Genomic DNA, 54498 nt, shown 5'->3' with positions numbered 1-54498 from the left:
TCAGATTCCACCTCGCGATGGACACCCTTGCATTCAGCTAACACTTCCCACTGTAAAGGCGTGTTCGGGACTTACACCCTAGAGTTATCGCCCATGCTGGGCACACAACAAGAAGAGCCGCAGGTAAAAATCCTGCGGCTCAACAATATTATTTTGAAAAGACTTTTTGTTAATTTCACAACATTGCAACAGCTTCTATTTCAACAAAAACATCGTTTCTAAACAATCCTTTAACCTCTACAAGTGTACTTGTTGGCGGCATATCAAGATTAATAAACTGGTCTCTTGCCTCTCTGTATCCTGCGATTTGCGAAATATCGGTTATAAAAATTCCCAGTTTTACAATATCATTGAGAGTAGCTCCGCATGTTTCTAAAATGCTTTTGATATTTTCAAAAATTTGAATTGATTGTGTCGCTACATCATTACCAACTAATTCGCCTTGCTTGTTAAGTGGAATTTGCCCGGAAAGGATAATCATTTTCTGGTTTTCAAATGGAATTACAACTGCCTGAGATAATCCTTTAATCTCAAATACTTTTTCTGAATTTTTAAATTTTGACATTTTTTATAAATTAGTTTTTACAAAGATCTATTACATTCTTTATTTCGATTTTTCTTAAAACGCCTTACTACATGACTATTCGTGTCAATCTAAGTTATTTGTATTTACAAAAATTAATAGTAAGAATATTTATACATTCACAAAAAAAATATTATGAACGTTATAAAACAAACAGGAGACCAAGATTCATATCCGGGAACACATATTATTATAACATCAGATAAAATTGGTAAAACAGAAATTTGTCGACAACAGCATAAGACACCATTTCATAAACAGAATTTATTGAAAGATCATTTTTTGTTATTTGCAATAGAAGGATCAAATGAATTGCAGATTGGCAATCAACTTTATTCAGTGAAAAAAGGTGAAATGTTACTAATAAAAAAGGCCACTTATGTTGAAATTCTAAAAACTGGAGATGCATTAAATGATTTCATGTACGAAAGTGTGTCTTTTTCCTTAAAGAAAGATATCATTATTGATTTTATTAAATTGATAGAAATGGATCATTATTCAGAATTAGAAAATTATGACAAAGCAATAATTCATCCGTATGGAGAACGTTTAAAATCATTCCTGACTTCATTGAAACCCTATTTTGATGACAACGAAACTATAAAAACAGGATTGTTTAAACTAAAAATTTTAGAATTACTTTATGATCTTTCACAAGCTAATCCAACGTTTTTAAATCAGTTAATAAATATCGATCGCAATGAAACCAGAGATTTGTTAAAAACGATAGAACAACATTATCTACAGCCTTATTCTCTACAGGAACTGGCCTACATATCCGGAAGAAGCTTATCAACTTTTCGTCGGGAATTTGAGTCTTTGTTTCATATAACTCCTGCAAAATGGATTCAGGAAAAACGATTACATAAAGCAAAGGAACTATTTCTTACTACGCAATTGACAATTGCAGATGTATGTTACGAAGTGGGTTACGAGAACGTTTCTCATTTTTCTCGTTTGTATAAAAGTCATTTTGGATATAATCCTAGTGAAACTAAAAAACAGAGAAGTTAAAAAACATTTCAAAAAATAATAGATTGAAAACTAGACAATTTCGCAAAAATCCAAAAAATCAATAAGTAAATCAAAATTTAACACCAAAAAATTTATTTTTTGAACCTAAACGTCATATCAACCCTTTTAAATGAAAAACAATAATAAAACAGAAAGAAATTTCGGCACTAATTTTCGTAACAAGAAGAAATAAAATTCAACAAAACACGTACCATACCACGATTAATCGAAGTTTCTTAAATGTTAACAAAATAGATTTTCAGAAACCATAAATAATTGTATTTTTACGGTTCAAAATTCAGAAAATAAATGGGCAAAATCATTGCGATTGCTAATCAAAAAGGAGGCGTTGGAAAAACTACTACATCAGTAAATCTTGCGGCCTCATTGGGTGTTTTAGAAAAAAAAGTATTATTGATTGATGCTGATCCTCAAGCCAATGCTACATCTGGCCTTGGGATTGATGTAGAATCTGTTGAGATTGGTACCTACCAGATACTTGAACACAGCAACACCCCAAAAGAAACCATTATAAAATGTTCAGCTGTAAATGTTGATGTGATCCCGGCTCACATTGATCTTGTTGCCATCGAAATCGAATTGGTTGACAAAGAAAACAGAGAATATATGCTTAAAAAAGCGTTAGAAAGTGTAAAAGACGAATATGATTATATCATTATCGACTGTGCACCTTCATTGGGTTTACTAACTTTGAATGCCTTAACAGCAGCTGACTCAGTAGTAATTCCAATTCAATGTGAATATTTTGCACTTGAAGGATTAGGAAAATTATTGAATACCATAAAAAGTATTCAAAAAATACACAACCCGGACCTTGATATCGAAGGATTGTTACTAACCATGTACGATTCAAGATTACGTTTATCAAATCAGGTTGTAGAAGAGGTTCAAAAACACTTCAACGATATGGTTTTTGATACCGTTATCCAGCGAAATGTAAAATTAAGCGAGGCTCCAAGTTTTGGCGAAAGCATCATAAACTATGACGCAACAAGCAAAGGAGCGGTTAATTATATTAATTTAGCGCAAGAAATTATAAAGAAAAACAGCAAATAGTTTTTATGACAAAAGCAATTAAAAAACAAGCCTTAGGACGAGGATTATCAGCATTATTAAAAGATCCGGAAAACGACATTACATCAGTAGAAGACAAAAATGCTGACAAAGTTGTTGGAAACATCATTGAGCTTGAAATAAGTGCTATCGAAATAAATCCTTTTCAGCCAAGAAGTAATTTTAATGAAGAGTCGTTACGAGAATTAGCGACTTCTATTAAAGAACTTGGTGTGATTCAACCTATTACTGTTCGAAAATTAGACTTCAACAAATACCAATTAATTTCTGGAGAGCGTCGTTTACGCGCTTCAACATTAGTAGGCCTGACTCATGTTCCTGCATATATTCGTATTGCAAATGACAACGAATCATTAGTTATGGCTTTGGTTGAAAATATTCAGCGCCATGACTTAGACCCAATTGAGATCGCACTTTCGTACCAACGTTTGATTGATGAAATTCAATTAACACAGGAACAAATGAGCGAGCGTGTTGGAAAAAAACGTTCTACAATTGCCAATTATTTACGTCTTTTAAAACTTGACCCAATTATTCAAACGGGTATTCGTGATGGTTTTATCAGCATGGGACACGGTAGAGCAATTATCAACATTGAAGATTTAGACATTCAGACTGATATCTATCAAAAAATAGTCAGCCAAAACTTATCTGTTCGTGAAACAGAAAGTCTGGTAAAAAATTATCATGAAAGCCTGAAACCAAAACCGGAAGGAAAAGCCAGGGCAGAATCGACTTTTGAAATTCTCGAAGAGAAAAAAAGTGTCTTTAATGATTATTTTGGTGCGAAAGTTGATGTAAAAGTTGCCGGCAACGGAAAAGGAAAAATTACAATTCCTTTTAATTCTGAAGCCGACTTTAATAGAATTATAAAATTAATAAACGGATAGTGAATAAGATTGTCCCCATAAGTCTATTGTTCTTTTTCATAGGAACCGTTTCTCTTTTTGCCCAGGTAAAAAAAGAAACGGTTTTAGCTGTTAAAGACACTAGCAAGTTACAAGAAATAGACCCGCTTACACCGGCAAAAGCAGCCTTTTACTCGGCTATATTACCCGGTTTAGGTCAGGCGTACAACAAAAAATACTGGAAAATTCCTTTAGTTTACGGAGCAATTGGTACCAGTTTATATTTTTATCTTGATAACAATAAAAAATACCACGATTATCGCGATGCCTACAAACGAAGATTAGAAGGTTATAACGACGATAACTATCAGTTTCTGGATGAAAGCAGGCTTGTTGCAGGTCAAAAATTCTATCAGCGAAACAGAGACTTATCAGCTTTATTTGTTGTAGCTTTTTATGCCTTAAACATTATAGATGCCAATGTTGATGCTGCTCTGATTCAGTTCAACGTAAGCGAGCGACTATCAATGACTCCGGAGGTATACCCCAACGATATAACTTTCAGACCAAACGTTGGATTAACTTTTAATTACCACTTTTAAATAGCTTGTGTTATTTAAACTCAAAAAATATATAAAATGAAAATTGCGCTTTTAGGATACGGAAAAATGGGTAAAGTAATCGAACGAATTGCTTTAGAAAGAGGTCATGAAATTGTTTTAAAGAAAGATGAATTCAACACATACGACGGACTTTCTTTGGCTGACGTTGCAATCGACTTTAGTGTTCCAACTGCTGCAGTAAGCAACATCTCAAGCTGTTTTAACAACAATGTACCTGTGGTTTCAGGAACGACAGGGTGGTTAGAGCATTTTGACGAAATGACTGCACTTTGCAATGAAAAACAAGGTGGTTTTATATCAAGTTCAAATTTTAGTTTAGGAGTTAATATTTTCTTTGAACTAAATGAATATCTGGCTAAAATCATGTCACAATTTGATTCTTATAAAGTGACTATGGAAGAAATTCATCATACTCAAAAATTAGATGCCCCAAGCGGAACAGCTATTTCTTTGGCAAAAGGTGTTATCGAAAATAGTAACTATGCAAATTGGACTTTAGACCAGGCTCAAGCAAATGAAATTCATATCGAAGCTAAAAGAATTGGTGATGTTCCGGGAACTCACACCGTAACTTATGACTCAATTGTAGACAGCATCGAATTAAAACATACTGCACATAACCGCGAAGGTTTTGCTCTGGGCGCTGTAATTGCCGCTGAATGGCTTGCCGGTAAAAAAGGTATCTACAGCATGAAAGATGTATTAAACTTAAAATAACAGATTGAAATTTTAAGGCCGAAACTAAAAAGCCTTAAAACTCGAAACTTTAAACAAAATATTATGACTCTATATCTTTGGTTTGTATTTTTCTTAGCTGTACAGGTAATTCACTTTCTGGGAACCTGGAAATTATATCAGGCAGCCGGAAGAAAAAGTTGGGAAGCTGCGATTCCGGTTTACAACTCCATAATTTTAATGAAAATAATCAGTCGACCAACCTGGTGGACTATATTACTTTTTATTCCTATTATTAACTTGATTATGTTTCCTGTAATTTGGGTAGAAACATTAAGAACCTTTGGCAAAAAATCTACGTTAGATACATTATTAGGAATTTTTACTTTTGGTTTTTATATCTATTATGTCAATTATACCCAAAAATTAGAGTATAATGCCAATAGAGAATTAAGACCTCAAAACAAAACTGCAGATACTATAAGTTCATTACTTTTTGCTATTATCGTAGCAACATTAGTACACACGTATGTAGTACAACCTTATACAATTCCGACTTCATCATTAGAAAAATCATTATTAGTTGGTGACTTTTTGTTTGTAAGCAAAGTCAATTATGGTCCTCGTGTACCTATGACTACCGTAGCATTACCTATGGTTCACGACACAATACCATTCTTAAAAAGAAAATCATACTTAAGCTGGCCACAATTACCTTATTTCAGATTACCTGCGATAGAAAAGATAAAAAGATCAGACATTGTTGTTTTTAACTGGCCAGTTGATACCGTTCATTATTTTTATGAGCCAAAGGGAAGACCGGGAATTATAAAACCTATTGATAAAAAATCAAATTACGTAAAAAGATGTGTTGGTATTCCTGGTGACAGTTTATCAATTGTAGACGGTTTTGTTTTTATCAACGGAAAAAAATTAGTTTTACCGGAACGTGCTAAACCTCAATACTCTTATATTGTTGCATTTGACGGAAAAACACCTGTTGACTTACAATCTCTAGTAAAAGAATTAGACATCACTGATGGAGGTTATTTTAAAAATGAGCAAACAAGAGATACAATTTACTTCACGGCTTTAACAGAAGCAAGTGCAGAACGCTTTAAAAACACTCCTGGTGTGAGCGGCGTAATTAGACAAATTGACAGAGGAAATGATAATGCGATATTCCCTCATATCAACAAATGGAGCCAGGATAATTTTGGACCAATTTACATCCCTCAAGCTGGAAAAACAGTTGCATTAACAAATGAATCTTTGCCATTTTACAAAGAGATCATTACAAAATACGAAGGAAACACTTTGCAGTTAGACGGTTCACATTTTTTAATAAACGGAAAACAGGCTACTACATACACCTTTAAACAAGATTATTACTGGATGATGGGAGACAACCGTCATAACTCTGAAGACAGCCGTTATTGGGGATATGTTCCTGCAGATCATATTGTAGGGAAACCAGTTTTTATCTGGATGAGCTGGGACACGAACGGAAAAGGAATAAACAAAGTTCGCTGGGACAGGGTTTTTACCACTGTTGACGGCGAAGGACAACCACAATCTTACTTTAAATACTTCCTTATTATTCTTGCCGCTTATTTTATTGGTGACTATTTCTGGAGAAAAAGAAAAGAAAACAAAGCATAAAAAAAATAGTTATTTTTGTTTCAGGTTTCAAGTTTCAGGTTCTTTGCGAACATGAAACTTGAAACCTGAAACTTTTAAAGCAAAATTAGAAAAAAATGAACTCCTTATTACTTCCTACCTATTTTCCGTCAATTAGCCACTTTGCAGTTATGGCTCAATCTGAAAATGTCACTTTTGAGATGGAAGATAATTTTCAGAAACAAACCAACAGAAACCGAACTTATATCTACAGTCCAAACGGAATTCAGCTACTGAATATCCCCGTTAAGCATTCAAAAACATTACATCAAAAAACAAAAGATGTTTTGATTGAGAATGAATTCGACTGGCAGAAACAACATTTTAAATCATTAGAAGCCGGCTATAGAAGTTCTCCATTTTTTGAGTTTTTTGAGGATGACATTCGTCCAATTTTCGAAAAACAACATAATTTTCTAATGGATTTAAATATGGAAGTTTTAGATGTCGTAACCAAATGTTTACGAATGAAACTAGAATTTTCGAAATCGACAGAATATTTTCATGAAGCGGAAAACATAACTGATTTCAGATTTTTAGCAAACGGAAAAAAAGACCCTAATACATTCGAGAAATACACTCAGGTTTTTGATGACAAACACGGATTTATTAATAACTTAAGCGTTCTGGACTTGCTTTTTAATGAAGGTAAATTTGCGATGGATTATTTAAAGACGCAAAAAATATTATAAACTAACTTTTGGAATTTGGATTTTTAAAAAAACTTTATTCCATAGAAAGCCTTGCCATTATAGGATAATGATCTGAATTTTCGAAATCCGGAAAACTTTCAAATTGCTTCACTTTCATTTTACTGTCTGTAAAAATATAGTCAATTCTTGCAGGATAGTAGCGGAACTTATAAGTTGCCCCAAAACCTTCGCCCGCTTCCTCAAAAGCATCCTTTTGCTTCCCTTTTATACTTCGATAAACGTATGAGAAAGGGCTGTTATTCATGTCTCCACAAATAATAAACGGCGTTGTGCATTTTTTAATATTTTCTTTAAAAATCTCCGCCTGTTCTTGTTGCTGCCTAAACCCCTTGCTAATTCGGGTATAAATAAGCTGTGATTTTTCCTGATTTACATTATCAATATCATTTGAGATATCACTCACATCCGGTGAGATTTTAATCGATTGCAAGTGCATATTGTAAACCCTGATTACATCTTTGCCACGTTTTATATCTGCATAAACGACATTATTATCAGATTTAGGAAAAATAATATTCCCCTCATTTATAATTGGAAATTTAGAAAAAATGGCTTGTCCGGTTTTAATCTGATTACCATCAATAAAAATATATCGATGAGGATAGACTTTCAGATCTATATGAGCTGAATTTGAATATTCCTGAATACAGAGAATGTCCGGATCTTTTTCGTCGATAAAAGCTTTTATATTAGACGGAATATCGTCCCGGTCCAACCATTTAAAAACATTAAAAAGACGCACATTATAACTCATTACAGAGAAATCTTTTTCGTCTTTGACATATTCTTTGGCAGAAAATTTATAAAACTTACTTATAAATGTTATTCCGGTCAACAGAACCAAACCAGACAATATAAGACGCTTTTTAAACTGAATCGCCCAATAAATGAAGAACAACCCATTCAGCACAAAAAAAGCGGGCATAAAGAGTGTCAGCACCGATAAAAGCGGAAAACTCTTAGGCGCCAGAAAAGGTAAAATATAAATACTAAAAGTCACTACAGTTAGTACTATATTCAAAAAGAACATTATTTTATTAAACCACGAAAGGTTTTTCATATTTTTTTGCTAAAAGGATTATTTTCCAGCTTTAAATAAAAACTCTTTTTCTTCTTTTGTAAGACAATCGTAACCGGATTGGCTAATCTTGTCTAAAATTTCATCAATTTGTTGTTGCGTTTTATCTTTTGTAACAATTCTCGATGTAACTTTTTCAGTAGGTTTTTTATAATTCTTATGAACTTTTGTAAAAGGGGTCGTAGGGGATTTTTTGAATAGATTGGTAAAAAAATCTAAAGTTCTCGAAACTATTACACTTAGATCTGTACCATTTTGAAGCAATTTAATAAATACAAAACCAAAAAGAGCTCCAGCCAAATGCGATATATGTCCGCCAGTATTATCTAAACGAAACTGCATTAAATCAAGAACAAGAATTACAGCTGTAATATGCCAAAGCTTAACATTACCAATAAGTAATAAACGTACGCCCATCAAGGGCTGATAAGTTGTTACAGCAACTAAAATTGCCATTATCGCAGCCGAAGCCCCAACAATAATACCCGGCATGCCTAAAAAGTAAAAACTTAAAGAGAAGATAACACCAGAGAAAATAGCACCTAAAATATACAAACCTAAATATTGCTTCTGAGTAAAAAAGGTCAGGAATAAATTGCTTGCAAAATTCAAAACCATCATATTAAACAACAAATGAAAAAATGACGAATGAAAAAATGCGTATGTCAAAAATGTCCATGGCTTAAACATAAACACATTTGGATCTGACGATAATGCCAACCAATTTGGATAGGCAAAACCACCACCGGAATACTGATAAAAGAACACTAATGAGATCGCAAAACAGGCAACGTTCCAGTAAATAACACGCATTGCTATACCGCCTAATTTGTACTGTAGCTTTAAATCATCAAGAATATTCATAATAGTTTCTTTTGGTTTTTATTTTTGGATATTAAAATTAAAAATTAATTCCAACGATTACTATTAAACTGATTCTTTTTCCAGTACCACATAATCAAAAATCCAGTCAAAGCTCCACCAACATGTGCAAAATGAGCAATTCCGGTACCGCCGTTTCCAAATAAAGAATTCCCTTGAAATCCTAAAAACAAATCTACCGCCAAAATAGCCGGAACAAAATATTTAGCCTTAATTGGAATTGGAATAAACATTAATGCCAGCTCAGCATTAGGAAACATAAAAGCAAAGGCTGTTAACAAACCGTAAATAGCACCTGACGCACCAACAACTGTCCCGATGTAAGCACTTGTAAAACTATTAAATTGAGAAACCGAAACTAAATCCTGCCATCTCGTATCTATTTTTCCCTGACTTAATAATTTCATTATCTCGTCTTTCTGATATCCATTTACCATCAGAGTACTTAATGTATCCTGAAAAGAATAATAATTTACAGCAGTATGTAATAATGCAGAACCCAAACCACAAGAAATATAAAAAAACAAGAATTTTTTACCTCCCCAGAAATGTTCTAATGCTGATCCAAAAGAAACCATTGCAAACATATTGAAAGCAATATGCATAATACCACCATGCATAAACATATGCGTGATTGGCTGCCATGCCCTGAAACTTGGATTTTCAGGAAAAAACATAGCAAAATACTCATACGATACTGGCACTAATTGCGAACCAATAAAAAAGATGATATTGATTATCAATAATTGTTTTACAACGGGAGTCATATTCATCATAAGGCAAACTTTTTATCTATATCTTCAACACGCATCGTGATGAAAGTAGGTTTTTGAAAAGGTGAAATATTTGGATCTTTACAAGCAAACAAACCGTTTACTAAATTATCTTGTTCCTTCTCGGTTAAATAAGATCCTGTTTTAACCGCTAAGCTTTTTGCCATCGATTTTGCGATAGTATCATTCTGACTGTAACTGCTTGCCGGAATTCCGTCCTGCAAATCACTTAATAATTGTTCAATTACCAGAGAAACTTCACTCTCTGTAATATTTACCGGAATTCCAGAAATAACTACGTGATCTGTTTGTGCTTTTTCAAAAACAAAACCTGTTGTTTCCAGAGACGGTTTCAATTCTTCTATTAATGTCATTTCATCAGATGAATAAAACAAATTCAACGGAAACAACAATTGTTGACTTGAAGCCTGATTCACGGTCATATTCAATAAAAACTGCTCGTACAAAATACGCTGATGCGCTCGTTGCTGATCAACGATTACCATTCCTGATTTTATAGGCGAAACAATATATTTTTTATGAATTTGATATATTCCCTGACTCGCCTGCTCAATCTCATTATCATTGAACAATGACGAAGTTACTTCTTCATTTTCGAATGTAAAAGGCGAACTTTCTATGGTATCGGTTTCTAAACCTACATATAAACTTTCCCAGGTTGCTGTAGGTTCAACTCTTTTATTATATCCTGGATAGGAGCCTGAACCCGAACCCGATCCGGAACTAAAACCTGAGCCTCCTCCAGAACTTGACCCCGAAGACGATTTAGAATAATGCTGATTGGTTTTATCATCCGTAAACGGATTAAAAGTTCCATCAACCTGAATTGTTGGTGTTTCTCCCTCCAAATCTTTATAGTGATATGGCGTATCTAAATTAGCATCCCTGTCAAAATCAAGAACAGGAGCTACATTAAACTGCCCTAAACTGTGTTTGATAGAAGCTCTTAAAATAGCATACAAAGCCTGTTCATCATCAAACTTAATTTCAGTTTTAGTAGGATGAATATTGATATCTATCGTATTTGGCGGAACTTGCAAATACAAGAAATAGCTTGGCTGTGAACCGTCTTTCAAAAGTCCGTCATAAGCAGCCATTACTGCGTGATGCAGATAACCACTTTTTATGAAACGATCGTTTACAAAAAAGAACTGCTCTCCCCTGCTTTTCTTCGCAAATTCAGGCTTACAAACAAATCCCTGAACATTTATAATCTCAGTATCTTCGTTAACAGGCACTAATTTTTCATTGGTTTTACCGGACATAATCCCAACAATACGCTGACGGGAACCTGCCGCTGGCAAATTATACATTTCGCTGCCATTGTGATAAAACGTAAAATGAATGTTTGGATGCGCCAAAGCTACACGTTGAAATTCATCCATAACATGGCGAAATTCGACGGTATCTGATTTTAAGAAATTACGACGCGCCGGAATATTAAAAAATAGATTTTTAACGGCAAATGAAGTTCCTTTTGGCAAAACCGCCACTTCCTGCGAGATGAATTTACTTCCTTCAATTATAATATGGGTTCCCAATTCTTCCTGATCTTGCTTGGTTTTCATTTCCATGTGCGCAATTGCAGCTATAGAAGCCAATGCCTCACCACGAAAACCTTTGGTATGCAATGAAAATAAATCCTCGGCCTTACGAATTTTAGAAGTCGCATGACGTTCGAAACACAAACGAGCATCAGTTACACTCATTCCTAAACCATTGTCAATAACCTGAACTAATGATTTCCCAGCATCTTTAATAATCAATTTAATATCTGTTGCTTTAGCATCAACAGCGTTTTCTAACAGTTCTTTTACGACTGAAGCAGGTCTTTGTACCACTTCTCCAGCGGCAATTTGGTTAGCAACATGATCAGGAAGTAATTGAATTATACTCGACATTAAGAAAAAATAATTAAAAGGTTAAGGTTTAAATTTTCAAACCAAGAAGTACAAATTTAATGAATTTCTCTTGGCTTTCAGAATAAGTGTCATCATAAAAAAAACAAAAAACCTATACTATTTATACACAGTATAGGTTTTAGTAGTTTTAAAACAAATGTGTTTTATTCTTTATCAATTTTTATTGGAGTTTCTTCGATTTGAATCGCTCCCGAAGACAACAAAGGCTGATTAAAAGGATGCGACATCGAAGCTTGCTGACGGATATACGCCATTTTGATAGCAGCGATTGCAGCTTCAGTTCCTTTGTTTCCGTGAATTCCTCCACTTCTGTCAATTGACTGTTGTATATTATTATCTGTCAGAACGCAAAAAATAACCGGGATGTCAGTTTGAACATTCAAATCCTTAATTCCCTGCGTTACGCCTTCGCACACAAAATCAAAATGTTTGGTTTGTCCCTGAATTACACAGCCAATTACAATTACCGCATCAACATTTTGTGTCTGCAACATTTTTTTTGCACCATAAATCAACTCAAAACTCCCAGGAACATTCCAACGGATAATTTGTTGAGCAGGAACTTCATTATCAATTAAGGCATCAAAAGCCCCATTATAAAGTCCTTCAGTTATAGTTTCGTTCCACTCAGAAACAACAATCCCAAATCGAAAATCTTTCGCATTTGGGATCGTGTTTTTATCGTATTCTGATAAATTTTTATTTTCGGTAGCCATCTTTATATTTTAGATTTTTAAATTTCAGATTCTGAAATACAAATCTACAATCTTAAATCTAAAATTTTAAATCTAAAATCAAATATTTTTATTGTGCTAATCCAATCAATACATCTACAGAAGCAGCTTCTGGTGTTGCATCGTAGTTTTCTTTGATATCTGTTAAATATTTCAACGCATCTTCTTTTTGACCTAGAGCCAATGCTGTTTTACCAGCTTTTAATAAGAAACGAGGAGTTGTAAAATCATTTTTATTAGATTCAGCAGCTTTTACATAGTAGTCTAAAGCTTCTTTTTGTTGGTTTTTTTGAGAATAAGCATCTCCAATTGCACCAATTGCCAAAGCATTAACGATAGCTTCTTTTGATTTGAATTTTCCTAAATATTTGATTGCATCATCAAATTTACCAATATTCAAAGAAGCAATACCAGCATAATAGTTAGCTAAATTTCCTGCATCAGTTCCAGAATATTCATCAGCAATTTTTACGAATCCAAATTTACCTTCAGAACCATTCAATGCTAATTTGTATAGTGAATCGCTTGCCACACCATTAGTCGCTTTATCAAAATTTTGTTGAGCAACAAACATTTCGCTTGCAGCTTCGTCTTGCTTAGGAGCTTCTACAAATTTTTGGTAAGCCAAATATCCAATAGTAGCAACTGCAATACCGGCAACTAAACCAATAATGATTTTTTGATTTTTAGCAACCCAATCCTCCGTTTTTGAAGCAGTCTCATCTAGTTTAGAAAAAACCTCAGCTGTTTTGCTGTTTTTTCCATCAAGAATTACTTGTTGCTCTTCATTCACAACCTCTTCTTTAACTTCCTTTTCCTTTGGTGCCTTATATCCTCTTTTATTGTAAGTAGCCATTTAAAATTTAATTTAGTGAACGGCAAAAATAAAATTTTTATTGAAACCAACGTAAAAAAAATCAATTTTATATCTATTTTAAAAAAATAATTTACTAAACGGCAACTTCTTCACTCATTTCTACAAAATAATTCATCTTGAAAGAGCCCGAAAGCCTATTATATCGATAATTTTCGATAATTTGCACCCTCAAATTTTTGTTATCCAAAACACGACTTTTCCCGGGCTAAGAACATAATTTTCGCCTAAGATTTCACGAATTCTCGCTGATTAGAGATATATTTTACAAGAAACCCTTTTAAAATCATTCAATCTGCGACATAAAAACACAATCTAACGAGAAAAGTTACATACCGGAACATCAAATTTTATCATTACAGTCCCTGAAAAATGCATTTAAACAAAATTTCTTTATTCAATTATAAAAATTTCTCTGAAGCCAGTTTTGACTTCGACCTCAAAATCAATTGTTTTGTGGGTAAAAACGGCATTGGAAAAACCAATGTGCTTGATGCAATTTATCATTTAGCTTACGGAAAAAGTTATTTTAATCCGTTAGCAGTTCAAAATATCAAACACGGAGAAGAGTTTTTTGTAATTGATGCCGAATTAGAAAAAAATGACAGAACAGAACAAATTGTCTGCAGTTTAAAAAAGGGACAAAAGAAGATTCTAAAAAGAAACGGAAAAGCCTACGATAAGTTCTCAGACCATATTGGATTTATTCCGTTAGTAATTATTTCACCCGCAGATCGTGATTTAATTGTAGAAGGAAGCGAAACACGCCGTAAATTCATGGACAGTGTAATCTCGCAATTAGACTCTACCTATTTGCATCAGCTTATACAATATCAAAAAGTAATTGTACAACGAAATGCTTTACTAAAGTATTTTGCCCTGAACCACACTTTCGACAATGATACCATATCTATATATAATGAGCAACTAAATAGTTTTGGACAATCGATTTTTGAAAAGAGAAAAGACTTTCTCGAACATTTTATACCTATATTTAATGAACACCATAAAACGATAACCGGATCTGAAGAAACGGTGCAATTAGTTTATGAAAGCCATCTGTACGAGAAAGACTTATTAACACTCTTACAGGAAAACATCGGCAAAGATCGTGCATTGCATTATACAAGCGTTGGAATCCATAAAGACGATTTGTCTTTTGAGATTGACGCACATCCAATAAAAAAATTCGGATCACAAGGTCAGCAAAAATCTTTTTTGATTGCCTTGAAATTGGCTCAATTTGAGTTTTTGAAAAAACAAAGCGGTGTAAAACCTCTTTTATTATTTGATGATATTTTTGATAAACTGGACGAAACCCGTGTTTCTAAAATTATCGAAATGGTAAACAGTGAAACTTTTGGTCAGCTTTTTATTTCTGACACGCATCCGGAACGAACCGAAGCGATTGTAAAATCGACACATCAGAGTTATAAAATCTTCAATTTAGGGTAGTTTTTTTTCATCTTTAAACTTGAGAAATATTTTCATTAGCCAGCCATTATCAAAAAATAAAAATTCTTAAAATTCAATTTCAAACTAGTCAATTCATGCTCATTCGCGAGATTCGTGGCGAACTTTTTTTCGGCCTTTTATGATACAGAACTTTGACATAAATAAATCAAAGCAAAACACGATGTACTATTTTAAAATTCGTGCTCATTCGTGAAATTCGTGGCAAACTTTTTTCAGCCTTTTAGGACACAGAACTTTGACACAAAAATTAATCAAAGCAAAACACGATGCACTATTTTAAAATTCGCGCTCATTCGTGAGATTCGTGGCAAACTTTTTTCAGCCTTTTACTATACAGAACTTTGACACAAAAATTAATCAAAGCAAAACACGATGTACTATTTTAAAATTCGTGCTCATTCGTGAAATTCGTGGCAAATTTTTTTATTTCACTTTCTGTTAAGATTTAAAAATTGAAAAATCATTACTTTAGCATTATTATTTTTAAAATTAAGCCTAATGAAATTCCCAAAAATCTTATTACTAATAGTTTCAGTTCTACTAATTTCCTGTAATGAAAAGAAAACCAATTCTTTTGAACCACTTCATCCAAAAGAATTTGCAGAAAAAATTAAAACCACCGAAAATCCTCAAATTCTGGACGTTCGAACTCCTGATGAATTTGAATCCGACCATATCGATAATGCTAAAAATATAAATTGGAATAGCGATGATTTTGCTGCAAAAGCAGAATCTTTTGACAAATCTAAACCAGTTTTTGTTTATTGCCTAAGCGGAGGAAGAAGTAAAAAAGCAGCCACAAAACTACAAGAATTAGGTTTTAGTACTGTCTATGAATTAGAAGGCGGCTTCCTGAATTGGAATGAAGAAGGGTTTGGCAAACCTTCGACTGGACAAGTTGGAATGACTATGAATGATTTTAATGATTTACTAAATACAGATAAAAAAGTTTTAATTGATTTTTACGCAGAATGGTGCGGACCTTGCAAACAAATGGAGCCCTATCTTTTGAAAATGCAAAAAGAAATGAGCGATAAAGTAGTTATCATTCGTATTGACGTTGACAAGAACAAAACATTAGCTACTCAAATGAAGATTGACCAGCTCCCAACTGTTGTTTTATATAACAATAAGGCTGTACAATGGAAAAACACAGGCTTTATCAGCGAAAAAGACTTAAAAAAACAACTGCAATAACATAAAGAATATGCTAACGAAAGAATCATTGCAATTTTTAGACGATTTAAAAAAGAATAACAATAGAGATTGGTTTCAGGACAATAAAAAACGATACGAGATTTTCAAGAAAAACTATCAGCAGTTAGTAAGTGATTTTCTGGATGTAATGAAACCTCTTGATCCTTCATTAGAATTGTTAGAAGTTAAAAACTGTACCTTCAGAATCAATCGCGATATTCGATTCTCTAAGGACAAATCGCCATATAAAGCACATTTAGGCGTTTGGATGTCGGGAGGAACCAAAGGTCTAAACCGTTCAGGATATTATGTACACATAGAAAAAGGCGCCAGTTTTATTGCTGGCGGATTTTACTCTCCCGAATCTGATGATTTGAAAAAAGTCCGAAAAGAAATTGCTTTTTTTCACGATGACCTGGAAGCTATTATTGCGGATAAAAACTTCAAGAAAGAATTTGGAAGTTTAGATGTAAACGAAACCAATTCACTTAAAAACCCGCCAAGAGGCTATGAAAAAGATCATCCTGCAATTGAGTTCTTAAAACTAAAAAGTTTCACAGCTACTCAAAAATATGATATTTCTGAAGTGACCCAAAAAGACTTTGTTGCTAAAATGAGCAAAAAACTCATCGCTTTAAAACCTTTGAACGAGTTTATTAATCGAGCTTTAGACACTGATGAATTTTAGCATGCTTGTTCCGCCAAAACCCGAGCGATAACGAAAAGGCAAAGCAAATTCACGACGAAAGAGACAAACATTATAATTGCAACTTTTTAATAAGGCTTTTTTTTTTCACAAAAAGCCACTCTCTCATTTTGACACTTATTTTCAATCTTTTTATTAATTGTTATTTTCCGGAAAATCTACTCAAATAAATTATAATCGTTACTTTTGACCTCAGAATTATCCCGACATTTTGGGATTCAAAAAGCCTTTTATTTATGGAAATCCAATCCAATTTTTCTTTAAAAAAACATAATACTTTTGGCATCGAAGCAAAAGCCAAACAATTTGTTGCCGTTCATTCAGTTAATGAATTAAAAACCATTTTAGAAGAATACAAAAGCGAGAAAAAATTCATTTTAGGAGGCGGAAGCAATATGTTATTAACGAAAGACATTGAGGCTTTGGTAATACATATTGACTTAAAAGGAAAAAAAATCATTAAAGAAGACGATGATTTTGTCTGGGTCGAAAGTCAGGCCGGCGAAACCTGGCACGAATTTGTACTGTGGACAATTGACAACAATTTTGGTGGTTTAGAAAACATGTCTTTAATTCCAGGCAATGTCGGCACAACTCCGGTTCAGAACATTGGAGCTTACGGAACGGAGATCAAAGACACTTTTGTTTCCTGCGAAGCCATGAATATTGAAACTCAGAAAATAAAAACTTTTATAAATGCTGAATGTAACTTTGGATACAGAGAAAGCATCTTCAAAAATGAAGCAAAAGATCAATATATCATTACATCGGTAGTGTACAAACTAACGAAACGCAATCACAAAATCAATATTTCATACGGAGACATTTCAGCTGAATTGGCTAAAAACAATATTACAAATCCAACGTTGAAGGACGTTAGTAATGCTGTAATCTCAATCAGACAAAGTAAATTACCGGATCCTAAAGAATTGGGAAATAGCGGAAGTTTCTTTAAAAATCCGATTCTCTTGAAATCTAATTTCGAAAAAATCCATCAGAAGTTTCCGGAAATGAAATACTACGAAGTGTCCGAAACTGAAGTAAAAGTTCCCGCGGGCTGGCTAATTGAACAAGCCGGTTTTAAAGGAAAACGTTTTGGTGATGCTGGAGTTCATAAAAATCAGGCTTTGGTTTTAGTAAATTACGGAAACGCAACAGGGCAAGAAATTCTGGCAGTTTCGAGAGAGGTTCAAAAAACTGTTTTCGAAAAATTCGGAATTCATATTGAAGCTGAAGTGAATGTGATTTAAAAATACAAATTTTACTAATTTTTACTAATTACCGCTATTGTCAGACTGAGCAGAGTTGAAGCCTTTTAAAACACTAAAACACCTCTCTCGAAGTTTCGGAACCCGATGTATCAAAACCCGAGAACAATTATTTTTTTTTAAGCGTAATGATCGAAACTCCCTCTATAAAAATCGCAAATCCTGATGATGAAAAAGTTCTGGCAATTACAGAAGAATTATCCGAAAATCTTTATCTTCGTTTTGGAAGTGACGGAAAGAATTCTTTTCAGGATTGGCAAAACGACAATTCAAAATTCGTATTTGTTATAGCCGAAATTGAGAATGAGATTGTGGGTTGCGGTGCCATTAGACCAATCGATCAAAATACCGGAGAAGTAAAAAGAATGTATTCAAAATACCCGGGAAAGAAAATCGGACAAACGATTTTAACCTTTTTAGAAGACAAAGCCATAACACTGGATTATACAGATTTGGTTTTAGAAACACGGGTAAAAAATGGCAATGCTATTGAATTTTATCAAAAACAAGGTTATAAAGTAATTCCGAATTACGGAAAATATACAGATCTACCAGAGGCTATTTGTCTGGGAAAATCTTTAAATCAAAATTCATAAAAATGTATACTCCAAAAATATACAAAGACGAAGACCCGGAATCAATCAGAACTTTTTTGAAAGAAAATAGTTTTGGAATCCTGATCAATCAAACTCACGGAAAATTATGTGCAACACATATTCCAATAGAACTAGAAGTTAATGCAGACGGAAAAGAAATTCTGCAAGGGCATCTTTCAAAACTAAATCCACAAGCAGAAGGTTTTGCAGAAAACGATCAGGTATTGGCAGTATTTACTGGTCCGCATAGTTATATTTCGTCTTCCTGGTACGATCATGAAAATGTACCAACCTGGAATTACATAGCCGTACACGTTTATGGGCGAATAAAAATTGTTGATGAAGCCACTTCAATTGAACAGCTTAAAAAATTAGTTGATAAGTACGAGGCCAGTTCAGCAAACCCTGTTCGCGTCGAAGATTTGTCTACAAAAACGATGCGCGAAGCCAGAGGGATTTTTGGCTTTGAAATTGAAATTGATGAAATTCAGGCTACTAAAAAACTATCGCAAAATCGGGACGAGAATAATTATAAAAACATTATTTCGGAATTAGAAAAAACCGAAAACCCTCAGGCTATTGCTGTTGCGAAAGAAATGATGAAATGCCAAAAGTAAATCAGCTTTAGCCATTGAAATTTAGGATTTCATAAGTACATTTGCACTCGCAAGATTCAAAAATTAAAAGACATTAAAATCAGATGCTTACATTCATTTTTTACTTTTTTATTGCTATTGTTGTCGTACAACTTTCTTATTATCTAGGTGTTTTTGGAAAGTTTGCTTTTAGCAAACCTCAAAATATTACTCCAAAGAGAATTCCGGTATCAGTAATAGTTTGTGCGAAAAACGAAGAAGAAAATGTAAAAAAATATATTCCAATATTAGCAGAACAAAATTATCCTGATTTTGAAATTGTTTTGATTGATGATGCTTCAAGCGACGAAACATTAGAGGTTTTTGAGCAATTTGAACAACAATACCCAAACATTCGTTTGGTAAAAGTAAAAAACAATGAGGCTTTCTGGGGTAATAAAAAATATGCTTTAACACTAGGAATCAAAGCATCAAAAAAAGACTATCTACTATTTACAGACGCAAATTGCTATCCAACGTCAAAAGAATGGATTACATCAATGACTTCTCAATTTACAATGAATAAAACAATTGTTCTGGGATATAGTGGCTACGAGAAAATAGAGCGTTCTTTATTGAATAAAATTATTCGTTTTGAAACTGTTTTAACAGCTGTACAATATTTCTCGTGGACAAAACTAGGATTTCCGTACATGGGAGTTGGACGAAATTTGGCGTACAAAAAAGAAGAGTTTTTCAATGTAAACGGATTTATTGAACATATCCAAATTCGCTCGGGCGACGATGATTTGTTTATCAATCAGGCTGCAAACAAAAACAATACGACAATATCATATACACCGGAAAGTTTCACGTACTCTAAACCAAAAGAAACCTACAAAGAATGGTTTACGCAAAAAAGAAGACGTGTTTCTACTACGCAATATTATAAATCATTCGATAAAATACAATTAGGTTTATTCTTTATTTCACAATTATTTTTCTTCATATTAGTAATCCTTTTACTGGCATTCCAATTTCAATGGATTGCTGTACTGGCAATTTTAGCAACACGCTATACAGTTGTCTGGACTATAATTGGGTGTTCTGCAGGAAAATTAAAAGAAAATGACCTTAAAATTTGGTTTCCTATTGTAGAGATAGCGCTTATATTCACGCAAATTAATATCTTTATAACTAATATCTTTTCAAAACCTGTATATTGGAAATAAATTCTAAAATAGAAAAAGCAAAAAAAGGCGATCAAATTGCCTTTACTTTTTTATTAGATTATTTCTGGAATGAAGTGTATGGCTTTATGTTAAAGCGTACCGAAAATGAAACTACTGCCGAAGATATTACCATTGAAACTTTCTCAAAAGCTTTTGATAAAATAGCATCTTACAACCCTGAATTCCAATTCAACACCTGGTTAATTGCTATTGCAAAAAACGTATATATTGATTTATTACGTAAAAAGAAAACCAATCTTTTTATAGAAATTACTGATTCTGAAGATCAGCAGGCTTACAACATTGCCGACCCTACTCCATCTGCAGAAGATGCCTTGATTAAAGAGCAAAATCTTTCACGCTTACTGCAATGCATCAAAGAACTAAAACCACATTATCAGGAAGTAATTCAGCTGCGTTATTTTCAGGAAATGACGTATCAGGAAATCGCACTTAAAATCGATGAACCTTTGAGCAATGTAAAAGTAAAACTACTTAGGGCTAAAAAATTATTAGCAGAAATTATCGAACGTAATAGATAATTTATTATCTTTAGTTAAAGAATAAAATATTATTCGATTTATTCTTAAAAAGATAAATTATCCACACCTTAAAACTACAACAATCCTGTTGTTAGCTAAACCCAAAACCTTACTGCGTATGATTTAAATGTTACTTAACCTTAAAATCCATAAACTATGTCTAAATCAAGTATCTACGAAGCAAGCTGGACCAATCTTGTTTTCGAAAACAAAAATCAGGAGTACGGCGCGTATCAATTACGCCAGGAGAATTCAAAAACCACCATTACTGCTCTATTTATGGGTTTGCTATTATTAGCAGCTTTGGGAAGTGTATCAATTTTAATCAACAAATTTAGGACGGTAGTTCCCGTAGAGGTACCAACTGTTTTTACAGATCCAATGACACCTGTTATTATCGACCGAACTATTGTTCAGCCACAACAAACAGAGCCAATTGCTCCCCCACAACAAAGTACTCCTGCAGCTCCTGTAGTTGGTGTTCAGTTGTCACATCCTATTGTTGCTGCGGTAGATCAGGCAGCTCCTGAAATTGCGACTAACACAAACAATGTCGCCGTAGTAGAAAATCCAGGAGCAGGAACAGGACCTGTTACTAATGCAATACCATCTACTGGCGGAACTGGCGGTGAAGCTGTTACACCTTCAACAAATGAACCTTTAATTCCAGCACTTTTAGACAAAATGCCTGAATTCCCAGGAGGAATGGCAAAGTTTTATACTTATGTAGGAAACAATTTTAACAGACCAGAACTTGATGCCGACAGAACATTAAAAGTATACGTTTCATTCGTAATCGAAAGAGATGGTTCTATCACTGATATTATGGTAAAAAATGATCCTGGTTACGGACTTGGAAAAGAAGCAATAAGAGTACTAAAATCATTAAAAACAAAATGGATTCCGGGAGTATTAGACGGGAAACCGGTTAGAACTGCATACAACCTTCCGATTACAATAAAAACGGAAGCACAATAATAAATATTAAAAAAGCAGAATTTAGGTTCTGCTTTTTTTATGCCTTAACTGCAATGAATAAGAGATTAAGAAAATCAGAAAGCTTTTTTGATCTAGTCAATTAATTTCATGCAAAAGAGCAAACTTTAAAACTTAAAAAAAGAAAACTTTGCGACTTCTCTTAATTTGTTTTTCAGAAAGGAAACCCTTAATCTTTTTATCTCTTAATGCTTTAGAAAATCGATATTATTTTTTATTTTAATTACTTTTGCAACACCTTAAAAAGGGAAATAAAAGCTATTAAACTAAAAACTCAAACATGGGAATATTTTCAGCTATTCTAGGCAACGCTGGTTCAGTAAGTCAGGACGATTTACTTAAAAAATACGGACAACTTTTAACGGATAATGAAGAAATCGAAATGGGTTTTAAACTAATCCGCGATACCTTTATCTTTACTAACAAAAGATTAATTCTGGTTGACGTACAAGGAATCACAGGCAGTAAAACCGAGTACAAATCAATTGCATACAAAAGCATTACTCGTTTTAGTGTGGAAACTGCCGGAACTTTTGATCTTGATGCCGAATTGAAAATTTGGGTTTCCAGCGAATTACATCCTAGTATTGTTAAGCAATTCAACAAATCTGTAAATGTGTACGACGTACAAAAAGTATTGGCTTTTCACGTTTTAGGTTAATCTTAAAATAAAAATTCCGATGAATTTCTAAGAAACTCATCGGAATTTATTTTTCTAACAGAAATTATTATTTCTTCTTAGCAGTTGTTTTTTTCGTAGCCGTCGCTTTTTTAGTTGTTGTAGCTTTAGTCGCAACCGGCGCAGTATTTACAATTTTTTGCTGTACATAAGGCTTATACAAACCGTCTTTCTCAGCTCTTTTCTTAGCATCTTCAGCTCTTTGTTTTGAATCCGGGTGCGAGCTCATCATCTGATCAATAAATGATGCTTCGGTTCCTTCACTCATCTTAGCCAAAATTCGGAAAGCAGATTCTTCGGCATTCACATCATAACCATTCTTTTTTAGAAAATTATACGAATACAAATCTGCCTCAGCTTCTTGTTTACGGCTAAATTTACTATCAATAATAGAACTTCCTATTTTCCCTAATTGACTATCTGTAACTGCAGCTAACTTTGTAGATTGTGAAGCCGCCGCATCCATTAAAGCTTCTTTTTTATAAGCCGCTTTTATAGCATCTCTCGAATCATTATTAGCAACGTGACCAATTTCGTGACCAATTACTGCAAGTAACTCATTATCATCCATGATATCCATTAACCCTGAATATACACGTACACTTCCGTCTGCAGTTGCAAAAGCATTTACTTCTTTTAATTTATAAACTTTATAATTTAAAGTATATCCGTCACCAGCAGTATATTTTCCAAATACCCTGTTTAATCTTATAGCATAAGGATCTGTTGCTGCTGCAACTTCGTGCTCAGCATCCATTTTATCCACTGCAGCTTTAGACAATGCTGCCGCATCAGCATTACTAAATGTAAAACCGGTTACACCCTTCTGAACAGCTCCAATAGCTTTATCTCCAAAATTAATCTGCGCATTCATTTTAGTAAAACCAAAAGTGGCAAACAAAACTCCCAATACAATAAATTTCTTTTTCATGTTTTATATTATTACAATTTAACAACAAATGTATTACAATGTTAGTGTATTTCTATTTCAATTAAATCTGTTTTTTAACAAATAAAGGTATAAATTTTAAATGAGCTGTATAACGATATGTAACTATTATTAATAGCACTTGCCAGTACAACAAAAAAAAACGACAAATTCTTTGGAGAATCTGCCGTTTTTTTTACTTTATTTAAAAATTACTTCTTTTTTGCGGTTGCTTTTTTAGCGGTTGTTTTTGTTGCTGTTTTCGCTTTTACAGGTGCAGTATTATCAATTTTCTGCTGTACATAAGCTTTATACAAACCCTCTTTTGTTGCTCTTTTTTTAGCATCATCTGCTCTTTTACCAGAATCTGGATGTGAGCTCATCATTTTAGTCATAAAAGAAGATTCAGCTCCTTCACTTAAATTTTGAAGAATCCTAAAAGCTGATTCCACTGCATTCACATCATAACCATTTTTTTTCATAAAATCATACGAAAACGTATCAGCTTGCGACTCTTGTTTTCTACTGTGCTTGCTGTCGATCATTGCGCTTCCTATTTTTCCTAATTGAGATCCTGTTAGAATCTCTATATTTCCTGATTGTGACGAAGCAGCATCTAATAAAGCCTCTTTTTTGTAAGCTGCTTTAATAGCATCTCTGGTATCGTGATTGACTACATGCCCAATTTCATGTCCAATAACTGCAAGTAATTCGTTATCATCCATAATATTCATTAAACCTGCAAATACACGCACACTTCCATCTGCACAAGCAAAAGCATTGATGTCTTTTACTACGTAAACTTTATAATTTAAATTAACCCCTTCACTAGAAATATGTTTTCCAAATAAACGATTTAATCGAATTGAATAACCATCCTCAGGTCCGGCGACAGGGTTGTTTGCATCCAATTCAGCAACCGATTCCTTAGCCAAAGCTGCAGCATCTGCATCGCTAAAAGTAAACCCTGAAACACCTTTGCCTAAAGCTCCCATAGTTTTATATGAAAGTTTTTGCGCATTCATTTCACTAAAACTAAAAACTGTCAATAAAATCCCCAATACAATAAATCTTTTTCTCATATTTCTTAAACTTAAAATTAACAGCAAAAATACTACGCAATAAATTTTTAATTGCCTTAAGACGATAAATTTATAACAGAATAAGACAGAATTTAAAAAATCAAATTAAAATGTCTAAATCTTAAAAAAGAATAAGAAAACAAACCATATAGCGTATATAAATTTAAATAATTAATATTTCAACTTCATAATTTTAAAAAATAAGATTAAAAGAAACGAAAATTAAATTAGCATCTCCAAATAAACTACATTCCGTATCTTTGTACTTTGAATTTTGATATATGGAAACAGTCATTGAAAATATACCAACCGGAAAACCTAAATGGTTAAAGGTTAAATTACCTATTGGACAAAAATATACTGAACTGCGTGGTTTAGTCGATAAATATAGCCTAAACACTATTTGTACCTCAGGAAGTTGCCCAAATATGGGTGAGTGCTGGGGCGAAGGAACGGCGACTTTTATGATTTTAGGAAATGTTTGTACGCGTTCATGCGGATTTTGCGGTGTAAAAACCGGAAGACCTGAAACGGTAGATTGGGATGAACCTGAAAAAGTAGCACGTTCTATAAAAATCATGAACATTAAACACGCTGTAATTACAAGTGTTGACAGAGATGATTTGAAGGATGGCGGATCTATTATCTGGATTGAAACTGTAAAGGCAATCCGAAGAATGAATCCTAATACTACTCTTGAAACCTTAATCCCTGATTTTCAAGGAATCGAAAGAAATCTTGACCGAATTATAGAAGCGAATCCTGAAGTAGTGTCACACAATGTAGAGACGGTTCGCCGTTTAACTCGTGAAGTACGTATTCAGGCTAAATATGATCGTAGCTTAGAAGTGTTGCGTTACCTGAAAGAAAAGGGAATCAATAGAACAAAATCGGGAATCATGTTAGGACTTGGCGAAACTGAAGAGGAAGTTTTTCAGACTATGACAGATTTACGCAATGCAAATGTTGATGTTGTTACTATTGGCCAATACCTGCAGCCAAGTAAAAAACATTTACCTGTAAAAGAGTTCATAACGCCTGATCAATTTGCTATATATGAAAAATTTGGTCTTGAGTTAGGGTTCCGTCATGTCGAAAGCGGACCATTGGTTCGTTCTTCATACAAAGCACAAAAACATATTTTATAAAAAAGTTATTCGTTCAATCGTTTGTTTGTTTAGCCGCCAATGCGATTAAACAAACAAACGATTGAACAATTTAAACAAATAAATAAAGCACTTGAAAACAAGAATTGCTATTAATGGTTTTGGAAGAATTGGGAGAAATTTATTCCGTTTACTTTTAAACCATCCTGACATTGAAGTTGTTGCCATCAACGACATCGCCGATAACAAAACCATGGCGCATTTGATAAAATACGATAGCATCCATGGTGTCCTGCCCTTTATCGTAAGTCATGACGAGAAAGGAATAATTGTGAATGAGCAGCATTATCTGTTTTTTCACGAAAAAAGCATTTCAAAATTAGACTGGAAAAGCCATAATATAGATTTTGTTATAGAATCTACAGGAAAATATAAAACGCACGAAGAACTTAACGCGCATATTGAAGCCGGAGCAAAAAAAGTAATCCTCTCGGCGCCATCAGAAGTTGATAGTATTAAAACGGTAGTTTTAGGCGTTAACGAAAATATTCTGGATGGCAGCGAAGATATAGTTTCCAATGCAAGTTGCACGACAAATAATGCTGCTCCGATGATAAAAATCATCGACGAATTGTGCGGAATTGAGCAAGCATACATCACAACGATACATTCTTACACTACTGACCAAAGCCTTCACGACCAGCCACATAAGGACTTGCGACGTGCCAGAGGCGCAAGTCAGTCAATTGTTCCAACAACTACAGGCGCAGCTAAGGCATTAACAAAAATTTTTCCTAAATTGCATGAAAAAATCGGGGGTTGCGGAATTCGCGTTCCTGTTCCTGATGGTTCACTGACAGATATCACGTTTAATGTAAAACGTGCTGTTACAATTGAAGAAATAAACAAAGCATTTCAAAAAGCCTCAAAAACAAATTTAAAAGGAATATTAGATTATACAGAAGATCCTATTGTTTCTGTTGATGTAATTGGCAATACACATTCGTGTTTATTTGATGCACAATTAACTTCCGTTATTGATAAAATGGTAAAAGTTGTGGGTTGGTATGACAACGAAATTGGCTATTCATCAAGATTAATCGATTTGATTTTACTTATAAGAAAAACATAAAAAATTCATTGTAAAAGCGCTGCAATACATGAAATACCACTATTTTATTCTTTTTTGTTTTTTAAATTCATTTTTGTATTCTCAAACTAAAAAGAATACGGATAGTGTTATCTATTACAATAAGCTGGTAAAAAGTAATCTTAACAATAAAAAATACGATCAGGCAGTATTTTACACTAAAAAATCAATCAACTTTTGCGAAGCAAACCAAAAATCCGAAAGCTTGGCCAATCAAACCTTCAAGCTTGGTAAAATCTATTACAACAAACAAAAGTATGATGAGGCATTAAAAAACTTTCACAAAAGTGTTTCTTTGTTTGAAACCTTAAAGCCAACTTGCACCAAAGTTTTAGCATTGCATTATATAGGCGTAACGAATACCGCTAAAGGCGATTATAAAACTGCTGAGATTTACTACAAGAAAGCAGATGATCTTTTGAAACAGTTAAAAATCGTTGATCAGGCTGAAGTTCTTAAATACCAGAAAGCAGTGGCTTTAAAAACAAATAAAAATTTACCTCTTGCTGCCTACACCTTTCGTGAAATAACAAAAAAGCCGGATAATCCTGCGATTTTAAAAACAAAAACTAATTCTTACTACCAACTTGGGTTAATTGAAACTCAGCTTAAGCGAAATGATTCTGCCATCATTTATTTTGACAATGCTTTAGACTACAACGAAAAAAGCAATGACTTAAAGCAAAAATCAAAAATTATATTAGCAATAAGTAAGTATTACAAGCAAAATAAAAATTTTGATCTCGCCTACTCTTATCTGGACGAACATTATCAGATCGAAAATTACATCCTGAAATTAAAGAATGCCAAGCTAGATCTAAATGAATTTGAAAAATTTAAAAAAAATCAATCTTTAAACAATACAATTAAAAGAGAAAGCGAAGAGAAAATTCAATTAAAAACCTATCGATACTCTAAGTTGGTAAGCATTCTTGCTATTGCCCTTATTTCAATTTTATCGCTTTTGAGCCTGGCATTGTATAAAAATAATATTATTCGAAATCAAAATAATTTACTTCTAAGAGAAAAGAACAAAGAACTTATTTTAGCCAAAAATAAAGCCGAAAAAGCATCAAAAGCCAGATCAGAGTTTCTCTCTACTGTAAGTCATGAACTTCGAACTCCATTAAACGCTATTAACGGAATTACTCATTTATTACTGGAAGACAATCCCAAGAAAACACAATTAAAATACTTAGAATCTTTAAAATTCTCAGGAAACTATCTTACTACTTTCATTAACGAGATTCTTGAAATCAATAAAATTGACTCCACTAAAGTAGAAATAGAGAACATTACCTTTAACTTAAAAGAGTTATTATTCAACATTCAAAGTTCTTTAAAGGAACTTGCTACGGCCAATAAAAATTATTTTAACCTTGAAATCGACGAAGCAATTCCGGATAATTTAATTGGAGACCCTACTAAAATATCGCAGATCATCCTTAATTTAATCAATAACGCCTTAAAATTTACACAAAACGGAAACGTAAATGTGATTGCAAAACTATATGGAATAACTGAAGAGCAGGCGACAGTTTATTTTGAAATCGTAGACACAGGAATTGGCATCCCGGAAGATAAACTGCAAACTGTTTTTGAAAGCTTTTCTCAAGGGTCAATAGAAGTAAACCGAAAATATGGCGGAACAGGCTTAGGACTTACAATTGTAAAAAAATTAATTGAACTTTTAGGTGGAGAAATAAAACTAAAAAGCGAAGTTGGTAAAGGATCTACTTTTACCTTTAAATTAGATTTTAAAATTAACAAAGAACCTCTTGAAGCAGTGGAAGAAAAAAAACCATACAATGACAATCAACTAAAGAATAAATCAATTTTATTGATTGAAGACAATAAAATCAATCAAATGATTACTCGAAAGATGCTTGAAAACAAGGCAATTTCCTGCGAAATCATAGATAATGGAGAAGATGCTGTTGAGCTTTTAAAAATAAAACGCTTTGATATGATTTTAATGGATGTTCATTTACCTGGAATTAATGGAACCACTGCTACAAAATTAATCAGGGAATTCGATAAAACAACTCCAATTATTGCGTTAACAGCTATTTCGCTTGACGAAAACAGAGATATGCTTTTATCTTATGGAATGAACGATGTGATTACAAAACCATTTGTTCCGGAGGAATTTTACAGTACCATTGCGAAATTTTTTGATTAGGTCCTAAGATCCTAATTTAACTTTGACATACTCCAAAATTGTTGCATCAAAATTTTGCTGGTAATTGATAAACGTACTTTTTATTGGCAAATAATACAATTGCGAAATAAGTTTAGAATCCTTTAAACGTACATAATCTTTCTCTGTTGTAATAATCTTTTTACCTTGTGCTTTATTTAGGATTGCTTCTAAATCTGAATCAGAAAAATGGTGGTGATCCGGAAAAGTCAGGCATTCGTCATTTTCATTTTTTAAATAATCAAAAAACGGCGTTGGTTTTGCAATCCCTGCCAAAAGCAATTTCGATTCATTTTTAATTTCATTCACAGCGATTTTTTCCTCTTTGCTATTACATATAAAATCATCATAATCTATAAAAGTAAAATAGATTTGCTGTGAGCAGATAAGTTTTAATTTCAGGCGAATTTGTTCTTGTTCTTCATCTGATAAATCCTTTGGACATTTAGTTACAATCACAATATTTGCACGATTGGCACCGCTTCTGCTTTCACGAAGATTTCCTGTTGGCAGCATAAAATCATCTGCATACAAGTCACCATAAGAACTTAACAAAATATAAAATCCTGCTTTTACTTTTCGGTGTTGATAAGCGTCATCTAATAAAACAACTTGCGGTTTTTCATTCTGAGAAAGCAACTGTGTAATTCCGTTTGTTCGATTAGCATCGACTGCAACCTGAATATTTGGGAATTTTTGATAAAACTGAAAAGGCTCGTCTCCTAAAATCTCAGCATTTGAACTTGCACTGGCTAAAACAAAACCTTCCGATTTTCGTTTATAACCACGACTTAAAGTTGCTACTTTATAACGATTAGATAATAACCGAATAAGATATTCTATTTGAGGCGTTTTTCCAGTTCCGCCAACGCTTAAATTTCCGACTGCAATAACCGGAATATCAAATGAAGTTGATTTTAAAATTCCTTTATCAAAAAGAAAATTACGAATGCTTGTAATGAATCCGTATAAAACGGCGAAAGGGAAAAGTATTTTTCGAAGTAAGTTCATTTTACGAAAGTATAATATTTAATTTTCTGCGACAAAATTATTAGTTACTTCAATTTATCAAATGTTTTATTATTTATAAGCGATTTCATTTGAATAATAGCAATTTCATTCAATTTAAATAATCTATCAGCTTGGTCTATTTCTTGTTGTATCAACATAGCATTAATACTCTCAAGATTTGACAATACAACTAATTGCTCTATTGATGCAATATCCCTGATATTACCTTTTTGATTTGGATTTTCAATGCGCCATTGTTTTGCAGTTCTTCCAAATAGCGCAAGATTTAACGTATCAGCTTCATCTGCATAAATAAAATTCTTTTGATTTCCTGCTAAGATTACCGGAATTAAATTTTCCTTTATTGCATCAGTATGTATTTTGTAATTAATTTTAGAAATTGTCCTTTGTAAATTCCAATCTAAATTTTTAGTTTTATTCTCATCCTCTTTTAAACGCTGAAACTCTTTAATAATATAGAGTTTAAACTCAATGGAAATCCAAGAAGCAAATTCGAATGCGATATCTTTATGTGCATAAGTTCCTCCATATCTTCCCGCTTTTGATATTATACCGATGGCATTAGTTGCTTCGATCCATTTTTTAGCAGTCATAGTAAAACTATTTAAACCAGCTTGTTTTTTAAACCCGTCGAATTCGACGGGGTTAAAATCAGGATTATTTAAAACTTCCCAAAAGCCTAAAAGTTCAATCGTGTTTCTGTTTCGCAGCCAATTTTTTATAATATCATCTATATGATCAGGATCTTTATAACGTGCAATATCAGTTATACAAATATAATCTTGCTCTAAGTTCGAGAGCAATGAAATTGAATTACCATTCACCTCCATTTTATTCAATTTTGCCATAAATTATATTTCTATTTTAAAAAACAATACCTCCAATATTTCTACAACACAAAAACAAGAAAAAACTCACGAAGCATATTCATTTTACGAAAGTATAATATTTTTCGTTAATTTGTTCAAAGTTTTTAAACCACAATTTAAACTTGAAACCTGAAACAAAAAGCAATAATGAAAATCAAAGAAATATTAGTAATTCTTGAGGAAATGGCACCTTTGGCATACGCCGAAGATTTTGACAATGTTGGACTATTAGTTGGCAATAGCGAAACTGAAAGTACGGGAGTTTTAGTTTGTCATGATGCTTTGGAAACCGTAATCGACGAAGCCATTACTAAAAACTGCAATCTGGTAGTTTGCTTCCACCCTATTTTATTCTCCGGAATTAAAAAAATAACTGGTAAAAATTATGTAGAGCGTGCGATTTTGAAAGCCATTAAAAACGACATCGCTATTTATGCTGTTCATACGGCGTTAGACAATCATTCAGCAGGCGTGAACAAGATATTTTGTGATGCTTTGGGCTTAACCAATACTAAGGTTTTGATTCCGAAACAAAATTTCATTCAAAAATTAGTAACTTATACTACTGCTGACAATTCAGAAAAAGTTAGAAATGCCATGTTTCAGGCTGGCGCAGGAACAATTGGAAATTACGACAATTGCAGTTTTAACACCGAAGGTTTTTTTACTTTTCAGGGAAATGAAGACAGTAATCCTGTAATTGGAGAACGAGGGAAACTACATACCGGAACCGAAATAAAGATTGAGGTTGTTTTCGAAAAACACTTGCAATCAAAAATTCTAAAAGCACTTTTTGCCAATCATATTTATGAAGAAGTCGCTTATGAAGTTTATAATCTTGAGAATTCACATCAGAATATTGGCTTGGGAATGATTGGGGAATTTGAAACTGAAATGGATGAAAAAGATTTTTTACATTTTGTTAAAGATAAAATGATTGCCGATGGAATTCGTCATTCTTCGTTTTTAGGCAAAAAAATAAAGAAAGTTGCTGTTTTGGGCGGATCAGGAAGTTTTGCGATAAAAAATGCAATCATGTCCGGAGCCGATGCTTTTTTGACAGCCGATTTAAAATATCATCAATTTTACGAAGCAGAAAACCGACTACTTTTAGCCGATATTGGTCATTTTGAGAGCGAACGCTATACAAAAAACTATATTGTTGATTATCTTCGAAAAAAAATCCTTAATTTTGCCATCATTTTATCAGAAGAAAATACAAATCCAGTTAAGTACTTATAGAATATGGCGAATACGAAAGAATTAAGTGTTGAGGACAAGTTAAGAGCAATATACGATTTACAGCTTATTGACTCTAGAATTGACGAAATCAGAAACGTGAGAGGTGAACTTCCTTTAGAAGTGGAAGATCTTGAAGATGAAGTTGCAGGTTTAAGCACGCGTTCAGAGAAACTGAAAAGTGAACTTGAGGTTATTGAAGATCTTATCAAATCGAAGAAAAATGCGATTGATGAGCATAAAGAGGTTATCAAAAAATACACAAAACAACAAGAATCAGTTCGTAATAACAGAGAATTTAATTCTTTGACTAAAGAGGTTGAATTTCAGGAATTAGAAATTCAATTGGCTGAAAAGCAAATCAAAGAAATGAAAGCTTCTATCGAGCATAAGAAAGAAGTTACTTCTAATCTAAAAGAAAAACTTGACGCTAAAAGTTCGCACTTAAAACATAAAAAATCTGAACTTGACGCTATCATGGCTGAAACTCAAAAAGAAGAAATCTTCTTATCTGAGAAATCAGCTGAGTTTTCAGGTCAAATTGAAGAAAGACTATTAGCTGCTTATACTAGAATCAGAACTAGTGTTCGTAATGGTTTAGCTGTTGTATCTATCGAAAGAGGAGCATCTGCAGGATCATTCTTCACTATTCCCCCACAAACTCAGGTAGAGATTGCTTCTAGAAAGAAGATCATTACTGATGAGCACTCTGGAAGAATTTTAGTTGACAGCGCATTAGCTGAAGAAGAAAAAGAAAAAATGGAACAATTGTTCTCGAAATTCTAAATATTTAAAATCCCGATTAAATCGGGATTTTTTTTTGTACTTAATTTTTTTTGTCACAGATTAAGATCAACGCTAAATGTTGTGGAGAATTTTACCGCAAAGAACACAAAGATTTTTATCTAAGAATGCTTTTGAAAGCACAAAGTTCGCAAAGCTAAATCAATACAAAGCTTTGCGAACTTTCCCTTTTTATAAAGCTAAGAATAAAAAAACTTAGCGTTCTCTGCGATAATTTTTTTTCTCTTTCCATAGGTGTTAGAATTGATCAATTAAAAGATTAATAGGATTTTCAATCTGTGCTAATCTTTTTAATCTGTGGCAAAACTTTTTTTCAGTAAGTTTAAAATCATATTTTTACCTTTATAAAAAATTTAAGTTTTGGGAATTAAAAAAGGAATCCGTTTCATTACATTAAAATCGGTTGGATCATATATTAACTTTCTAAGTTATGTTCGTCCGCAAAAAGCTGTTGAACTTTCTTACGCACTTTTCAGCCAACCCAGAATTGGAAGATTACAAAAAGAAAGTTTACCCAAAATATTAAAAAATACCGAAACTGAAACGTTTCATCATAACGAACATCATTTTCAGACTTATATCTGGAAAGGCAATGAAACTAAAATTCTGCTTGTTCACGGGTGGGAAAGTAATGCCGCCCGCTGGAAAAAAACCTTACCGCATCTTCAAAAATCAGGAAGCACTATTATTGCTATTGATGCTCCGGCTCACGGACAAAGCAGTGGTAAAGAATTTAATGTTCCGCTATATGCTGAATTTATCAATAAAGCGGTTGAAAAATATCAGCCTACAATAATTATTGGTCACTCTATTGGCGGTGCAGCCTGTGTTTATCATCAATATTTATTCCCAAACACCAGCATTAATAAAATGGTGATTCTTGGCGCTCCATCAGATTTAAAAACGCTGATCAATAATTACGTTTCGATGCTGAGTTTAAATACTAAAGTATATTCTCTTTTAGAAAGTCGATTTTTAACGCATTTCAATTTTAAGCTGGACGATTTTTCCGGACAAAAATTTGCATCTGAATTTAATGTTGCGGGGCTAATCGCACATGATACCTCAGATAAAATTGTAGCTTTTGCAGAAGGTGAAAAAATTGCCAGCAATTGGAAAAATAGTCAGTTTATTGAAACCAAAGGTCTAGGTCACGGAATGCACGATGATGAATTGTATGATAAAGTGATTGAGTTTTTGTTTTCGGAAGGTTCTGATGTTTTGAGGTTCTGAGCCACTAAGTCGCTAAGGCACTAAGTTTTTTCTCTTAGAAATCTACTTTTCTTTGTCATCCTGAGCGAAGTCGAAGGAAAGCAGCTCGACAAAGATTGACGACTTTCTGGATATTCCTTCGACTTCGCTCAGGATGACAAGATTGTGCTTAAAAATCTAAACAACTATTTTAAAAGACTTCAACATTTCTTTTTCTCCTTTTCCTGTAATTATTATTGCTCTTGAATTGGCCGTTCTTCTGATCCAGTCCTGCTCCAGCATTTTATTCAATAACAAAGTTCCTATAGAGCCCGAAATATGATATCGTCTTTCGCTCCAGTCCAGGCAAGGTTTTAAGAATATTCGTTTTTGCTTTTGGGCTTCTTCTAAATTAATTCCAAAATCAGAAAACCATTTTTCTCCTTCAGTACTAATTTCGAAAGTATTACCATTTTCGATTATTATTTTTTGTTTTAATAAACTGTCGGCTAAAGCAACACCAATTTTTCCTGCCAAATGATCATAACAAGTCCTGCAATATTTTACGGGAGGATAATTTTCGTTTTTCTTTTGCGAAAAAATCTCAGGCTTGGGAATTAGGTTCGCCATTGCCTCAACAACGTAAGCCACTTCTCTACTTGAAAATCTATAATATTTATGACGGCCTTGTTTCTCTACACAAAGCAAATTTGCTTCAAGAAGTTTGGCCAAATGCATGCTGATGTTTTGCGGAGATGTATTTGCAGCAATCGAAAGTTCAGTGGCTGTAAAAGCTCTTCCGTCTAATAGAGTCCACATTATTGCTGCGCGAGTTGCGTCTCCTATTAATCCTGCTGCTTTTATAAATTGATCTTCCATTTAGGCTTTCATAGTTAAATATAGAATGAAGTATTCTTTTGTAAAGTTAAATAACTTTGCTAAAAACAATCTACATGACTACTTTATTCTTTCAGTCTGATGTGCAAGATCCTTATTCAATCTATCAATTGATGTTGGGCAAAAACCCAATATACTGGGATGAAGAAAACAAAATCTGGGTAATTTACTCCTATGAATCTTGTATTGAAATTCTAAAAAATCCAGATGCTCTAATTCCCGTTATAAACCTAAATAACGAACAGAAGCTAAACGAACATGCTTTGGATATTTTGAACAATTTGGCTAGATTGTCTAATGAAATTCAACATACCATAAATCGTGAAATTGCCAATTTGCTATTTTCGAACTTAAAATCTGTCGACATCAATACAATCCTTTATAAATTGATAAAAGATGATTTAATCGAAAATGAAGTTGATTGGGTAAATTCGGTTTGCAAAAAATTACCGCTTTTGGTTGTTTTAAAAAGTTTTGGTTTTACAGCAAATGATTGTGCTTTTATTTTAGATAAAATTGAAATTTTGGTTAAAATAATGCTTCCGAATAAAAGTAAAGAAGAAGTAAAATTGATCAATCAAGTTTCTGAGAGAATATTTTCTATTGTCGAAAAACAACTTTTGTTATTCGATTTCTATAAACCTTTATTAAACAAAATATCAGAATTAGAAGTTCTTCCGCTTGACGAAATTAAAAAAATAACTATTAGTAATTTAATAGGTCTATTGATTCAGAGTTATGATGCAGGTCGCGGAATTTTGAGTAATTCGTTATTACAAATTATCAAACACAAAACTTTTTCGAACAAAGCCACAATACAAAAATCAGTTATAGAGACTTTGCGTTTTGATCCGCCAATTCATAATACGAGACGAATTGCAAATGCTGATATAACTTTGGGAAAAACAACAATTAAAAAAGGCGAAAAAATAATGGTAGTTCTTGCTGCAGCCAATCGCGATTTGCAAAAATTCGAAAATGAATCCAATTTCGATATCGAACGTTTTAATAATAATGAGAATTTGACTTTTGGGATTGGTGGTCATATGTGCTTAGCCAAACATTTTTCGATTAACCTCGCAACTGAAGTTTTATGGTTTTTATTTAATGAACATAAAATAATTACACTTTTAGAGAATAATATAGAATATGAACCCTTGATTAATACCCGATTGCCTAAAACTATCTGGATTTCGATAAAATAAAAAATATAATATGATAGCAGTAATTTTTGAAGTCATACCTAACGAAGGAAAAAAAGAAGAATATCTGAATATTGCTGCAAGCCTGCGACCAGAATTAGACCATATCGAAGGTTTTATTTCGATAGAACGTTTTCAGAGTTTTAGTGATCCTGAAAAAGTTTTGTCATTGTCGTTCTGGAAAGATGAAGAAAGTATCCAGCAATGGCGAAATCTGGAAATGCACCGTCACGCACAAGCAAAAGGAAAAAATGAAGTTTTTAAAGATTATCATTTAAGAATCGCAACAGTTGTTCGCGATTATGGAATGTTTGAGCGGAAAGAAACCCCGGAAGACAGCTCTTCTTATCATGAATAAAGGTTCAAAGGGATAAAGGTTTTTTCTAGCTTCTGAGGTTCTGAGTTGCTAAGTTGCTAAGTTTTTTTTTAGTGAAGTACTTGTCGCATTCAAAATGATCCAACGATCTAAGAAGTCTAACAATCTAAAGATCTAACAAATCTAAATTTTGCTTACTTTTGCACTATGGAAGAGAATTTAAAACGTCTGAATAAATTTATTGGTGAAACAGGATATTGTTCCCGCCGTGAAGCTGATAAACTTATTGAAGAAGGACGCGTGACAATAAATGGTGTTGTACCTGAAATGGGAACTAAAGTTTCACAAAACGATGAAGTACGTATTGACGGAAAATTGATTGTTGAGAAGCACGAAAAATTAGTATACCTGGCTTTCAACAAGCCTGTTGGAATTGAATGCACAACGAATCTTGAAGTTCGAAATAATATTGTCGATTATATTAATTACCCAAAACGTATTTTCCCAATTGGGCGATTGGATAAAGCGAGTGAAGGATTAATTTTCATGACCAATGATGGTGATATCGTAAACAAAATTTTACGCGCCAGAAACAATCACGAAAAAGAATATACCGTTACGGTAAACAAACCTATCACAGAACGTTTTATACAACGTATGGGAAATGGAATTCCGATTTTAGATACTGTGACCAAAAAATGTAAAGTAGAACAGATTAGTCAATTTACTTTTAAAATCATTTTAACACAGGGTTTAAATCGCCAAATTCGTAGAATGACAGAATACCTGGGTTATGACGTTACAGCGCTTAAACGCATCAGAATCATCAATATTTCACTAGATATTCCGGTTGGACGCTATCGCGATTTGACTGATGACGAAATTAAAGAATTAAATCATTTAATTGAACCATCAAGCAAAACCGAAGAAGCAAGCTTACCAAAACCTGAAGCTCCCAGACGAAGAACGGATTTTCTATCGAAAGACGATGTTCCTAAACGAAGAACCGATTTTATCTCAAAGGATGATCCGAGATTTAAGAAAAAAGGAGACTATTAAATAAATTGATCTTATAAAAATACCCTTTCGCTAAAAACGAAAGGGTATTTTGTTATTCATTCCAGTCAATAATTAAAACTATCCGATTAGTGCCGTTAGGCACTAATCGGATAGTTATCATTTTGTTGCGTACCTACGGCACGCCAAGATATCTCGAATCTATAATAACTACCAATATTTAGTCCCTAACGGCACATTTCAATTCTTGATTTGTATTATTCATTTGATATTTATATTTCATCAAAACCATCTTCTTCTTTTAAATAAAAATGCGCCAAAAGAAGACAATATAACGGATACAAAAAGAAGAATCCAAAAACCATATTTACTTTCTTCTAAACCATTTGGGACATTCATTCCGTACAAACTGGCAATCAAAGTGGGAATCATTAAAATAATAGAAATAGAAGTCATTTGCTTCATTATATTATTCATATTATTAGAAATTACAGAAGCATACGCATCCATCATTCCGGTCAAAATATTACTGTAAATATTAGCCGTATCCTGTGCCTGACCTAATTCGATATCAACATCTTCTAACAAATCCGGATCAAAATGTTCTCGGTGGGCTTTTAAATTCTTAATTCTGTGAAACAAAACATGATTTGCTTTTAACGATGTAATAAAAAATACCAAACATTTCTCTATTTGTAAAAGCGCCTGTAATTCTTCATTTTTAATCGATTTCTCTAAATTATCCTCTGCTAATTTTATTTTTTGATTCACTTGTTTCAGATACTTCAAATACCAAACACTTGATGACAAGAGCAATCTCAAAACCCAATCAAAATTATCCTTAACTACAATATTTTTACGTCGCGAATACAACATAAAATCATGTATGATTTCTGTTCTGTAAAAAGTGATTGTAACACAGATATCATCCTTAAAAATTACACCAAGCGGAATAGTCTGAAAAGGGAGCTTTATATCATTACTTTTTATAGGAACACGCATGATAATAAGTGTCCATCCATCTTCCAATTCTACACGAGGTCTTTCGTCAATATCTTCAATATCATTATAAAAAGCTTCAGGAATCTGAAGTTCTTCAAGTAAATATTTCTTTTCTGTTTCTGACGGAGATTCAATATTGATCCAGCAATTTGGAGTCCATTCTTTTGTCTCGATTAATCCGTTGTTGTTATTGTAAAAAGCTTTCATTTTAAAATTGCAGGGTTTTATCTAGCAATTTGAAAAATTCAAAAAGCTATTTTAATTTAATACTAACGAATAATAATCGTCCATTGAAGAAGTAGTTTTTTTTAAGTGCTGCAAAAGTATCCTTATATTTTTAAAACCCAAAACTTTAAAGCAATATTTAGACATTAAAAAAACCGTCTAAACAATCAGAGTAAGACGGTTTTTAAGATTATTATTTTTTTTTTAGAAACTCATAATACAAAGCTTTTGATAAAAATGTTTTATTTTGATATTTATCAATTTGTTCTTCTTTATTAATTTCATTTTTTTGCCCTTCTAAATGAAGCTTGGAAAAATACTCTCTTCGGGCGTCATCATTAAAATTCAAACCACTCAAAAACATAGGCTCTACACATTTATTGACTGAGATATTATAGTTCGTTATTAGATTTCCCCAATTGAAAAAACTGCACAATAAAACGGTTCCATAAAAATACCACACCATTTGGTTGGCCAGATAAGCATTTGTTTTTTGCTTTGTAATTTTAAAAAACACAAAGACCAAACCGATAATAGCTAAGATCAAAAAAGCATAAACTCCTAATCGTTTATAGGTTAATCCGAAAACTGAAATATATTCTGAATTTTTGATGACTGTACTTACGATCAACAAACCATTTAAGATAATCCAAATTTTAGCCAGTTTCTTTAGACAAACTGCTTTTTTATCAAAATTGAAACCGCCTTTAAAATAAAACATAATTACTCCCACCGCCATGATTATAGAAAAGATTACTGAATTAACTCTCTCATGTGTATCAGCACTCAGGTTTGATTTTTCTATCACTTCAAAAAACTGCTCGTAATTGTAAGTAATAATAAAAATCAAAAGCATAAAATTCAGCAATAGTAAAGTTATCTCACCACTTTTTCGCTCGAAGTCAATATCTAAAAACGAAAATGTATTCTGATTTTTAATTTCGGGTATATTTTTAAAATCATTGTCCAGTAATTCATTCTTCTCATAGCAAACTTCCGGTACCCAATAATTCCAGAAACTGAATGAAATATAAAATCCTAAAACTCCAATTAAGATTACTTCAACAATATCGAGATCTAAAGTATAATCTGTAAGTAAGGAAGAGAAATGAGTACTTCCGAAAGAATAGGCTGTAAAAAAGACTATTAAAAAAATCGCAGGAATAACGAAATAAGCGACCAATTTGTTGGCGAAGTTATTATGAATTTTTCTTTCAGGCAGCCATTGGCTAAACATAAAAATACGACCTATCGAAGCAAATGCATTTAGAAATACAAGCGGTAAAACTAGTATTATTTTAAGTTTTGAATCCTGGGTTTTAAATTGCAAAAACAAAATTGATAGTGCCAAAGCCAGAAAAGAAACAAAGTCGCCGTACCAGGCAAAAGCCAAACAAGATAAAACGGAAGTAACAACCAAAATTAAATGTGATCTGTTTGTGAACCGATCCTGAAAGAAATAACAGATGGAACCGGTTAATAATAGTCCAAAAATAGCGAGGTTTACTCCTATTGACTCGTTGTAAAAAAGCAGTGTAAATACTATACTGCAAGCTAGGATAATTTGGTGTTTCTTCATGATTTTAAATTTTAAAAGTACTTTGCATTTCAAAGTATTTAGGTAAAAAAATATAGTTATTACGATTTCATTAATTTTTCAAGGTAAGAAAGGTGTTCCTTAAAGGCCGCACGTCCTCTGGGAGTAACCTGATAAGAGGTTTTAGGCTTTTTGCCCACGAACTCTTTTTTGACTTCGATATATTCTGATTTTTCAAGTGCTGAGGAATGACTGGCAAGATTGCCATCTGTAATATTCAGAAGATTTTTCATCTCAGTAAAATCAACCCATTCATTGACCATCAGAACGGACATAATACCCAATCTGACGCGGCTTTCAAAATCTTTATTTAGTTTATCAATGATTCCCATTGCGTGGATTTATTTATATTTTTTGAACATTATTAGCCCGTACAAGATATGCAAAATACCAAATCCAATGATCCAAAAAACTAAACCATATCCAATAAAAAAAAGAGAAACAAACCCTAAAACTAACTCACAGAAACCTAAGTATTTAATATCTGAAAACGTATATTTCTCAGCGTTAATAAGTGCTAAACCGTAAAAAATCAAAGTTGCCGGAGCAATTAAACCATAAATTTCATGATGTAAAAGTGCCAGACAAAATATACCTCCCGCCACTAGGGGAACAGCCAAATTGAATAGCATATTTTTTGTTGCAGAAGTCCAAATTGGTAAATCATATTTTTTGCTCTTCCTGATGGTAAAAGTAAGTCCAAATACAAAAGCAAAAGCCAAAATGATCAAACCAGTATAAAACAATTGAGATACTAAACTAAAAGGAATAATAATTTGTTGTCCGCCAAAATATTCAATTCCGTTTGCTTTAAACAACTGGTAAACATACAATCCACCAATTAATGCTGACAGACCTGCAAAAACTCCTGAGAGCCCGCTTAAGGATATAAATCGTGAAGAGCGCTCCATCATGGAACGAATGTGTGCTAAATCTTCTTGGTGCTTCTGACTCATAAATAAAGTACTTTGTAGTGCAAAGTTATATTTTATTTTGAATTGACAAGTAGAAAAACTGATTTTTTTTATGATGATTATTTTTCATACGTATAAATTGATTCTGCTTTGTCTGAATCTGTAATCCCTACGGGCAATGTCATTAAGTTAAGCTTTTTTAAGGCAATTGTGACCAACCAATTTTCAAACAAAGAGTCACCAAATTTTTAAGTGTTTAATTTATTGACTAGCCACCAGCTGAAGCTGGTGGTGTTGAATACGCGTAATTAAGATGGCTTTAGCCGAATCACGCATTTTTGGCTAAAGCCATTTAGATTGATCTTATGTAAACTCCAGCTAAAGCTGGAGCCAATTCAAAAAAGCTTAACTTAATGAAATTGCCCTACGGGATATTCCATTGGTTGGCTGTATATTTTTTCTACCGATCTGTAACTCCTAACGGAGTAGTTACTAGAGACTAAATATTGGCAGAAAAAAATTATCGATATTCTTTTTGTCCCGTAAGGCAATGTCATTAATTTAAAGAATGTGTAAATAGACAGAGAAGTAACCACATAGTTTGTTATCTCGAAACGAGAGATCTCACTATTATGTCCGTTAAGATATTCGCCAATCTTTGTCGAGTTTCTTGTGTGACCTACTTCGTCTGTTCGCTATCGCTCGGGTCTCCTTCGTCGAGATGAACTGTGTTTAAACTTTGCGGAGAATGGATTAATCCCGATAGCTATCGGGACATCCCTACAATATATTTTGTTCCTCCGGAACTCTTTCTAAAATTCAAGAGGAATGCGTTATGTTGTAGCAACAGATTAAAATCCGTTGAAAAAGACAAAAAATTTGGTTATATCATAGAAATCGAAATGACAAGATTGTGCTGAAAACTGAGACTGAGAATGAAAACTGTTTTGCTCGCGTGAGGGATAGGAATAAGCTACCGAAGTAGCATGGATAGCCCGACCGTATTTGCGAAAGGCGCACATAAAAGGCGAGTTAAATAGCGCCTTTTGTAAATACGGTCACGCCCAAAGTATATAAAACAACAAAGCCTACTCGATTGAATAGGCTTTGTTTATTATTTGATGCAAAAATTATTTTTTCGCGCTTCTCATTTTTCTTGCTAAAAGTGTATTTTTAAGCAGCATTGCAATTGTCATTGGTCCTACTCCACCAGGAACCGGAGTTATGAATGATGACTTTTTGCTTACTTCGTTAAAATCAACATCACCTTTTATAACGTAGCCTTTTGGGTTTGAAGCATCGTCAACTCTTGTGATTCCAACGTCGATTACTACTACTCCGTCTTTTACCATATCTGCTTTTAAAAATTCAGGAACACCTAAAGCTGTAATTATAATATCAGCATTTTTAGTAAATTCAGCTAAATTTTTAGTTCGGCTATGTGTCAAAGTAACGGTTGAATCCCCAGGATTTCCTTTACGGCTCATTAAAATACTCATTGGTCGGCCAACGATATTGCTTCTGCCAATAACAACGGTATGTTTTCCGGCAGTTTCAACTTTATAACGCTCTAACAATTGCATGATTCCAAATGGTGTCGCAGGAATGAAGCTTTCCATCTCTAAAGCCATTTTTCCGAAGTTTGTTGGATGAAAACCATCAACATCTTTATCAGGATCAATTGCCAATAAAATCTTTTGTTCGTCGATATGCTTTGGTAAAGGCAACTGAACAATATAACCGTCAAGATCATCATCTTCGTTTAGCTCTTTAATTTTGGCTAATAACTCATCTTCGGTAATATCTTCCGGTAAACTTACTAAAGTAGAATCGAAGCCAATTTGCTGGCAAGATTTCACTTTACTCCCTACGTAAGTTAAACTTGCCCCGTTTGTACCAACGATTACGGCTGCCAAATGAGGTACTTTTCCTCCGGCATCTTTTATCGATTGAACTTCGGCTGCAATTTCGTTTTTAATGTCTTCAGCTGTTTTTTTACCGTCTAGTAGTTGCATTGTTTTTTGTTTCAGGTTTATTTTTTTATTTCAAGTTTCAGGTTCACGTTAAAACGAAACTTATTAAATTTATTATAATGAAAAAAGTTTCAAATTTCAGTCTCAAAACCTGAAACCTGAAACTTGAAACTTTTTTCTTATTTTATTATCTCGGCATTCCGCCTGGCATTCCTTTCATGCCTCCCATCATTTTCATCAGGTTTTTTCCGCCCGGACCTTGCATCATCTTCATCATTTTGCTCATTTGATCGAATTGCTTCATTAACTGATTTACTTGCTCGACTTTCGTTCCGGAACCTTTAGCGATTCTGGCTTTTCTTTTTACGTCGATAATGGCAGGTTTGCTTCTTTCGATTGGTGTCATCGAGTGAATGATTGCTTCTATATGTTTGAAAGCATCATCTTCTATTTCTACATCTTTCATGGCTTTTGAAGCACCAGGTATCATTCCGACTAAGTCTTTCATGTTACCCATTTTCTTTACTTGCTGAATTTGCGTTAAGAAGTCATCAAAACCGAATTCGTTTTTAGCAATTTTCTTTTGAAGTTTTCTTGCTTCTTCTTCATCAAATTGCTCTTGTGCTCTCTCTACAAGCGACACAACGTCACCCATACCTAAGATACGCTCCGCCATACGATCTGGATAGAAAACATCAATTGCTTCCATCTTCTCGCCTGTACCTACAAATTTGATTGGTTTGTTTACAACTGTTTTAATCGAAATTGCAGCTCCACCACGAGTATCTCCATCTAATTTGGTTAAGATAACTCCATCAAAATTTAAAATATCGTTGAAGGCTTTTGCTGTATTTACAGCATCTTGTCCAGTCATTGCATCTACAACGAACAAAGTTTCCTGTGGCTGAATTGCTTTATGAACACGAGCAATTTCGTCCATCATTTCTTTGTCTACTGCTAAACGACCGGCAGTATCAACAATAACAACATTGAAACCGTTTTCTTTTGCGTATTTGATTGCGTTTTGAGCAATCTCAACGGGGTTCTTATTTTCCGGCTCTGAGTATACCTCAACACCTATTTGGTCCCCAACAACATGCAACTGATTGATCGCCGCAGGACGGTAGATATCACACGCTACAAGAAGTGGTTTTTTATTTTTCTTTGTTTTTAAAAAATTGGCTAGTTTACCAGAGAAAGTTGTTTTACCAGAACCCTGAAGTCCTGACATCAAAATAATACTTGGATTACCTGAAAGATTAATTCCTGCAACATCGCCACCCATCAACTCGGTTAGTTCATCTTTTACTAACTTCACCAATAATTGTCCTGGCTGAAGTGTTGTTAAAACGTCCTGACCAATTGCTTTTTCTTTTACTTTGGTTGTAAAATCTTTAGCAATCTTAAAGTTAACATCGGCGTCTAATAAGGCACGACGAACTTCTTTTAAGGTATCGGCAACGTTTACTTCTGTAATTTTACCGTGCCCTTTTAATATATGGAAGGCTTTATCTAACTTATCACTTAAATTATCAAACATAATTTTTTCTTTATTTGAAGTGCAAAGATAATCTAATTAGACATTTCAGGCAATTTTTATTTAAGGGCATTTTTTTGCCACGAAGACGCAAAGACACGAAGTTTTTTATTTTTATTCTGGCAATATTTCAAAAAAAAGGCACAAAGAATAAAATCTTTGCGCCTTTGTGCCTTTGTGGCAATATTTTTTAAAACTGGAAATAAATAAAAGGCTGTGAACCTGCAACTGCTGTTGCGTAAACAATCCAATAAACAAAACCAAGAATTATTGCTTTTCCTATTAGTGGCGTATTATCGAAAACAAATTTCATTTTAGAGGTAATAACTTCTGGTAAAAAGTGCCAAACGTATCCAAAAAGCATTAGTAAAAATACGTTTTTATATCCCAATACGATTGTTTTCCAATTTTCAGGTTCGAAAGTCAACTGACCAATATTGTTGATCACCTGTAAGGCTGTTTCGAAATCTCTGGCGCGGAAAAAGATCCAACAGAAAACTACAAAATGAAAAGTTATAAGGATCGAGAAGAATTTCCATAAGAAACCTGAATCATTACCTTCTTTTTTGGAAGGAAAAAATTCCATGAACATCTTATGAACTGCTAATGCTAATCCGTGTAATGCTCCCCAAACAATAAACTGTGCTCCCGCTCCATGCCATAATCCTCCTAAAAGCATTGTGGTAAATAAGTTGAAATTGGTTACAAGCGTTTGGTGTCTCTTTTTTGAAAGTAAAAATGTCAGACTAAAAAGAACAATTGCGCCAAAAGCAATGGCTAACGGAATAAAACTTTCGTTTACGTTCGAAATTCCCCAAAGCAACAATCCGAAGAAAAATAAACTTGGAAATAAAAACCCTGCGAATGTTCCTTCTCTATTTCCTCCTATAGAAATATACAAGAAATCTTTTAACCAGGTTGATAACGAAATATGCCATCTTCTCCAGAAATCAGTAATTGATGTTGATTTATATGGCGTTCTAAAATTGGCCGGTAATTTGAATCCTAATAGCAAAGCGATTCCGATTGCCATATCTGAATATCCTGAGAAATCACAATAGATCTGAATTGCATATCCGTATGACGCCATTAAATTTTCGAAGGACGTGTAATTCATTGGTGTGTCAAAAACACGGTCAACAAAATTTATAGAGATATAATTTGAGATTACTGTTTTCTTGATTAATCCGCCAATGATCAAAAACAAAGCATTGTTTACGTCTTGCTTGGTCAGGTTTAACTTTTGATAAATCTGTGGTAAGAAATCTTTTGCCCTAACAATTGGCCCTGCAACTAACTGTGGAAAAAACGAAACGAAAAATAAATATTCGATGTAGTTTTTTGTTGGCTTAATTTCCTCACGATAAATCTCAATGATATAACTCATCGACTGAAACGTGTAGAACGAAATTCCAACAGGCAGAAAAATATCATGAAGCTGGTAATTACCATGAAACATATCATTGAATGTCACAATCATGAAATTCATATACTTGAAATAGCCCAGCAATCCTAAATTCAGAATGACACTAATAATCAAATAGATTTTCTTTCGGCTGACTTTTGCTTCTCTGTAAATTATCTGACTTAAACCGTAATCTACGACTGAAGAGAGTAATAACAGTAAAAAATAAATTCCGCTTGACTTATAATAAAAGAAAAGAGAAAAGAGAATAACGTATGTTAATCTCAAATAAAATGTTTTGCGTAAAAAAGCGTACACAAAATAAAAAACAAGAAATAATCCTAAGAATAATCCCGTGTTAAATAATAGTTTTTCTTCGGGATTGTATACAAACCAACTTTTTGCCTGTTCTAAAGTAACCTCGCCAAAGTTCTGAACAAACCAATTATTTATGCTATCAATTGTAGTCAACTTAATTTTTTAATTTAAAATTATCGTATGTTTTTAAAAATGCCTCTGTAAACAAATTCCCTTGTTTTTCGTATCCTGTTTTTGAATAATGAACCCAATCCGGACCAATTAACCCTGTGGACTTTAAATTTTGAATTCCATCCATTCCTCCAAATTCGTCATATAAATCCCAAACTGCAAATCCATCTGTTTTTGCTGCTTCAATAATACTTTTTGCATAATCACGAATATAAACATTAGGTCTTCTTGCTTTAAGCAGTGAAGGCGGCGGTGTCATAACAATTATAGGAGCATCGATATTCTGATCTTTTATATTCTTTATAAACAGTCGCAATTCCGCTATATAAGCACCGGCTTCCATATGGTCGTAACTTTCATTTGTTCCTAATGCAAAAATCAACAAATCAGGATGCAATGCTTTTAACTGGACAAAGAATAATGGGTATTTATTATAATCTGAAAATTTAGCTCCGTTTACTCCAATATTGCTATAAATTAAGCCTGAACTGTCTTTTTCTAAAACTAATCCGTTCAATTCGTATTTCGAAGCCTCTTTATTAGGAACTAAAAATATTTTACTCAACTCTTTTTCAGAATGATAGTAATGAGAAAATGAATCGGCTTCAAGATCAAGAGCAATAAATTCTGAACTTGTAATATTTTTAGGCCTTGTTTCATTCGTCAGAATTTTCAATATTCTTCCGGCACGAATATTATTAGACTTTAAATGATTTTCTCTTTTGATATCAGCGATTGAAATTTTGTATTTATCTGCAATAGTCGAAATCGCTTCTCCCTTTTTTATTTTATGTGTGATTATTTTTCGCTCTGTCGACTGAATCGTCTTTGTTTGGGAAGATATTGCCAAATCAAACATATTCTGATTTTGCGGTGTAATAATCTTTATTGAATTGAATTTATATGCTGGTTCTTTTATATTCAGTTCAATCGCAAAACCACCAGTATCCCGCCAAAGTGCTATTCCGCTTAAACCAACAGGATGACTTTTGAAAGGATTAATGTTTCGATAACTTTCCCAACCTCTGTTGGAATAAAAACGTTCGTTATAAGAACCATTTGTTTTTGCCAATTGATAAGGAAAGACCAATCCCCGACCGGCATTTCCGAATTTTTGCTGAAGATTCTTTCTGATTTCATTGGTCATTAAATCGCTTTGAATATGAGAATCACCAATGTGCACAATGTTTATCTTCTGATTACTATGACTTTCGTTTTCCTTTAATTTCAGAAAAAAATGTTCTAAGACTTTTGCATTATAGATTTTATCCTCAGGGAAAGAATCGATTGCTGCTTTCTCGACTTTATGAATCATGTTTTTTGTTATTGGCGGTGAATCTGTTTCTTTTGTTGTATCATTTGTTGTAAAAAAAAGACAACAAAAGAAAATAATAAGTCTACTCATCTACACTATCTTTTGTTACAGATACGGAATCTGTATTTGTTTTCCTGACTGTCTTCCGTTTATTGACATCAGTTGATCTCTTTTCGCGTAATACTTTGTACTCTTCGTATCCTTTATTTAATTGATCGTATAATAACTTACCTATAGTTTTTGCACCACGTTGGTTAAAATGTGTATAATCTTTATTGGCTTTTGCCGGAGACTCATCTACCCATTTTACCATTGATCCGTCGCCGCCCATTAAGGTATATAAATTTACAAATCCGGATTCAGTATCCAAAGCATATCTTTTTTGTGATTTCATTAAAGGAACTACGGCCGAATCACTTTTCATTTCCATATTATATTTCGTCGACTTATCTGCTGTTGAAATAATCAAGACAGAAACTCCGGGAAAAGATTCCTTAATTTTATTAACCACTTTTGTCATTCCTCTTTCGTACCACGAATAATTTTTAGTTCCGTAGTTTAAAACGTTGGTTCCGTAATGCAGAATAACTAAATCGTATTTCAAATTACTATTAAATCCCTGCATTACATTTGCGTTAAACATAGAGATTGGCAGTCCTGAATTTCCTCTTTGAGAGAAATTATCAACATGAACTCCACTTCCGTTATCAAAATTAAAGCCATAAATTGGAATTGAATCTGAATTTATGAAATTTGCCTTAAATGCTTTGATGTTTCCCGAAGTCACTTTTAAAGTATTAACGAGGTTACCGGGAACAAGACTTTTACGTAATGTATCTTTTCCAATAATAAAATTTACGTTTCCTTTTCTTGTTGACTTTCCATAAAACAAGGTAGGGTTGTCTAATGTTGTCGCATATTTATTTAGTCCTGCTTCATATTGAACCCAGGTTGTGTTGGCTTTATTATTTGCAAAAAACACATGGCCATTTACCCCAAAAGGACTCGCCGGGCTTTTTATATTTAAATAGGACTGTGTTTTCCAGTTTTTAGAATAAGTAGATTTCACTGATGCTCTTGATGCAGCAGACTCTGAGGTAATAGAAACAAAACCAACACCGCTACCGCCAAATCGTTCCTGATAATTAGAACGAACATCCTGTACGATTAAATCGCCATCTGTCATTGAATCTCCGTAATAAGCAATCCTTACTTTGGCTTGTGGATTCTTCTCTAACTGATATAATTTTTCATAAAAAGAAATCAGATATTGATATCCTGTATAGTTCTCAAAAGTTTCAGATGGAAATTCAATTCCTTCTGAAGCTCCAAAAGTAATTTTCTCTCCCGCTTCCTTTTTTTCACTTTCAGAAATGCTATCTCCTTTTAGCGCCAAAGAATCGTTTGCTACTGATTCTAAAAGCAAACTATCAATAAGTACGTTTTTAGAATCTACTTTGCTATCCGGAAAAATTTTATCAGGTAAGATTTGTTTAAATCCAATGAAAGCTACGAATGCTAAGGCTACAATTGCAAAAGACTGAAAAAAATAAGATTTTGTGTTCACTAGTAATTATAAATTTGAAGAAAGGTTTAGTTAAAATTTTTATTCAAAATTCCTATTAATTCCTTATAAAAAGTTGCGCAAAGATAGAACTAAACATTAATTTATGAATTGTTTTTAACATTAAAAATAAAACAAAAAAAGAGGTTAGATAAATCTAACCTCTTTATCAAAAAAAAAATAAAAAAACAAAGCTAATGATTAACTGAATTTTAATCGGATATATTTATAATCAATAAAGGAATAATCTTTTTTTAATTAGATTATTCCTTTATTATTGTTTATTTCAAGATCGCATATTCTATAACAATATTTCCTCTTTCGCCTGCGTCATTTGTCATTGCAAGAAATTTTACTTTATAGTAATTTCCAGCCGCATCTTTTATTACATAAAAACGGTCTGTTTTAATACTTGGCAATGAACCATTTTGTCCGCCACCATTTCTCCAGTTTGCCCCTATAATTCTTTGATCGTTTGTAGAAACGCTAAAATTAGATTCCTCAACTTTAGCTTTTGTAAAATCGGCATAAGATCCTCCTGAAGCGACTAAAACTTGATAAACTTGTGTTCCTGCGTTTATATTAGAAGTAACAAAATCTGAATATCCGTAAGTAACTTCTCCTTTTTCACCTGGAATGTAATTTGTGAAAGTAGTGAAATTCAAATCCCATTTTATTTTTGCTGGTTCCACTGAGACAGCAGTACCAGAAGTTAAACTAAAAAATGTAAAATTAAATGCTGCATCTTTCGTAATCACTTTTTCTGTAAAAGTTGATGAAGCTAAATCTGCGTATTGAATTTTATATCCATTTCCACTTCTTAAAATTCTAACTTTTTTCCAACCTCTTGCTTCACCATCAACCGCCACTGATCCAATGTTTGCTTTTGCAGTTCCAACAGCTAATCCTAAATTCACTAAATATACTTTATTATCTGCATCAGTAGCTGAAATCTCAGCAACTGCAGTTCCGATTCCCGCTCCGGCACCAGCCAAAACACCTGTTGGATTATCAACATATCCGTTTGATGAGAGATTTTCACCACCAGCAGCTAAAACACTTATATCAATTGTTTGAGGTAAAGTAATATCAGAAGTTGCTAATTTTTTTGCAGCCATTTTAAGAGAACCATTCAGGATTACTCTAAACTCTGAATTTGAAGAAAATCCAAAATCCCAAGAAGCTCTGTTTACAGATTTAGATTCTGCAGCACTTAAATCAAGATAGACCTGATTTGGCTGATTTGGCCCACCTACTGTTTCTTTTAATGTTGCCCCAACAGTTGGAACTTCAGGTGCAGGCGTATTATCGTCATTACTTGAGCATGCTGCTAGTGATAATAAGGCTATTGATAAAAATAATAGTTTTTTCATTGTATTTCTATTTTATATTAAAGATTAAGATTATATGTTAATTTTAAAAAGTAGGAACGCCCGTAAGCAAGCATTACATCCCCTGAAGAAGCATGTGCAGCATTTGGATTTGTTCCTGTTTGATTTACGCTTTTTATATCAAGAATATTTCTTGCCCCAATGGTAACTTCAAAATGATCTTTGAAAAAGTTTTGTCGAACAGTAGCATCAAGCCAATTACTTGGATCAATTGTCGATAAGACATAAGATGAAGCTCCTTCTATAAATTGCTGTGTTCTGCCATTGTATTTGTAATAACCTGAAAGAATAGTTTTCCATTTTGGAAGTTTGTATGAAACACTAGCATTTAAATTGAAAGAATAAAGAAACTTATCATCTGAAGCAAATACCTCATTTTTTATTTCCTGAGAAACTCCAATTAATGCTGCACCAAAGTTAAAAGTTAGATTATCTTTTCTGAATTGGTTCATTGTAGAGAAATTCCACATTCTGTATTTACTGATGTTCACATATTGATACTCCGGATTTCCTGTATCCGGATTAAATCTTACAAATGCCATATCAATCCTATCATTAACATCTAAGTAACTTCCGGCAAATGTGTTCGAAAGCTGTGCTCCCGAAGAAAATGTAGTCGCTTTTTTAAGACTGGCTTCATAAGACGTACTGGTTTCAGGAATAAGATTTTCATTACCTGTAAAAAAGTGTCCGTCAAATATTTGTTTTGAATACAATTCCTCAAAAGTTGGTGTTCTAAAAGAGTTCCCATAAGAACCCCGAAGTTCAATTCCTTTATCAAATAAATATCTTAAACCAAGAGATGATGCATATTGATTGTCAAACTGAGACTGAGCAGAAAATCTAATTCCTGGTCGGATAGACAATCTCTCACTCGCCATAATTTCTGAAGAAGCAAAAAAATCATAGTTTTCAAGTATTTTACGAACAGGTACCATGATATTATTAGCTTCCTGAACTAATGCATATCCTCGATTATTAACGAACTCATAACCTAATTGCAAATCAACAATTTTACTTGAGAAAAAGTTATTTAAAGTCCCTGTAGAATAAAGCACTTCCATAGACTGATCTTTAACAGTAACATTGTTCGCTTCAGTTTTAGTAGATAGATAATATCTAAAATCTTCTACATCTCTCGCCTGCTTCTGGTGCGAAAGAGAAATATTATAATTCAACTGAGAGAATAGTTTTCCAGTAGCATTTAAGTTATGAAAATACCTGCTGGTTAAATATCTTTTGTCACTTGCATAGCGGTACGACCCTAAAACATCATTAAATCCTGATTGTACTGTACTATTATAATAATCTACGTTTTCATCTAAATATTCGAATTTATAGAAAAAACGAAAATTATCCTTGTGATACGCTATTAAAGCCGTGCCGTTTAACTGGTCTTTTGGTAACCATCGATAACCACGTGTACCATCATTTTCAGCATAATCGACCCCATTTTTATCACTTAAATATCCCTGAAAATCATTGCGATTGGCTCCAATTGAAACAAACCAATTTTTATTGAATGTATGAGAAACTTTTAACGACTGAATATGGCGTCCCTGATCAAAAAGTGAATATTCATTATTCACTGTTTCTTCCTGAACTGATGCCGTAATACCCCATTTATATTGCGAAGATTTTTTTGTAATTATATTCAGAACACCACTAACCGCATTTGCACCATAACTAACTCCCATTGAACCTTCGACAATTTCGATGTGATCAACGTCATTAAGATTAATTTGTGACAGATCTGTATTATTACCAAAGCCTGCTTCATTAACTAAAGGGACATTGTCTACCAAAATTTTGAAATACTGAGCATCCAATCCAAATAAGGAAACTGTAGATCGCCCACTTGTTCCACTTGGTCGAACTGTAATATTTAAGTATTGATTTAAAACATCGGACAAATTATTTGCCGCTAAATTTTGAATGTCCTCGCTTGAGATCACACGAACATTAAAAACAGATTTCTTAATAGACTGTGGCTCAAACTGTCCCGTCACAACCACTTCAGAAAGCTTATTTACAGCCGTAGTATCCTTTACTTGTGCAAAAGAAATTTGACAAAAAAGAAAAGCTGCAAAAAGGATAAATTTTATTTTCATTATTTTTATTAAGTCTTAATAATGGCGCAAATATATAAACTATTTTTATTTGTTCTAAATAAAATTATATATTTGCAAAAAAATATAAAAACAAAATAATAAATTATGATTTCAAAAAGCCTCTATTTTTCAGCCGTTATGGCTTTGACTTGTAGCCTTGGTTTCAGTCAGGATAAAAAGCAACAAGACATTAAATCAATCAAATCAATGTGTGGTTGCTATGAAGTGAAGTTTAATTTTGCTGAAACTTTTCAGTATCCTAAAGATTCTCTTACTTACAAACCTTCTGAAACGAAACACGAATCTGCATTAGAATGGGTAGAGTTACTAGAAGACACTCCTAACAAAATTGTAATGCAACACTTATTAATAGTAAGTGACGATATGATCATCAAACACTGGAGACAAGATTGGCTATACGAAAACACTGATTTGTATTCATTTGACAAAGGGTCTTCATGGAAATATAAAAAATTAGACAAAAAAGCCGTAAAAGGACAATGGACCCAAAAAGTATATCAGGTAGATGATAGTCCAAGATACGAAGGATCATCAACCTGGGTACATGTAGACGGACAAGATTACTGGGCAAACATTGCTGATGCTCCTCTACCAAGAAGAGAGCAAACTAAACGTAATGACTACAATGTTTTGAAAAGAAGAAACATTCACGAAATTACTGCTACAGGATGGAATCATGAGCAAGACAATGACAAACTAATTCGCGATGACAGTGGAAAAGATGTTTTGTTAGCACAGGAAAAAGGTATGGATGTTTATACTAAAGTTGCAGACATTAAATGTATCGCCGGGCAAAAATGGTGGAAAGAAAACAATGCTCTTTGGAAAAATGTTCGTGACAAATGGCAAACATTGTTCGACAGACACAAAGATTTAAACCTGGAAGCTAAAGTAGACAGAAAAGCGCTTTATTCTCTTTTATTTGATTTAAAACCAACTGCTACAAAAGCAGAATCAGATGCAATTATAGACAAATTTGTAAAATAAAAATATTTGTGTTAGTTATTAAAAAAGCCGGTAGTTCCAGAAGAGGGCACTGAAAAACATCCCTTATTTTTGATCAGGTTTATTTTTTAGACAATAAAAAACGCTTATAACAGGATTTAAAAATATCCGTTATAAGCGTTTTTCGTTTTATA

General features: G+C 33.2%; 50 protein-coding genes. 27 read left to right on the top strand and 23 right to left on the bottom strand.

The features are described 5' to 3' along the window. Window positions 1-175: 175 nt before the first annotated feature. Window positions 176-565, bottom strand: coding sequence for a RidA family protein (locus tag NJT12_RS18695; protein ID WP_271337446.1), 390 nt, complete (start codon window positions 563-565; stop codon window positions 176-178). Window positions 566-718: 153 nt separating this feature from the next. Here NJT12_RS18695 and NJT12_RS18690 point away from each other — a divergent pair, with 153 nt between their 5' ends. From NJT12_RS18690 to NJT12_RS18660, 7 genes are all read left to right on the top strand, one after another. Further along, window positions 719-1597 (top strand): helix-turn-helix domain-containing protein, encoded by an 879-nt coding sequence (locus NJT12_RS18690; RefSeq protein WP_271337445.1) that lies wholly within the window; start codon window positions 719-721, stop codon window positions 1595-1597. Window positions 1598-1906: 309 nt separating this feature from the next. After that, entirely contained in the window at window positions 1907-2674 is a 768-nt protein-coding gene (locus tag NJT12_RS18685) for a ParA family protein (RefSeq protein ID WP_213306802.1), read from the top strand. A 5-nt stretch (window positions 2675-2679) separates the two neighbouring features. After that, entirely contained in the window at window positions 2680-3582 is a 903-nt protein-coding gene (locus tag NJT12_RS18680; protein WP_271337444.1) for a ParB/RepB/Spo0J family partition protein, read from the top strand. Continuing rightward, window positions 3582-4142 carry a DUF5683 domain-containing protein gene (locus tag NJT12_RS18675; RefSeq protein ID WP_271337443.1) on the top strand — a complete coding sequence of 187 codons (561 nt, stop codon included), beginning with the start codon at window positions 3582-3584 and terminating at the stop codon, window positions 4140-4142. Before NJT12_RS18680 ends, NJT12_RS18675 begins: the two co-directional genes overlap by 1 nt. A 36-nt stretch (window positions 4143-4178) precedes the next feature. Beyond that, entirely contained in the window at window positions 4179-4880 is a 702-nt protein-coding gene (gene dapB, locus NJT12_RS18670) for a 4-hydroxy-tetrahydrodipicolinate reductase (protein WP_271337442.1), read from the top strand. A gap of 63 nt (window positions 4881-4943) precedes the next feature. After that, the gene (gene lepB / locus NJT12_RS18665) at window positions 4944-6500 is read left to right on the top strand and encodes a signal peptidase I (RefSeq protein ID WP_271337441.1); all 1557 of its coding nucleotides are present in this window, start codon (window positions 4944-4946) and stop codon (window positions 6498-6500) included. A gap of 95 nt (window positions 6501-6595) precedes the next feature. Beyond that, window positions 6596-7210, top strand: coding sequence for a WbqC family protein (locus NJT12_RS18660; protein WP_271337440.1), 615 nt, complete (start codon window positions 6596-6598; stop codon window positions 7208-7210). 34 nt (window positions 7211-7244) lie between these two features. On the opposite strand, the gene NJT12_RS18655 is transcribed toward NJT12_RS18660, so the two are convergent. The 6 genes from NJT12_RS18655 to NJT12_RS18630 form a co-directional block, all read right to left on the bottom strand. Then, the gene (locus NJT12_RS18655) at window positions 7245-8261 is read right to left on the bottom strand and encodes an endonuclease/exonuclease/phosphatase family protein (protein ID WP_271337448.1); all 1017 of its coding nucleotides are present in this window, start codon (window positions 8259-8261) and stop codon (window positions 7245-7247) included. A gap of 48 nt (window positions 8262-8309) precedes the next feature. Continuing rightward, on the bottom strand, window positions 8310-9173 hold the full coding sequence (locus NJT12_RS18650; RefSeq protein ID WP_271337439.1) for a rhomboid family intramembrane serine protease: 864 nt from the start codon (window positions 9171-9173) through the stop codon (window positions 8310-8312). A gap of 44 nt (window positions 9174-9217) precedes the next feature. After that, a complete protein-coding gene (locus tag NJT12_RS18645; RefSeq protein ID WP_271337438.1) occupies window positions 9218-9967 on the bottom strand; it encodes a rhomboid family intramembrane serine protease in 750 nt (249 codons plus the stop codon). After that, entirely contained in the window at window positions 9964-11886 is a 1923-nt protein-coding gene (mutL, locus tag NJT12_RS18640) for a DNA mismatch repair endonuclease MutL (RefSeq protein ID WP_271337437.1), read from the bottom strand. Before mutL ends, NJT12_RS18645 begins: the two co-directional genes overlap by 4 nt. A gap of 164 nt (window positions 11887-12050) precedes the next feature. Next, a complete protein-coding gene (gene ribH, locus NJT12_RS18635; protein WP_271337436.1) occupies window positions 12051-12623 on the bottom strand; it encodes a 6,7-dimethyl-8-ribityllumazine synthase in 573 nt (190 codons plus the stop codon). Between the two features lie 88 nt (window positions 12624-12711). Next, entirely contained in the window at window positions 12712-13497 is a 786-nt protein-coding gene (locus NJT12_RS18630) for a tetratricopeptide repeat protein (protein WP_271337435.1), read from the bottom strand. A 390-nt stretch (window positions 13498-13887) separates the two neighbouring features. Between NJT12_RS18630 and recF the strand changes: the two genes are divergently transcribed. The 10 genes from recF (at window position 13888) to NJT12_RS18580 (ending at window position 22764) form a co-directional block, all read left to right on the top strand. Further along, window positions 13888-14970, top strand: a complete 1083-nt coding sequence (gene recF / locus NJT12_RS18625) for a DNA replication/repair protein RecF (protein ID WP_271337434.1) — start codon at window positions 13888-13890, stop codon at window positions 14968-14970. Window positions 14971-15489: 519 nt separating this feature from the next. Further along, window positions 15490-16188 (top strand): thioredoxin domain-containing protein, encoded by a 699-nt coding sequence (locus NJT12_RS18620; RefSeq protein WP_271337433.1) that lies wholly within the window; start codon window positions 15490-15492, stop codon window positions 16186-16188. A 10-nt stretch (window positions 16189-16198) separates the two neighbouring features. Further along, window positions 16199-16876: a DUF2461 domain-containing protein gene (locus NJT12_RS18615; RefSeq protein ID WP_271337432.1), complete on the top strand. Its 678-nt coding sequence runs from the start codon at window positions 16199-16201 to the stop codon at window positions 16874-16876. Window positions 16877-17130: 254 nt separating this feature from the next. Next, window positions 17131-18144, top strand: coding sequence for a UDP-N-acetylmuramate dehydrogenase (gene murB / locus NJT12_RS18610; RefSeq protein ID WP_271337431.1), 1014 nt, complete (start codon window positions 17131-17133; stop codon window positions 18142-18144). Window positions 18145-18290: 146 nt separating this feature from the next. Further along, window positions 18291-18758 (top strand): GNAT family N-acetyltransferase, encoded by a 468-nt coding sequence (locus tag NJT12_RS18605; protein WP_271337430.1) that lies wholly within the window; start codon window positions 18291-18293, stop codon window positions 18756-18758. A 2-nt stretch (window positions 18759-18760) separates the two neighbouring features. Next, a complete protein-coding gene (locus NJT12_RS18600; protein WP_271337429.1) occupies window positions 18761-19375 on the top strand; it encodes an FMN-binding negative transcriptional regulator in 615 nt (204 codons plus the stop codon). An 83-nt stretch (window positions 19376-19458) separates the two neighbouring features. After that, window positions 19459-20565 carry a glycosyltransferase gene (locus tag NJT12_RS18595; protein WP_271337428.1) on the top strand — a complete coding sequence of 369 codons (1107 nt, stop codon included), beginning with the start codon at window positions 19459-19461 and terminating at the stop codon, window positions 20563-20565. Further along, a complete protein-coding gene (locus NJT12_RS18590) occupies window positions 20556-21107 on the top strand; it encodes an RNA polymerase sigma factor (protein ID WP_271337427.1) in 552 nt (183 codons plus the stop codon). The genes NJT12_RS18595 and NJT12_RS18590 overlap by 10 nt, the downstream gene beginning before the upstream one ends. A 156-nt stretch (window positions 21108-21263) precedes the next feature. Next, window positions 21264-22085 (top strand): energy transducer TonB, encoded by an 822-nt coding sequence (locus tag NJT12_RS18585; RefSeq protein ID WP_271337426.1) that lies wholly within the window; start codon window positions 21264-21266, stop codon window positions 22083-22085. Between the two features lie 298 nt (window positions 22086-22383). Further along, window positions 22384-22764: a PH domain-containing protein gene (locus NJT12_RS18580; RefSeq protein ID WP_271337425.1), complete on the top strand. Its 381-nt coding sequence runs from the start codon at window positions 22384-22386 to the stop codon at window positions 22762-22764. Window positions 22765-22831: 67 nt separating this feature from the next. Here the strand turns inward: NJT12_RS18580 and NJT12_RS18575 are convergent, their stop codons facing one another. Further along, window positions 22832-23713 carry a M48 family metalloprotease gene (locus tag NJT12_RS18575; protein WP_271337424.1) on the bottom strand — a complete coding sequence of 294 codons (882 nt, stop codon included), beginning with the start codon at window positions 23711-23713 and terminating at the stop codon, window positions 22832-22834. Between the two features lie 209 nt (window positions 23714-23922). Continuing rightward, on the bottom strand, window positions 23923-24792 hold the full coding sequence (locus NJT12_RS18570) for a M48 family metalloprotease (protein ID WP_271337423.1): 870 nt from the start codon (window positions 24790-24792) through the stop codon (window positions 23923-23925). A 281-nt stretch (window positions 24793-25073) separates the two neighbouring features. On the opposite strand from NJT12_RS18570, the gene lipA reads away from it, so the two are divergent. The 3 genes from lipA to NJT12_RS18555 all read left to right on the top strand — a co-directional run bounded on the left by lipA (window position 25074) and on the right by NJT12_RS18555 (window position 29230). Next, on the top strand, window positions 25074-25940 hold the full coding sequence (lipA, locus tag NJT12_RS18565; RefSeq protein ID WP_271337422.1) for a lipoyl synthase: 867 nt from the start codon (window positions 25074-25076) through the stop codon (window positions 25938-25940). A gap of 91 nt (window positions 25941-26031) precedes the next feature. Next, window positions 26032-27030 carry a type I glyceraldehyde-3-phosphate dehydrogenase gene (gene gap, locus NJT12_RS18560; protein ID WP_271337421.1) on the top strand — a complete coding sequence of 333 codons (999 nt, stop codon included), beginning with the start codon at window positions 26032-26034 and terminating at the stop codon, window positions 27028-27030. Window positions 27031-27058: 28 nt separating this feature from the next. Then, window positions 27059-29230, top strand: a complete 2172-nt coding sequence (locus tag NJT12_RS18555; RefSeq protein ID WP_271337420.1) for a tetratricopeptide repeat-containing hybrid sensor histidine kinase/response regulator — start codon at window positions 27059-27061, stop codon at window positions 29228-29230. Window positions 29231-29233: 3 nt separating this feature from the next. Here NJT12_RS18555 and lpxK read toward each other — a convergent pair whose 3' ends face one another. Both lpxK and NJT12_RS18545 read right to left on the bottom strand, forming a co-directional pair. Then, window positions 29234-30259 (bottom strand): tetraacyldisaccharide 4'-kinase, encoded by a 1026-nt coding sequence (gene lpxK / locus NJT12_RS18550; protein ID WP_271337419.1) that lies wholly within the window; start codon window positions 30257-30259, stop codon window positions 29234-29236. 44 nt (window positions 30260-30303) lie between these two features. Further along, window positions 30304-31128, bottom strand: coding sequence for a KilA-N domain-containing protein (locus NJT12_RS18545; protein ID WP_349769756.1), 825 nt, complete (start codon window positions 31126-31128; stop codon window positions 30304-30306). 168 nt (window positions 31129-31296) lie between these two features. Between NJT12_RS18545 and NJT12_RS18540 the strand changes: the two genes are divergently transcribed. From NJT12_RS18540 to NJT12_RS18530, 3 genes are all read left to right on the top strand, one after another. Beyond that, entirely contained in the window at window positions 31297-32391 is a 1095-nt protein-coding gene (locus NJT12_RS18540; RefSeq protein WP_271337418.1) for a Nif3-like dinuclear metal center hexameric protein, read from the top strand. A gap of 3 nt (window positions 32392-32394) precedes the next feature. After that, window positions 32395-33174, top strand: a complete 780-nt coding sequence (locus NJT12_RS18535) for a zinc ribbon domain-containing protein (RefSeq protein WP_271337417.1) — start codon at window positions 32395-32397, stop codon at window positions 33172-33174. Window positions 33175-33552: 378 nt separating this feature from the next. Continuing rightward, window positions 33553-34425: an alpha/beta fold hydrolase gene (locus NJT12_RS18530; protein ID WP_271337416.1), complete on the top strand. Its 873-nt coding sequence runs from the start codon at window positions 33553-33555 to the stop codon at window positions 34423-34425. Between the two features lie 156 nt (window positions 34426-34581). Here the strand turns inward: NJT12_RS18530 and NJT12_RS18525 are convergent, their stop codons facing one another. Further along, window positions 34582-35262 (bottom strand): ArsR/SmtB family transcription factor, encoded by a 681-nt coding sequence (locus NJT12_RS18525; RefSeq protein WP_271337415.1) that lies wholly within the window; start codon window positions 35260-35262, stop codon window positions 34582-34584. A gap of 74 nt (window positions 35263-35336) precedes the next feature. On the opposite strand from NJT12_RS18525, the gene NJT12_RS18520 reads away from it, so the two are divergent. The 3 genes from NJT12_RS18520 to rluF all read left to right on the top strand — a co-directional run bounded on the left by NJT12_RS18520 (window position 35337) and on the right by rluF (window position 37857). After that, a complete protein-coding gene (locus NJT12_RS18520; protein WP_271337414.1) occupies window positions 35337-36485 on the top strand; it encodes a cytochrome P450 in 1149 nt (382 codons plus the stop codon). Window positions 36486-36495: 10 nt separating this feature from the next. After that, a complete protein-coding gene (locus NJT12_RS18515; RefSeq protein WP_271337413.1) occupies window positions 36496-36840 on the top strand; it encodes an antibiotic biosynthesis monooxygenase family protein in 345 nt (114 codons plus the stop codon). 165 nt (window positions 36841-37005) lie between these two features. Next, on the top strand, window positions 37006-37857 hold the full coding sequence (gene rluF, locus NJT12_RS18510) for a 23S rRNA pseudouridine(2604) synthase RluF (protein WP_271337412.1): 852 nt from the start codon (window positions 37006-37008) through the stop codon (window positions 37855-37857). Window positions 37858-38097: 240 nt separating this feature from the next. Here the strand turns inward: rluF and NJT12_RS18505 are convergent, their stop codons facing one another. The 11 genes from NJT12_RS18505 to NJT12_RS18455 form a co-directional block, all read right to left on the bottom strand. After that, window positions 38098-39024 carry a magnesium transporter CorA family protein gene (locus tag NJT12_RS18505; protein ID WP_271337411.1) on the bottom strand — a complete coding sequence of 309 codons (927 nt, stop codon included), beginning with the start codon at window positions 39022-39024 and terminating at the stop codon, window positions 38098-38100. A gap of 211 nt (window positions 39025-39235) precedes the next feature. Continuing rightward, a complete protein-coding gene (locus tag NJT12_RS18500; RefSeq protein WP_271337410.1) occupies window positions 39236-40621 on the bottom strand; it encodes a DUF4153 domain-containing protein in 1386 nt (461 codons plus the stop codon). Between the two features lie 59 nt (window positions 40622-40680). Then, on the bottom strand, window positions 40681-40971 hold the full coding sequence (locus tag NJT12_RS18495; protein ID WP_055093284.1) for a winged helix-turn-helix domain-containing protein: 291 nt from the start codon (window positions 40969-40971) through the stop codon (window positions 40681-40683). 9 nt (window positions 40972-40980) lie between these two features. Beyond that, window positions 40981-41595 carry a hypothetical protein gene (locus NJT12_RS18490; protein WP_271337409.1) on the bottom strand — a complete coding sequence of 205 codons (615 nt, stop codon included), beginning with the start codon at window positions 41593-41595 and terminating at the stop codon, window positions 40981-40983. A 1088-nt stretch (window positions 41596-42683) separates the two neighbouring features. After that, window positions 42684-43568 carry a bifunctional 5,10-methylenetetrahydrofolate dehydrogenase/5,10-methenyltetrahydrofolate cyclohydrolase gene (locus NJT12_RS18485; RefSeq protein WP_271337408.1) on the bottom strand — a complete coding sequence of 295 codons (885 nt, stop codon included), beginning with the start codon at window positions 43566-43568 and terminating at the stop codon, window positions 42684-42686. A 145-nt stretch (window positions 43569-43713) separates the two neighbouring features. Continuing rightward, window positions 43714-45066 carry a signal recognition particle protein gene (gene ffh / locus NJT12_RS18480; protein ID WP_271337407.1) on the bottom strand — a complete coding sequence of 451 codons (1353 nt, stop codon included), beginning with the start codon at window positions 45064-45066 and terminating at the stop codon, window positions 43714-43716. A 187-nt stretch (window positions 45067-45253) separates the two neighbouring features. After that, window positions 45254-46939 (bottom strand): MBOAT family O-acyltransferase, encoded by a 1686-nt coding sequence (locus NJT12_RS18475; RefSeq protein ID WP_271337406.1) that lies wholly within the window; start codon window positions 46937-46939, stop codon window positions 45254-45256. A 1-nt stretch (window position 46940) separates the two neighbouring features. Beyond that, entirely contained in the window at window positions 46941-48362 is a 1422-nt protein-coding gene (locus NJT12_RS18470) for a GDSL-type esterase/lipase family protein (RefSeq protein WP_271337405.1), read from the bottom strand. Then, on the bottom strand, window positions 48355-49839 hold the full coding sequence (locus tag NJT12_RS18465; protein WP_271337404.1) for an SGNH/GDSL hydrolase family protein: 1485 nt from the start codon (window positions 49837-49839) through the stop codon (window positions 48355-48357). The genes NJT12_RS18470 and NJT12_RS18465 overlap by 8 nt, the downstream gene beginning before the upstream one ends. Window positions 49840-50117: 278 nt before the next feature. Then, a complete protein-coding gene (locus NJT12_RS18460; RefSeq protein ID WP_271337403.1) occupies window positions 50118-51209 on the bottom strand; it encodes an HmuY family protein in 1092 nt (363 codons plus the stop codon). Between the two features lie 17 nt (window positions 51210-51226). Next, complete coding sequence (locus NJT12_RS18455; protein ID WP_271337402.1) at window positions 51227-53338, bottom strand: TonB-dependent receptor plug domain-containing protein; 2112 nt, start codon at window positions 53336-53338, stop codon at window positions 51227-51229. Window positions 53339-53443: 105 nt separating this feature from the next. On the opposite strand from NJT12_RS18455, the gene NJT12_RS18450 reads away from it, so the two are divergent. After that, entirely contained in the window at window positions 53444-54346 is a 903-nt protein-coding gene (locus tag NJT12_RS18450; protein WP_271337401.1) for a DUF6607 family protein, read from the top strand. The last annotated feature ends 152 nt before the right edge of the window (window positions 54347-54498 follow it).

Source organism: Flavobacterium azizsancarii (genome assembly GCF_027980145.1).
Classification (GTDB): domain Bacteria; phylum Bacteroidota; class Bacteroidia; order Flavobacteriales; family Flavobacteriaceae; genus Flavobacterium; species Flavobacterium azizsancarii.
This window is presented reverse-complemented; position numbering and strand designations above follow the sequence as displayed.

Coding starts and splice junctions, on each gene's coding strand:
- NJT12_RS18525 (WP_271337415.1), bottom strand. CDS start 35,262: ATGGAAGATCAATTTATAAAAGCAGCAGGATTAATAGGAGACGCAACT.
- NJT12_RS18615 (WP_271337432.1), top strand. CDS start 16,199: ATGCTAACGAAAGAATCATTGCAATTTTTAGACGATTTAAAAAAGAAT.
- NJT12_RS18655 (WP_271337448.1), bottom strand. CDS start 8,261: ATGTTCTTTTTGAATATAGTACTAACTGTAGTGACTTTTAGTATTTAT.
- lipA (WP_271337422.1), top strand. CDS start 25,074: ATGGAAACAGTCATTGAAAATATACCAACCGGAAAACCTAAATGGTTA.
- rluF (WP_271337412.1), top strand. CDS start 37,006: ATGGAAGAGAATTTAAAACGTCTGAATAAATTTATTGGTGAAACAGGA.
- NJT12_RS18570 (WP_271337423.1), bottom strand. CDS start 24,792: ATGAGAAAAAGATTTATTGTATTGGGGATTTTATTGACAGTTTTTAGT.
- NJT12_RS18575 (WP_271337424.1), bottom strand. CDS start 23,713: ATGAAAAAGAAATTTATTGTATTGGGAGTTTTGTTTGCCACTTTTGGT.
- NJT12_RS18600 (WP_271337429.1), top strand. CDS start 18,761: ATGTATACTCCAAAAATATACAAAGACGAAGACCCGGAATCAATCAGA.
- NJT12_RS18555 (WP_271337420.1), top strand. CDS start 27,059: ATGAAATACCACTATTTTATTCTTTTTTGTTTTTTAAATTCATTTTTG.
- NJT12_RS18535 (WP_271337417.1), top strand. CDS start 32,395: ATGGCGAATACGAAAGAATTAAGTGTTGAGGACAAGTTAAGAGCAATA.
- NJT12_RS18495 (WP_055093284.1), bottom strand. CDS start 40,971: ATGGGAATCATTGATAAACTAAATAAAGATTTTGAAAGCCGCGTCAGA.
- NJT12_RS18660 (WP_271337440.1), top strand. CDS start 6,596: ATGAACTCCTTATTACTTCCTACCTATTTTCCGTCAATTAGCCACTTT.
- NJT12_RS18485 (WP_271337408.1), bottom strand. CDS start 43,568: ATGCAACTACTAGACGGTAAAAAAACAGCTGAAGACATTAAAAACGAA.
- NJT12_RS18690 (WP_271337445.1), top strand. CDS start 719: ATGAACGTTATAAAACAAACAGGAGACCAAGATTCATATCCGGGAACA.
- NJT12_RS18505 (WP_271337411.1), bottom strand. CDS start 39,024: ATGAAAGCTTTTTACAATAACAACAACGGATTAATCGAGACAAAAGAA.
- recF (WP_271337434.1), top strand. CDS start 13,888: ATGCATTTAAACAAAATTTCTTTATTCAATTATAAAAATTTCTCTGAA.
- NJT12_RS18455 (WP_271337402.1), bottom strand. CDS start 53,338: ATGAAAATAAAATTTATCCTTTTTGCAGCTTTTCTTTTTTGTCAAATT.
- NJT12_RS18695 (WP_271337446.1), bottom strand. CDS start 565: ATGTCAAAATTTAAAAATTCAGAAAAAGTATTTGAGATTAAAGGATTA.
- ribH (WP_271337436.1), bottom strand. CDS start 12,623: ATGGCTACCGAAAATAAAAATTTATCAGAATACGATAAAAACACGATC.
- NJT12_RS18650 (WP_271337439.1), bottom strand. CDS start 9,173: ATGAATATTCTTGATGATTTAAAGCTACAGTACAAATTAGGCGGTATA.
- NJT12_RS18460 (WP_271337403.1), bottom strand. CDS start 51,209: ATGAAAAAACTATTATTTTTATCAATAGCCTTATTATCACTAGCAGCA.
- NJT12_RS18490 (WP_271337409.1), bottom strand. CDS start 41,595: ATGAGTCAGAAGCACCAAGAAGATTTAGCACACATTCGTTCCATGATG.
- lpxK (WP_271337419.1), bottom strand. CDS start 30,259: ATGAACTTACTTCGAAAAATACTTTTCCCTTTCGCCGTTTTATACGGA.
- NJT12_RS18685 (WP_213306802.1), top strand. CDS start 1,907: ATGGGCAAAATCATTGCGATTGCTAATCAAAAAGGAGGCGTTGGAAAA.
- NJT12_RS18520 (WP_271337414.1), top strand. CDS start 35,337: ATGACTACTTTATTCTTTCAGTCTGATGTGCAAGATCCTTATTCAATC.
- NJT12_RS18500 (WP_271337410.1), bottom strand. CDS start 40,621: ATGAAGAAACACCAAATTATCCTAGCTTGCAGTATAGTATTTACACTG.
- NJT12_RS18630 (WP_271337435.1), bottom strand. CDS start 13,497: ATGGCTACTTACAATAAAAGAGGATATAAGGCACCAAAGGAAAAGGAA.
- lepB (WP_271337441.1), top strand. CDS start 4,944: ATGACTCTATATCTTTGGTTTGTATTTTTCTTAGCTGTACAGGTAATT.
- NJT12_RS18585 (WP_271337426.1), top strand. CDS start 21,264: ATGTCTAAATCAAGTATCTACGAAGCAAGCTGGACCAATCTTGTTTTC.
- NJT12_RS18540 (WP_271337418.1), top strand. CDS start 31,297: ATGAAAATCAAAGAAATATTAGTAATTCTTGAGGAAATGGCACCTTTG.
- NJT12_RS18545 (WP_349769756.1), bottom strand. CDS start 31,128: ATGGCAAAATTGAATAAAATGGAGGTGAATGGTAATTCAATTTCATTG.
- NJT12_RS18605 (WP_271337430.1), top strand. CDS start 18,291: ATGATCGAAACTCCCTCTATAAAAATCGCAAATCCTGATGATGAAAAA.
- dapB (WP_271337442.1), top strand. CDS start 4,179: ATGAAAATTGCGCTTTTAGGATACGGAAAAATGGGTAAAGTAATCGAA.
- murB (WP_271337431.1), top strand. CDS start 17,131: ATGGAAATCCAATCCAATTTTTCTTTAAAAAAACATAATACTTTTGGC.
- ffh (WP_271337407.1), bottom strand. CDS start 45,066: ATGTTTGATAATTTAAGTGATAAGTTAGATAAAGCCTTCCATATATTA.
- NJT12_RS18580 (WP_271337425.1), top strand. CDS start 22,384: ATGGGAATATTTTCAGCTATTCTAGGCAACGCTGGTTCAGTAAGTCAG.
- NJT12_RS18450 (WP_271337401.1), top strand. CDS start 53,444: ATGATTTCAAAAAGCCTCTATTTTTCAGCCGTTATGGCTTTGACTTGT.
- NJT12_RS18595 (WP_271337428.1), top strand. CDS start 19,459: ATGCTTACATTCATTTTTTACTTTTTTATTGCTATTGTTGTCGTACAA.
- NJT12_RS18515 (WP_271337413.1), top strand. CDS start 36,496: ATGATAGCAGTAATTTTTGAAGTCATACCTAACGAAGGAAAAAAAGAA.
- NJT12_RS18680 (WP_271337444.1), top strand. CDS start 2,680: ATGACAAAAGCAATTAAAAAACAAGCCTTAGGACGAGGATTATCAGCA.
- mutL (WP_271337437.1), bottom strand. CDS start 11,886: ATGTCGAGTATAATTCAATTACTTCCTGATCATGTTGCTAACCAAATT.
- NJT12_RS18470 (WP_271337405.1), bottom strand. CDS start 48,362: ATGAGTAGACTTATTATTTTCTTTTGTTGTCTTTTTTTTACAACAAAT.
- NJT12_RS18620 (WP_271337433.1), top strand. CDS start 15,490: ATGAAATTCCCAAAAATCTTATTACTAATAGTTTCAGTTCTACTAATT.
- NJT12_RS18645 (WP_271337438.1), bottom strand. CDS start 9,967: ATGATGAATATGACTCCCGTTGTAAAACAATTATTGATAATCAATATC.